52 protein-coding genes and 1 tRNA gene (2 of these 53 running past the window's edge) are annotated in these 57,671 nt (G+C 50.9%); 21 read left to right on the top strand and 32 right to left on the bottom strand.

All coding sequences use genetic code 11. The annotated features are described in order from the left end of the window. The 3 genes from EL262_RS08075 to EL262_RS08065 all read right to left on the bottom strand — a co-directional run. On the bottom strand, window positions 1–115 hold the 5' portion of the coding sequence (locus EL262_RS08075; RefSeq protein ID WP_025836596.1) for a DUF695 domain-containing protein. It extends 341 nt beyond the left edge of the window; only the first 115 of its 456 coding nucleotides appear in the window; its start codon is at window positions 113–115; its stop codon lies beyond the left edge, outside the window. Between the two features lie 11 nt (window positions 116–126). Beyond that, window positions 127–1,065, bottom strand: coding sequence for a bile acid:sodium symporter family protein (locus EL262_RS08070; protein WP_025836594.1), 939 nt, complete (start codon window positions 1,063–1,065; stop codon window positions 127–129). Window positions 1,066–1,139: 74 nt separating this feature from the next. Next, window positions 1,140–1,210: transfer RNA gene (locus EL262_RS08065), tRNA-Gln, on the bottom strand. A 163-nt stretch (window positions 1,211–1,373) separates the two neighbouring features. Between EL262_RS08065 and EL262_RS08060 the strand changes: the two genes are divergently transcribed. Next, the gene (locus EL262_RS08060) at window positions 1,374–2,714 is read left to right on the top strand and encodes a DUF5686 family protein (protein ID WP_126464406.1); all 1,341 of its coding nucleotides are present in this window, start codon (window positions 1,374–1,376) and stop codon (window positions 2,712–2,714) included. A gap of 34 nt (window positions 2,715–2,748) precedes the next feature. On the opposite strand, the gene EL262_RS08055 is transcribed toward EL262_RS08060, so the two are convergent. Beyond that, window positions 2,749–4,158: a metallophosphoesterase family protein gene (locus EL262_RS08055; RefSeq protein ID WP_078735455.1), complete on the bottom strand. Its 1,410-nt coding sequence runs from the start codon at window positions 4,156–4,158 to the stop codon at window positions 2,749–2,751. Window positions 4,159–4,561: 403 nt separating this feature from the next. Between EL262_RS08055 and EL262_RS08050 the strand changes: the two genes are divergently transcribed. Genes EL262_RS08050 through EL262_RS08035 form a run of 4 tightly spaced genes read left to right on the top strand, consistent with a single transcriptional unit; the run spans window position 4,562 to window position 8,846 of the window. After that, window positions 4,562–5,299, top strand: coding sequence for a (Fe-S)-binding protein (locus tag EL262_RS08050; RefSeq protein WP_025836589.1), 738 nt, complete (start codon window positions 4,562–4,564; stop codon window positions 5,297–5,299). Window positions 5,300–5,304: 5 nt separating this feature from the next. Beyond that, window positions 5,305–6,672 carry a lactate utilization protein B gene (locus tag EL262_RS08045; protein WP_078735454.1) on the top strand — a complete coding sequence of 456 codons (1,368 nt, stop codon included), beginning with the start codon at window positions 5,305–5,307 and terminating at the stop codon, window positions 6,670–6,672. Window positions 6,673–6,677: 5 nt separating this feature from the next. Then, complete coding sequence (locus EL262_RS08040; RefSeq protein WP_025836586.1) at window positions 6,678–7,259, top strand: LutC/YkgG family protein; 582 nt, start codon at window positions 6,678–6,680, stop codon at window positions 7,257–7,259. Between the two features lie 45 nt (window positions 7,260–7,304). Beyond that, window positions 7,305–8,846, top strand: coding sequence for an L-lactate permease (locus EL262_RS08035; protein ID WP_025836584.1), 1,542 nt, complete (start codon window positions 7,305–7,307; stop codon window positions 8,844–8,846). A 436-nt stretch (window positions 8,847–9,282) separates the two neighbouring features. On the opposite strand, the gene dnaJ is transcribed toward EL262_RS08035, so the two are convergent. The 5 genes from dnaJ to pnp form a co-directional block, all read right to left on the bottom strand. After that, complete coding sequence (gene dnaJ / locus EL262_RS08030; protein WP_025836582.1) at window positions 9,283–10,452, bottom strand: molecular chaperone DnaJ; 1,170 nt, start codon at window positions 10,450–10,452, stop codon at window positions 9,283–9,285. 19 nt (window positions 10,453–10,471) lie between these two features. Further along, window positions 10,472–11,044 (bottom strand): nucleotide exchange factor GrpE, encoded by a 573-nt coding sequence (locus EL262_RS08025; protein WP_025836580.1) that lies wholly within the window; start codon window positions 11,042–11,044, stop codon window positions 10,472–10,474. A gap of 222 nt (window positions 11,045–11,266) precedes the next feature. Then, window positions 11,267–11,692, bottom strand: coding sequence for an SPFH domain-containing protein (locus EL262_RS08020; RefSeq protein ID WP_420874815.1), 426 nt, complete (start codon window positions 11,690–11,692; stop codon window positions 11,267–11,269). Next, window positions 11,676–12,707: a hypothetical protein gene (locus EL262_RS08015; protein ID WP_126464405.1), complete on the bottom strand. Its 1,032-nt coding sequence runs from the start codon at window positions 12,705–12,707 to the stop codon at window positions 11,676–11,678. The genes EL262_RS08020 and EL262_RS08015 overlap by 17 nt, the downstream gene beginning before the upstream one ends. A 208-nt stretch (window positions 12,708–12,915) precedes the next feature. Continuing rightward, window positions 12,916–15,120 (bottom strand): polyribonucleotide nucleotidyltransferase, encoded by a 2,205-nt coding sequence (gene pnp / locus EL262_RS08010; RefSeq protein ID WP_036846741.1) that lies wholly within the window; start codon window positions 15,118–15,120, stop codon window positions 12,916–12,918. Window positions 15,121–15,427: 307 nt separating this feature from the next. Between pnp and gmd the strand changes: the two genes are divergently transcribed. The 4 genes from gmd (at window position 15,428) to EL262_RS07995 (ending at window position 18,622) form a co-directional block, all read left to right on the top strand. Next, a complete protein-coding gene (gmd, locus tag EL262_RS08005; RefSeq protein ID WP_025836573.1) occupies window positions 15,428–16,501 on the top strand; it encodes a GDP-mannose 4,6-dehydratase in 1,074 nt (357 codons plus the stop codon). Window positions 16,502–16,507: 6 nt separating this feature from the next. Next, complete coding sequence (locus tag EL262_RS08000) at window positions 16,508–17,578, top strand: GDP-L-fucose synthase family protein (RefSeq protein ID WP_025836571.1); 1,071 nt, start codon at window positions 16,508–16,510, stop codon at window positions 17,576–17,578. A 162-nt stretch (window positions 17,579–17,740) separates the two neighbouring features. Further along, complete coding sequence (locus EL262_RS10075; protein WP_156105868.1) at window positions 17,741–17,890, top strand: hypothetical protein; 150 nt, start codon at window positions 17,741–17,743, stop codon at window positions 17,888–17,890. Between the two features lie 24 nt (window positions 17,891–17,914). Next, complete coding sequence (locus EL262_RS07995; protein ID WP_025836570.1) at window positions 17,915–18,622, top strand: DUF6935 domain-containing protein; 708 nt, start codon at window positions 17,915–17,917, stop codon at window positions 18,620–18,622. 109 nt (window positions 18,623–18,731) lie between these two features. On the opposite strand, the gene EL262_RS07990 is transcribed toward EL262_RS07995, so the two are convergent. The 8 genes from EL262_RS07990 to EL262_RS07955 form a co-directional block, all read right to left on the bottom strand. Beyond that, complete coding sequence (locus EL262_RS07990) at window positions 18,732–19,658, bottom strand: 5'-nucleotidase (RefSeq protein WP_078735453.1); 927 nt, start codon at window positions 19,656–19,658, stop codon at window positions 18,732–18,734. Between the two features lie 204 nt (window positions 19,659–19,862). Continuing rightward, window positions 19,863–20,768: a hypothetical protein gene (locus EL262_RS07985; protein WP_025836568.1), complete on the bottom strand. Its 906-nt coding sequence runs from the start codon at window positions 20,766–20,768 to the stop codon at window positions 19,863–19,865. Window positions 20,769–20,811: 43 nt separating this feature from the next. Then, window positions 20,812–21,354, bottom strand: coding sequence for a DUF6108 family protein (locus tag EL262_RS07980; RefSeq protein ID WP_126464404.1), 543 nt, complete (start codon window positions 21,352–21,354; stop codon window positions 20,812–20,814). A gap of 68 nt (window positions 21,355–21,422) precedes the next feature. Continuing rightward, window positions 21,423–21,863, bottom strand: coding sequence for a hypothetical protein (locus EL262_RS07975; RefSeq protein ID WP_036853265.1), 441 nt, complete (start codon window positions 21,861–21,863; stop codon window positions 21,423–21,425). A 25-nt stretch (window positions 21,864–21,888) separates the two neighbouring features. After that, window positions 21,889–22,371 (bottom strand): RNA polymerase sigma factor, encoded by a 483-nt coding sequence (locus tag EL262_RS07970; RefSeq protein WP_036853264.1) that lies wholly within the window; start codon window positions 22,369–22,371, stop codon window positions 21,889–21,891. Window positions 22,372–22,488: 117 nt separating this feature from the next. Next, window positions 22,489–23,670: a dicarboxylate/amino acid:cation symporter gene (locus EL262_RS07965; RefSeq protein ID WP_078735452.1), complete on the bottom strand. Its 1,182-nt coding sequence runs from the start codon at window positions 23,668–23,670 to the stop codon at window positions 22,489–22,491. 24 nt (window positions 23,671–23,694) lie between these two features. After that, window positions 23,695–23,883, bottom strand: a complete 189-nt coding sequence (locus EL262_RS07960) for a hypothetical protein (RefSeq protein ID WP_126464403.1) — start codon at window positions 23,881–23,883, stop codon at window positions 23,695–23,697. A gap of 20 nt (window positions 23,884–23,903) precedes the next feature. Next, the gene (locus EL262_RS07955) at window positions 23,904–24,629 is read right to left on the bottom strand and encodes an abortive infection system antitoxin AbiGi family protein (RefSeq protein WP_025836558.1); all 726 of its coding nucleotides are present in this window, start codon (window positions 24,627–24,629) and stop codon (window positions 23,904–23,906) included. A gap of 625 nt (window positions 24,630–25,254) precedes the next feature. Here EL262_RS07955 and EL262_RS07950 point away from each other — a divergent pair. The 12 genes from EL262_RS07950 to EL262_RS07885 all read left to right on the top strand — a co-directional run bounded on the left by EL262_RS07950 (window position 25,255) and on the right by EL262_RS07885 (window position 37,726). Further along, window positions 25,255–25,467 carry a hypothetical protein gene (locus EL262_RS07950; protein ID WP_025836556.1) on the top strand — a complete coding sequence of 71 codons (213 nt, stop codon included), beginning with the start codon at window positions 25,255–25,257 and terminating at the stop codon, window positions 25,465–25,467. A 24-nt stretch (window positions 25,468–25,491) separates the two neighbouring features. Continuing rightward, window positions 25,492–26,355: a GLPGLI family protein gene (locus tag EL262_RS07945; RefSeq protein WP_159100478.1), complete on the top strand. Its 864-nt coding sequence runs from the start codon at window positions 25,492–25,494 to the stop codon at window positions 26,353–26,355. Window positions 26,356–26,378: 23 nt separating this feature from the next. Continuing rightward, window positions 26,379–27,215, top strand: a complete 837-nt coding sequence (locus EL262_RS07940; protein ID WP_078735450.1) for a GLPGLI family protein — start codon at window positions 26,379–26,381, stop codon at window positions 27,213–27,215. 107 nt (window positions 27,216–27,322) lie between these two features. Then, window positions 27,323–28,159: a GLPGLI family protein gene (locus EL262_RS07935; protein WP_078735449.1), complete on the top strand. Its 837-nt coding sequence runs from the start codon at window positions 27,323–27,325 to the stop codon at window positions 28,157–28,159. A 254-nt stretch (window positions 28,160–28,413) separates the two neighbouring features. After that, a complete protein-coding gene (locus tag EL262_RS07930) occupies window positions 28,414–29,271 on the top strand; it encodes a GLPGLI family protein (RefSeq protein WP_025836547.1) in 858 nt (285 codons plus the stop codon). A 77-nt stretch (window positions 29,272–29,348) separates the two neighbouring features. Continuing rightward, window positions 29,349–32,024: a peptidase associated/transthyretin-like domain-containing protein gene (locus EL262_RS07925; RefSeq protein WP_126464402.1), complete on the top strand. Its 2,676-nt coding sequence runs from the start codon at window positions 29,349–29,351 to the stop codon at window positions 32,022–32,024. A 5-nt stretch (window positions 32,025–32,029) separates the two neighbouring features. After that, complete coding sequence (locus tag EL262_RS07920) at window positions 32,030–32,386, top strand: hypothetical protein (RefSeq protein WP_025836543.1); 357 nt, start codon at window positions 32,030–32,032, stop codon at window positions 32,384–32,386. A 14-nt stretch (window positions 32,387–32,400) separates the two neighbouring features. Further along, complete coding sequence (locus EL262_RS07915) at window positions 32,401–32,757, top strand: hypothetical protein (RefSeq protein ID WP_126464401.1); 357 nt, start codon at window positions 32,401–32,403, stop codon at window positions 32,755–32,757. Window positions 32,758–33,248: 491 nt separating this feature from the next. Further along, window positions 33,249–33,689 (top strand): PepSY-like domain-containing protein, encoded by a 441-nt coding sequence (locus tag EL262_RS07910; RefSeq protein ID WP_025836539.1) that lies wholly within the window; start codon window positions 33,249–33,251, stop codon window positions 33,687–33,689. Between the two features lie 32 nt (window positions 33,690–33,721). After that, complete coding sequence (locus EL262_RS10185; protein WP_078735447.1) at window positions 33,722–35,740, top strand: PepSY-like domain-containing protein; 2,019 nt, start codon at window positions 33,722–33,724, stop codon at window positions 35,738–35,740. Between the two features lie 339 nt (window positions 35,741–36,079). After that, window positions 36,080–37,159 (top strand): uroporphyrinogen decarboxylase, encoded by a 1,080-nt coding sequence (hemE, locus tag EL262_RS07890; RefSeq protein WP_078735446.1) that lies wholly within the window; start codon window positions 36,080–36,082, stop codon window positions 37,157–37,159. A gap of 81 nt (window positions 37,160–37,240) precedes the next feature. Continuing rightward, on the top strand, window positions 37,241–37,726 hold the full coding sequence (locus tag EL262_RS07885; RefSeq protein WP_025836534.1) for a ferritin: 486 nt from the start codon (window positions 37,241–37,243) through the stop codon (window positions 37,724–37,726). Between the two features lie 167 nt (window positions 37,727–37,893). On the opposite strand, the gene EL262_RS07880 is transcribed toward EL262_RS07885, so the two are convergent. The 15 genes from EL262_RS07880 to EL262_RS07810 all read right to left on the bottom strand — a co-directional run. Continuing rightward, window positions 37,894–39,879, bottom strand: a complete 1,986-nt coding sequence (locus EL262_RS07880) for a M56 family metallopeptidase (protein WP_025836533.1) — start codon at window positions 39,877–39,879, stop codon at window positions 37,894–37,896. Window positions 39,880–39,940: 61 nt separating this feature from the next. Continuing rightward, complete coding sequence (locus EL262_RS07875; protein WP_025836532.1) at window positions 39,941–40,339, bottom strand: BlaI/MecI/CopY family transcriptional regulator; 399 nt, start codon at window positions 40,337–40,339, stop codon at window positions 39,941–39,943. Between the two features lie 611 nt (window positions 40,340–40,950). Next, the gene (locus tag EL262_RS07870; RefSeq protein WP_025836531.1) at window positions 40,951–42,546 is read right to left on the bottom strand and encodes a hypothetical protein; all 1,596 of its coding nucleotides are present in this window, start codon (window positions 42,544–42,546) and stop codon (window positions 40,951–40,953) included. A 27-nt stretch (window positions 42,547–42,573) separates the two neighbouring features. Further along, complete coding sequence (fimD, locus tag EL262_RS07865) at window positions 42,574–44,505, bottom strand: fimbrial tip adhesin FimD (RefSeq protein WP_078735445.1); 1,932 nt, start codon at window positions 44,503–44,505, stop codon at window positions 42,574–42,576. A gap of 20 nt (window positions 44,506–44,525) precedes the next feature. After that, the gene (locus EL262_RS07860; RefSeq protein ID WP_159100475.1) at window positions 44,526–45,860 is read right to left on the bottom strand and encodes a fimbrial protein; all 1,335 of its coding nucleotides are present in this window, start codon (window positions 45,858–45,860) and stop codon (window positions 44,526–44,528) included. 13 nt (window positions 45,861–45,873) lie between these two features. Continuing rightward, window positions 45,874–46,734 (bottom strand): FimB/Mfa2 family fimbrial subunit, encoded by an 861-nt coding sequence (locus EL262_RS07855; protein ID WP_051522593.1) that lies wholly within the window; start codon window positions 46,732–46,734, stop codon window positions 45,874–45,876. Between the two features lie 223 nt (window positions 46,735–46,957). After that, window positions 46,958–48,085 carry a fimbrial protein gene (locus EL262_RS07850; protein WP_025836517.1) on the bottom strand — a complete coding sequence of 376 codons (1,128 nt, stop codon included), beginning with the start codon at window positions 48,083–48,085 and terminating at the stop codon, window positions 46,958–46,960. Between the two features lie 117 nt (window positions 48,086–48,202). Then, a complete protein-coding gene (locus EL262_RS07845) occupies window positions 48,203–48,787 on the bottom strand; it encodes a DUF3575 domain-containing protein (RefSeq protein ID WP_025836516.1) in 585 nt (194 codons plus the stop codon). 517 nt (window positions 48,788–49,304) lie between these two features. Next, entirely contained in the window at window positions 49,305–49,970 is a 666-nt protein-coding gene (locus EL262_RS07840; RefSeq protein WP_159442714.1) for an AraC family transcriptional regulator, read from the bottom strand. Between the two features lie 435 nt (window positions 49,971–50,405). Continuing rightward, a complete protein-coding gene (locus EL262_RS07835) occupies window positions 50,406–52,148 on the bottom strand; it encodes a helix-turn-helix domain-containing protein (RefSeq protein WP_036853257.1) in 1,743 nt (580 codons plus the stop codon). A 249-nt stretch (window positions 52,149–52,397) separates the two neighbouring features. Continuing rightward, entirely contained in the window at window positions 52,398–54,038 is a 1,641-nt protein-coding gene (locus EL262_RS07830) for a fumarate hydratase (protein ID WP_036846630.1), read from the bottom strand. Between the two features lie 54 nt (window positions 54,039–54,092). Continuing rightward, window positions 54,093–54,812, bottom strand: a complete 720-nt coding sequence (locus tag EL262_RS07825) for a Bax inhibitor-1/YccA family protein (protein WP_078735442.1) — start codon at window positions 54,810–54,812, stop codon at window positions 54,093–54,095. A 136-nt stretch (window positions 54,813–54,948) separates the two neighbouring features. After that, window positions 54,949–55,782 carry a hypothetical protein gene (locus tag EL262_RS07820; protein WP_025836510.1) on the bottom strand — a complete coding sequence of 278 codons (834 nt, stop codon included), beginning with the start codon at window positions 55,780–55,782 and terminating at the stop codon, window positions 54,949–54,951. Between the two features lie 5 nt (window positions 55,783–55,787). Next, entirely contained in the window at window positions 55,788–56,810 is a 1,023-nt protein-coding gene (locus EL262_RS07815; protein WP_025836508.1) for a glycosyltransferase family 2 protein, read from the bottom strand. Next, window positions 56,807–57,671, bottom strand: the 3' portion of a protein-coding gene (locus EL262_RS07810; protein ID WP_025836506.1) for a lysophospholipid acyltransferase family protein. 74 nt of this gene lie beyond the right edge of the window; 865 of the gene's 939 nt are visible here — the last part of the coding sequence; its start codon lies beyond the right edge, outside the window — the gene reads right to left on this strand; it ends in the stop codon at window positions 56,807–56,809. The genes EL262_RS07815 and EL262_RS07810 overlap by 4 nt, the downstream gene beginning before the upstream one ends.

Here is a 57,671-nt window from a genome sequence, read left to right as displayed (position 1 = left end):
TTCCCGTTTCGAGGTGGGGCATGAGTTCTTTCCGTACGAGGAGAAACCTCATGAGTTCGGGATTGTGCTCGCCCTCCAAGAGGACCGTCAGCATCTCGTCACTAACCTTTGCCATAATAATGAGTTTTATAGTTTTGGAGGATTATTGGTTTGGTCTGCCACCGATCTTCTGTACTGTGCCAGCTGGAAGGCATTGACCACATTTTGCCATATCACGTAGAAAGATGGGATCACGGACACCACGGGGTTCATGAAGGTCAAGCCCATCCATATCGCAAGGACGGTATTCTTCTGTCCCAGAGCCTGTCCGCTATTGACCGGCAGAGTCCCCATCCGCCGCCCTATCGATCGCCCGATGACAAACGTAAGGAGACACACCACAAAGACACTCAAAGCAATGACCACACCATACTGCAAGGTGAGCTCGCCATGCTCTTTGAAGAAGCGTATCGTGTTTGAGGTGATGATCACGAGAGAGAAGCACCAGAAGTAGAAGGTCCAGCCCGCATACTTTGCCAACCGATCATGCACCTTGGGTAACCCAAACCGAAGCCCCCAGATGAGGACAATAGGCATGATCAGCAGGAGCGAGACCTTCGACAGTATCTGCAGCACCGTGGCGAGATAACTCAGCCCCGTGTCGGGATACAATGATGAGAGCATGGGCGGAGCAAGCAGGCTCATCGCCACATTTCCGATGATGAGCGAAGCGATGATGAAGCCCATATTTCCGCCCATCATCGCCGTGATGACCGAAGCCGACACCGCCGTAGGCGTCAGGATGATGAGAGCCAAGCCCTGTGCCAATATCTCATCCCAAGACCTAAGTGCGAAGTAGATCCCGACACCCAGCACCCACTGGGTCACGAAGAGGGCTATGTGCACCTTGGACATCTTCACATCCGAAGGTGCTATGCGCGTATAACTCAGAGAAAGCATCACAAACATGATGTACGGCAGGAGGAAAGCCAACTTGTACGCCCACGGCGACAAGAAGACACCCACGACCATAGACCACAGCAGTGCATAGTCCTTGAATATCCGATAGATCTGCATGGAAGACATAGAGAGGGTGATGATAAAAGAGAGAGACCCAATCCGAGATGATTTCCGGGTTGGGTCTCCTTGTGTTCAATGAGTTGTCTCGCAGGGATTCGAACCCCGAATTAAAGAGCCAGAATCTTTCGTGTTACCGTTACACCACGAGACAAATTCTTCGCCACGAATTATTTCTTTTTCTGACTAAGCGATGCAAAGGTAACAACTTTCCCGCACATCCACCCTATCAAAGACAGTTTTTTTCATCATCTTCATCGACCTGAGCCCCGAAAAAGTAACCAAAAAGATCGCAAAAAACACTATCTTTACTCTGTATGAGGATAGTTATCACCGTTTTACGAATGCTCTCGGGGCTATTATTACCATGCCTGCTCACCTCCTCGCTCCATGCTCAGGAGTATGACTGGGCACGGCTGAAGCGTTATCGTCCGACGCACCCTTACGATGAGGATATGGGGTATGTGTTGCTTGATATGCTTTCGGCTTCGGAGAGCAGTAGGTCTCCCGTCCTCCGTCGCCTGCCATCGATCGCTTTCGGACCGACGGTACGTGTCGGTTGCTCCACACTTCTGGGTCTCGATGGGGTGGCGAACCTCTTTCCGGACTTTAACGATGTCGATGGACTTTGGCTGGGATATGAGATGCAGCTCGATCACAGTCTCAGCGAGGGGCGAAAGATCATGTTCCGCACTTCACAGAACTACACCTTGAAGACTCGTCGGTGGTTCAGCGAAAACAATATCCTCATCTACCACAGCCCGAAACGTGACGGTCTGCTTGTCCTCTCCGGCGGACACACCTCTCGTGAGACCGTGCACATGGCTCCTTACGAACTCTTTACGGAACAATATGTGGGGTTGCCCGGCACCAACAGCGACATCCACCACTATCGGAAGTGGTACGTCTCGACGAGACACAAGCTCTACCTCAGTCCACACTTCAGATACTCTGCACTCCTCCAGTATGAAGATAGAAGCCCCCAAGTCTTCGGCACAGATCTCGTGCGACACCGCGCACTCACTTCCGAACTCCGACTGATCTACAACCTCAAGCGAAACCATAAAGAACGCCCCTCTTACCCTACCCCGATCGTCATGCCTGCCGGACAAGATGGCATAGAAGCTGGGCTCACCCTGCGCGCCGGGATCACACCGACAAAGACGGAGGATACGCCCTTCAGTGAGTATAAGATGTGGGAAGTAAGCCTGCGCTCGGCACAAGCCTTCAGTCCGAACCACAAGGTGGACTTCTTGATCATCGGAGGGAGCTTTTGGGATCAAGGGTGGCAGAGCGATGCGGATATGCGACACTTCCCGAGACTCAGTCTGATGGGACGGAGCAACTTGGGAGAGTCATGGCACACCCTGCCTGCCGAGTGGATGGGGACAAAACGATGGATGGCCACGGGGATCAACTACTATGCCAATCATTTTCTCCTGGGACTGTTTCTCCCCGTCGATGAGGGACTGCACCTGCGCAGCCTCCACCTCTCGGGCAACAAGGATTATATCGAAGGGGGGTATTCGGTCGGGTTCGGACGAATGGCAAGGATAGGCCTCTTCGTCGGCAGCGACCTTGTCGAGCCTCCCAACGTGGCTGTACGGATCAGCCTGCCGTTCATCTATCTCATCAGCACCTGGAGCGAACGCTACTAAGCGTCGACTGTCCGATCATCCGAGAGGGTGACGCTCACGATCTGCTCTTCAACCTTTTCTCTACGGCATCGGCATAAGCCTTCGCCTTCTTTTGCCCCTTCTTACTTGAGCTGAAGTTATCGAACAAAAACAACTCCGGGATGTGCGTAGCCTTGTCGGTGACGGTGATCTTTCCGGTACCGGCCTCACGAGCCAAGACGAGTTCGTCATAGACTTCGCCGGTATATTGTAGCGAAGTATAGTGGATCGTGTCGGGGGTCACTCTGACAGTCTGATAGAGCTGAATACCTGAGCCGAGACGATCATGTATGGGAGCGAAGCCGTTGCGGTAGAGCTTTGGCGAACTACAACTGATCAGGTAGACCGGAGCGGTACGTCCCCCATCCTCAGCCGGTGTGGTGATGCGCGAATAAGCATGATCGTGCCCCTGAAGGACGAGATCCGCGCCATACTCGACAAGGATGGGTTTGAATATGTACTGCATCACGGGATGACTCCGCCCTGCACGGACACAGTGCACCGCATGGTGATACATCACGATCTGCCAAGGTTGTGTCGAAGCCTTCAGCACCTCCTTGAGCCATGCTCGGTGATTCCATATATCAGAGGGCGAATTGATCCCGTTGCTGTCTATGACGACAAAGCGCGCAAGGGGGAAGTCGACATAATAACTACGCCCCTCGAAATCTTCGGGGCCGTTGGCAGGATAATTATACTGTGGCACCCAGCGTGGGTCAAGTTCTCGAGCAAATCCCTTCTTGAGGTACTCGTGGTTGCCTGTCGAGACGATCATGGGCATCTCGTCAGTGTACCCCTTCCAAGAGTCGTACCACACACGCCAATACTCATCCGTGGGTCCTTCGATCTGATCCCCTGCAAGGGCAAAAAAGTCGGGACGGACACTACCCGCCTGTCCTCTGAAAAGGTCAAAAAGCCCGGTGCTCATCTCTCCATCCGGATCTTGGACATCACCGAGATAGACGAAGTTCATCACCGAGTCGAGCATCGCAGGCATAGCCATACTGAGGACTTTCTCGTGATCCTCACCGACACGCAGACGGAGCTGATAGACCTCTCCCGGTGTCAGTCGAGAGAGATGGGCGTGATAGTACGCACCCTGCCCCGAACGACTTCGGATCACATCGCCCGAAGCCTCGATCACCTGCCATGCCGTATCGACAAGGCTATCCTTGAGTGCTCTGAAAGCGAGGGTCGCAGGTCGCTCCTCCTCGCCACAGAGCCAAGAGACCGTGCGTTCCGTCTCGAAAGCCTGTCCCGGCACTATCGTCACTCGTGCAATACTGTCGGGCACCGTGTAAGGGTCTTCGGGACTGTTTGCAAACCATGCGCTCCACCGCATCTTGAGCAGGACGCCCGAGGCTATGAGGAGCACCAATATAATAATGAGTGTGATCTTCGTTTTCTTGTACTTGGTCTTTGCCATGAGTTACCTCCTTTTTTGTTTAAGACAGCACGAAGTTAGTCTATTTTAAGCAAAAAATCATCACCCCTCCCGGAACCGGCACCTCACCTCCGCGAGATTCCCCGATGCCCCCCCCAAAAAAGTCGTTAGATTCGTTTCATCGATCTTTACGACTTTCGATCGAAAGTCGTAGAACTTGATCTCGAGGATCCAAAGACTGTCTTTCAGCCTTACGAAGGGCTCATATTTTATCATTTACAACACATAAAAAATCGAGCTTATTCACAAAAAAGCAAGTCGAAAAATATCTGTAGAGGATTTAATTGCCTTTATCAAATAAATAGGTAAATTTACTCGACGGCGATGAGAGATATCGCTCCCTATCGCGTATATCAGGATATACAAACACATACATTGAAGTAAGATGAAGATTGGACTATTTATCCCCTGCTACATCAATGCCGTGTACCCCAATGTAGGCATAGCTTGCTACAAGCTCCTCAAGGGGTTGGGGCTGGATGTGGACTATCCATTGGATCAGACGTGTTGCGGACAACCGATGGCCAATGCGGGGTTCGAGGGCAATTCCTTGGAGCTCGCCAAACGCTTTGAGACCCTCTTCGAGGGCTATGACTACATCGTCGGGCCAAGTGCCAGCTGTGTCGCCTTTGTCAAAGAAAATCATCCTCGCATCCTCGGAGACCATGATCACGAGTGCACGACAGAGAAGCGTATCTACGACATCACCGAGTTTGTCCACGATGTCATCAAACCCCAACACCTCTCAGCCTCCTTCCCCCATAAAGTAAGTATACACAACAGCTGTCACGGTGTACGTGAGCTCGGGCTGTCATCTCCATCGGAGCTTACCACCCCTTATTTCAACAAGATACGTGCCCTACTCGAAAAAGTGCAGGGGATAGAGGTCGTCGAGCCCGGCCGGATCGACGAGTGTTGCGGCTTCGGCGGTATGTTTTCGGTCGAAGAGCCGGAAGTCTCCGTCTGTATGGGTAAGGACAAGGTGAGAGACCACATGGCGACAGGGGCGGAGTACATCACGGGGGCAGATAGCTCGTGCCTCATGCACATGCAGGGCGTCATAGACAGAGAGCAACTACCGATCCGTACGATACATTTTCTCGAAATCTTAGCAGGGCAATAAACACTATGAGTACTTCACACGCTAAGGCTGCACGCCTGTTTTTGGAAAAGAAAGAGAATGCCACTTGGCACGATCAGACTCTGTGGATGGTACGTGTCAAGAGGGATAAGATGAGCAAGAACATCCCCGAGTGGGAGCAACTGAGACATACGGCTCGCGACCTGAAGCTGTACAGCACCTCACACTTGGCAGATCTCATCGAGGAGTTTGAGCGCAACGCTCGTGCCAATGGGTGTCACGTACACTATGCCAAGGACGCGGATGAGTATTGTGCCATCATCGAGAAGATCCTCCGTGATCATGATGCAAAGAAGCTCGTCAAGAGCAAGTCGATGCTGTCGGAGGAGTGTCATCTCGACGACTACCTCATGGACAAGGGCTTCGATGTCGTCGAGACCGACCTTGGTGAGCGTATCTTACAACTCATGGATGCCAAGCCCAGTCATATCGTCATGCCTGCCATCCACCTCAAGAGACAGGCGGTGTCGGATCTGTTTGCGGACAAACTCGGATCGGAGAGAGGCAACTATGACCCCACCTACCTCACCCATCAGGCTCGAAAAGCTCTGCGTGAGGACTTCCTCAATGCCGATGCGGGTATGACGGGGGGCAACTTCGCTGTGGCTGCGACCGGTGAGGTCGTCGTCTGCACCAACGAAGGGAATGCCGACATGGGTATGGCTTGTCAGAAGCTCAATATCACGGCCTTCGGGATCGACAAGATCATCCCTGACTTGGAGAGCCTGTCGGTCTTCACTCGCTTGCTGGCACGCTCGGCCACAGGTCAGCCGGTGACGACCTACACCTCGCACTTCGGTAAGCCGCATGAGGGTGGCGAACAGCACTTCATCATCGTGGACAACGGACGGAGTACGATCCTCGGACAACCCGAGCACCGCAAGACGCTCAACTGCATACGCTGTGGTGCGTGTATGAACACTTGCCCCGTCTATCGTCGCAGTGGAGGGTATTCGTACAGCTACTTCATCCCGGGCCCTATCGGCATCAACCTCGGTATGCTCAAAAATCCACAAGATTATAGCGGTAACGTATCGGCCTGCTCCCTCTGTCTGTCTTGCTCTTCGGTCTGTCCGGTGATGGTCGACCTTGGCGAACAGATCTATGTGTGGCGACAGAAGCTCGACGGCTTCGGCCGTGCCAACAAGGAAAAGAAGCTGATGAGCAAGGGGATGAAGATGATCATGGAGAGCCCCACATTGTTCTATACTTCCCTGAAGTTCGCACCACTCGTAAATAAGATGCCCCGTGCCCTCGTTTACAATGGGCTCAACGCTTGGGGCAAGGGACGAGAGTTGCCGAAGTTTGCCGGAGAGACCTTCAACGACTGGTGGAAACGCAATCACAAAAAATGACGATAATGGACAGCAAACAATATATACTGGATAGCCTACGCAAGAATACCAAGGAGGTATTCGCTCGTCCCACGGTGACGATAGATCACATCAAGTACGAGGACAGGATAGGGCAGTTCAAAGCCATCCTTGAAGCGGTCGGAGGACTCGCCTACGAGATAAAGGAGGGTGAGGATCTCTCCGAAGTCATCACAAGGCTCTTCCCTGAAGCAAAACGTATAGCGAGCAACCTGGAGGGGGTGACTTGTGCGACGTTCAACCCCGACGAAGCATCGACACCACGCGAACTCAACGGTACCGACCTCGTCGTCTTCAGGGGGGACATAGGTGTCTGCGAAAACGGAGCGGTGTACTACGAACAAGCCTTCCGCCACCGTGCCATATACTTCATCGCCGAGGCGATCTGTGTCATCCTCGATAAGTCGAAACTCGTAGATACGATGCACGAGGCTTATGCCCTTGTGGGCAACGAGCTCAAGGGTGAGTTCAGAGGCTTCATCTCAGGACCCTCAAAGACGGCGGACATCGAGCAGTCTCTCGTCATGGGAGCACACGGTGCAAGGCAGTGTGTCGTGCTCCTGATCTGATAAGGAGATCATTGTACTTTTTATTCCAACCAATAATTTATCACTATGGCAGTCATCCTATCTATCTTTCCGATCCTGCTGCTCTTCGTGCTGATGCTGGGGTTCAAGATGCCCGGACACAAGAGTGCTCTCATCACCCTCATTGCGACACTCCTCATAGCCTTCTTTGCTCCGGCACATATATGGGATGCTCCGGGAGACTACTACCGATGGGGCGTCGGATGGGCTCTCGTAGAAGGGCTCCTAAAAGCGACATTCCCCATCCTGATCATCATCCTGATGGCGATATACAGCTACAATGTCCTCTTGGAAAGCGGAGAGATAGAGGTGATCAAGAGACAGTTTACCTCCCTCACCGATGACCGTAGTGCGATGGTGCTCCTCCTTGTGTGGGGCTTCGGCGGACTCCTCGAAGGGATGGCGGGCTTCGGGACTGCCGTTGCGATCCCTGCGGCAATACTGATTTCGTTGGGATTCAAGCCGGGCTTCAGTGCTCTGGTCTCTCTGATCGCCAACAGTGTGCCTACGGGATTCGGAGCAGTGGGTGTACCGGTGATCACGTTGGCCAACGAAGTGGCTCCTACGGGTGTGGCGACTCCCGAGGCCATCAGCGATATTTCGTCGAAGGTCGTCCTTCAGCTGTCTCCGTTGATGCTCCTTGTCCCCTTCGTCATCCTCATGCTCACAGATCGCAGTACAAAGTCGATCGTCAAGAATCTCCTCCTCTCCCTATGGGTGGGAGGTATATCTTTCGCCGTCCAGTACTTCGTGGCTCTTTATCTCGGTGCGGAAGCCCCTGCCATCCTCGGAAGTATCGCGGCAATCATTGCGATCATCATCTACACCAAACTCTTTGCACCAAAAGCCGAAAAGGGTGAGAAGTTCACCGCAAGACGACTCTTCAAGGCATGGAGCGTGTACCTCTTCATCCTTCTATTTATCCTCATCTCGGGGCCATTGGTAAAGCCTCTGAACACCTTCTTGCGCAGTACCCTTGTATCCAAAGTACATCTACCTATCTATGCGGAGGGTAAGTTCTTCGCCTTCGGGTGGCTCTCCAATGCCGGGCTCATGCTCTTCCTCGGTACAGTCATCGGAGGTATGATCCAAGGGCTGAGCTTCAAAAAACTCATGAGCATCCTCGCTCGGACTATAGTGAACCTCCGCAAGACAATCATCACGATACTCAGCCTTGTGTCCATCGCTTCGGTGATGAACTATGCCGGCATGATCCTCGTGATCGCATCGGCTCTTGCCTCTGCCACAGGGAGCTACTATCCGCTGTTTGCGCCACTCATCGGAGCGATAGGGACGTTCGTGACCGGTAGTGACACATCATCCAACATCCTCTTCGGCAAGCTCCAAAACAATGTGGCGGCTCAGCTCAATTATCCTGATGCCAACTGGCTCGTGGCGTCCAACACCACCGGAGCGACAGGTGGGAAGATCATATCCCCCCAGAGTATCGCCATCGCTACGGCTTCGTGCAACATGCCGGGTAAGGACGGAGAGATCCTACGGTCTGCTCTCCCCTATGCCCTTGGCTACATCATCCTTGGTGGATTGATGGTCTTCTTTGGACTCTGACGGCAACATAAGGTCGAGGCACAAAACAACAACTCCGGTGTCATAGTTACCCTATGACACCGGAGTTGTGTGTATATTATGCCCCATCCGTATTATTGTTATCTCAGACACTCTTTTCACAAGAGCTATCCCTATACCCTTTTCTTCGTTTGGGCTAAAAATACACATCCTGCCACAGCAGACCGAAGTCACGTAGTAGCAGGATGGGTAAAAAAGAAGGTTGTCTCACGACAACCAATCTTCCATTGTTAACCTTAAATCTAATACCATGAAAAACACACTGCAAGTTTACGCACTTTTTGGGGAGTATGCAAGAGTTTCCATGGTTTACAGGCTTATATTTTCAATTATTTAACCATGAATGCAAAAGAACCCCACTCAGGAGAGGACTCCTTAACACTTACAGTTAAGCTTTTTCACATTCTGAAACGGCACATCAATTGCGCTCAAACTTTGCACGCTGCGCCTTGATGAACTCTGCCTGATCCTCCTCGGTGGGGACAAAAGACTTGTGATCATTCATCGCCTCGATATACTTACGATCCTCAGCAGAGAGTTTCGATGGAATATGAACATTGACGGAAATGAGTTGATCCCCCGTAGAGTAGCCTCTGAGCGTAGGGAGCCCCTTGCCTCTAAGCCTTAGGATCTTGCCGGGCTGAGTCCCGGGCTCGATCGTGATCTTGACCTTTCCGTCGAGTGTAGGGACCTCGACCTTGTCACCGAGGATAGCTGTCGACAGCGGAAGAAGAAGGCTGTAAAGAATATCGTTGCCATGTCTGATGAACTGTGGATCTTCGACCTCTTCGATCAAGACAAGGAGATCGCCATTGGGACCACCATTAGGCCCTGCGTTACCCTTATCGGAGACACTGAGGGTCATGCCACCACTGACACCGGCTGGGATAGAGAAGGAGATGACCTCTTCTCCATTTTCGAGTCCTGTCCCCGAGCACTTATGACATTTCTTGGTGATCATCTCACCCGTACCGTTACAAGTAGGGCACTCTGACTGTGTCTGTATCTGACCAAGGAAGCTGTTTTGCACTCTTGTCACAACACCGGAGCCATTACAAGTCGTACAGGTGGATACATCCGATGGAGACTCAGCCCCGGAGCCGTTACAGTGAGAGCAATGCACTTTCTTCTTGACCTTGATCTTCTTGTCAAGTCCCGTAAGGATCTCACGCAAAGTCATCTTGACGGTGACGCGGATATCGCTACCGGGGCGGACCGTACGCCCACCACCAAAACCGCCAAAACCACCGAAACCGCCACCGAAGCTGCTACCAAAATGCCCACCAAAGATGTTGCCAAACTGTGAGAAGATATCCTCCATGGACATCCCCCCACCGCCGAAGCCTCCACCGGCAGCACCTCCGACACCTCTGTGTCCGAATCTATCGTACGAAGCACGCTTCTGAGCATCGCTGAGCACCTCATAAGCCTCTGCTGCCTCTTTGAACTTCTCCTCGGCTTCTTTGTCTCCGGGATTCTTGTCCGGGTGATACTTGATTGCCGTCTTACGGTATGCTTTCTTTATCTCCTCATCTGTCGCCGTCTTGGAGACACCGAGGACTTCGTAATAATCTCTTTTTTCTGCCATCTTAGTACACAGATATTAGTTAGTTACCCACGACCACCTTGGGATGTCGGATCACCTTATCGTTGAGGCTGTAGCCCTTCTTGATGCAGTCGATGATCTTGCCTTTCTGTTCAGGCTCTGTCACCGGTACCATCGCCACGGCCTCATAACGCTCGGAATCAAACTCCTCACCTATCGTAGGGATCTCGACCACACCTTGGCTCTTCATCGTCGACATGAACTTGGAGTGGATAAGCTCGACACCCTCTTTGACCCCTTCCATGCTTGTGGCACCGTTGATGTTTGAGATCGCGAGCTCGATATCGTCAGCAATCTCCAAGAATCCGGTGACGACACGCTCCCCTCCTGACTTGATGAGTTCGGCTTTTTCCTTGAGGGTACGTTTTCTAAAATTATCGTACTCAGCCATAAGGCGTAGATAAGAATCCTTCAGTTCGTCGTACTGCTGCTTGAGAGACGTCATTTCGTCAGTCTCTCCTGCCTCTTTGTCGGTTTCTTCAGAAGGGGTGTCACACACGGGAGTCTGTTCATCCACTTCAGCCTGAAGGTTTTCCTGTGCCTCGTGATCGTTAGTACACTTTTTTTCTTTCATTACTATATATGATAATCTATTGTTATACAAAAGAATAGGACACCACACCGACACATATCGGCATGCCATCCGTGTGGTTTTATACCATTATATATGCAAATACCCTGCCAAAGGGTCGACTCCACATGGAGCAACCATCTTTGGCAGAGCATATTGATTTTCTTGATCGGACATCACGGCGAGGCGAGAGTGACATACTCACCGGATACCATCATCCGTCATTCACTTGAAAGAAGCCACCTGAGGGACACGTCCGGCTTCGAGAATAGGAAGATTTGTCTCTGTCGGTATATAGATGACAGTCTTATCATTGAGATTGCCCTGCTGACGCACCCAAAGGTATTGGATGTATGCAGGAGTAAGACTACCATTTTCTATACGGATAGCCTCAGCCGCCCCTTTGGCACGCTCGATCTCCGCTTGCGCATTCAGTTTTTCGGCCTCAAGGTTGGCTTTTGCCTCCTCGATCTTTATCTTACGATTTTGTTCCGCCTGCATGAGCTCGGCCTTACCACTCATCTCCGCCCGCCAAACATTGTAAACGGGCAACCCGAACATCAGGATAGCCACGGCCAAAATGCCCAATAAAACGATGAAAACTATCCCCTTCGTTGCTGCTGTATTGATACTGTTATTCATAATATTCAATGGTTTTAACTTCCTTATAAACATCTACAAGTACCCCCTTATCTGCATCAAGATGAGCAGTAACAGAGACAATGACATTACCTTGAGTATCATACTCATAAGTATATCGAGCTTTGATCTGTCCCTCTTCGTTGAGTACCTCTATCAGGGTTGGTTCTCCCTCATCATTATACTTGACCTGTTCAACCCTCACGCCATCCCTAAGCGTATAGGCTTCGACCTTTTTTCCATTATCTCCATAGGTGTAGTGGTAAGTAAACTCTTGTGATGCAGCTTCGGGCTTGAGAATAATCTCTTTGATGATATGCCCGTGTTCGTTGTACTCTATTTGCTTGGTATAAAGCTCCTCTACCAACGAAAACTTATCAATCTCAACAGGTCTTTTGAGGTCATCAAATTTAGCCCTTATACGTGTTATGGGATCGCCCTCCAAATCCAACTTTTCACTTACAAGCGCAGAGTAGACTCTCTTTTCAACAAAACAGTCATTCTTATCATACTCATAAAATATGGTAGTTTGGATCATGTCGTCTGATTTGGGACGAGCGTGATAAGAGATAATCGAATCTTTGTCATTATACTTCATCACTCTTTCCTCCACAAGAGCTGAGTCTCCATTATGCACTTTGTATAGATCAATCTTGGTACAATTTCCCCGACTGTCGTACGAGTGGAATGCGTGCATTTTGATGCCATGATAAAGTTCCACGATCTCTCGAACTTTCCCATTCTTTCCATAAAAACAGGTCTTATTCACCTCTCCCAAACCTATAGAAGAAAGAAGACGACCATCATTATCGAATGACAAAGTAGCTGTTTTTCCAAGGGCCAAACCTTGCCCTGCTCTGGTATCGGGAATAAACTCTTCTATCTTGACCCCCTTCACTGCGCCACGATACCCCATCTTTTCGATGTCATTCTGAATACCATAAGCCCCTTCTTTCTTTGTAGAAGTGTTGCAAGCGGCAATCATCACACCAAGTATCAACGCACAAAAAAATACGCTTCTTTTCATAATCCTTATTGTAATTTGAAATTATTCTTCTTATCTCGCACTTTTTCTCTCCATTAGCTCCATTGAGAAGAGCCGATATCGAATTATTTAGCACAAAAATAATTAGAACTTAACGAAATGACAAATCTCACACATCCTTCAGATGGATAGTACAAGGGCTGTGCTTGCGACAATACAAGCACAGCCCTTACTGTATGTACGACGAGTCTTACTCGGATTTGTAATTCTTATCGTTACCGTTACGACGAGGAGGACGACCTTCGCCATTATTACGGCGAGGAGGACGCTCTTCGTAGCCTTCAGGCTTCTCGATGGTAGCCTTACGCGAGAGTCTGAACTTACCACTCTTAGGATCGATCTCAAGGAGCTTGACATCGACCTTTGCACCCGTATCGAGGCCTGTCTCTTCGATAGCTTCGTAACGCTTCCAGTCCACTTCGGAGATATGAAGGAGACCTTCCTTACCCGGCAAGAATTCGACAAATACCCCGTAAGGCATCACAGACTTCACCGTAGCGAGGTAAGTCTTACCGACTTCAGGGACGACGACGATAGCACTGATCATGCCGAGAGCCTTGTCGATAGAAGCCTTGTTGTTACTGCTGATCTCGATGACACCGACACCGTCAACCTCTTCGATATTGATGGTAGCACCACTCTCTTCCTGCATGCTCTGGATGATCTTACCACCAGGGCCGATGACAGCACCGATAAATTCTTTCGGAATAGTGAGCGACTCGATACGTGGAGCATGAGGCTTGAGATCCTCGCGAGGCTCAGCCATACACTCTGTGATCTTACCAAGGATGTGGAGACGTCCCTCTTTAGCTTGTGCGAGAGCGTTCTCAAGGATTTCGTACGAAAGTCCGTCCACCTTGATGTCCATCTGAGTGGCAGTGATACCATCCTTGGTACCTGTCACCTTGAAGTCCATATCGCCCAAGTGGTCTTCGTCACCGAGGATGTCGGAGAGGATGGCATAGTTCTGACCCTTATTCTCAGAGATAAGACCCATTGCGATACCGCTCACGGGACGCTTCATAGGCACACCTGCATCCATGAGGGCAAGCGTACCGGCACAGACTGTCGCCATCGAAGACGAACCATTCGACTCAAGGATGTCACTCATGACACGTACCACGTAAGGGTACTTCTCAGGGAGCATACGCTTGAGAGCTCGGTGAGCAAGATTACCGTGACCGATTTCACGACGGCCTACCCCTCTTTGTGGACGAGCTTCGCCCGTAGAGAATGGAGGGAAGTTGTAGTGAAGGAGGAATCTTTCCTTACCATAGTTGAGCACATCGTCGACGAGTTTCTCATCCGACTTTGTACCGAGGGTCACTGTGGTGAGTGACTGAGTCTCACCGCGAGTGAAGATCGACGAGCCGTGAGGACCGGGGAGACAGTCCACCTCTGTCCAGATAGGACGGATGGTACGAGTGTCACGACCATCGAGACGCTTACCATGGTCGAGGATGGCACGACGCATCGCTTCCTTCTCGACATCGTGATAATAACGAGCAATCATGCCGCCCTTAGCTTCGAGATCTTCTTCGGAGAACGAAGCCTTGTACTCGGTGATGATCGCTTCAAAAGCCTCTGCTCTCGCATGCTTGTCAGTACCCGACATCGCCACGGCAAAAGCCTTATCGTAGCACTTCGCACGGACATCCGCACGGAGTTCTTCATCATTTTCTTCGTGGCAGTAAGTACGCTTGACGGTCTTACCCACAGCCTCCTGAAGTTCGAGCTGCACACGGCACTGATCCTTGATCGCTTCGTGCGCCACCTTGATCGCTTCGAGGAGATCCGCCTCCTGCACTTCGTCCATCTCACCCTCGACCATCATGATATTGTCGATGGTGGCACCGACCATGATGTCCATGTCGGCCTTTTCGAGCTGTTCGAATGTAGGATTGACGACAAACTTACCCTCCAATCGAGCCACTCTCACTTCGGAGATAGGACCGTTGAATGGGATATCCGACACCGCAAGAGCAGCCGATGCTGCAAGACCTGCAAGCGCATCAGGCATATCCACACCGTCGGCGGAGAATAGTATAATGTTTACAAATACTTCAGCGTGATAGTCATCAGGGAAGAGGGGACGCAAAGCTCTGTCGACGAGACGACAAGTCAAGATTTCGTAGTCCGAAGCCCTACCCTCACGACGGGTAAAACCTCCGGGAAAACGTCCGATGGCGGAGAACTTCTCCTTATACTCTACCTGAAGAGGCATAAAATCAACGCCCGGATTGGCGTCTTTAGCAGCACAAACGGTTGCCAACAAAACGGTGTTGCCCATGCGAACCGTTACGGAACCATCAGCTTGCTTGGCAAGTTTGCCGGTCTCAATCGTAATGTTGCGACCATCGGCAAGTTGGATGGTTTTTGTGATTACGTTCATCATAAAAATAAATTGTTTATCCGATATAATTTTCTCATCTGTATATATATCCGTGCAAAGATAGGTAAAAGATTTATATATTTAAGGTGTAAGACTTCACAAAAACACCCCACCCGACAGAAAGCAGAGACACCACAAGCAATCGAAAAGGATATATAACTTGATGACGAAAGTCCCACAACTCAATTTTTGCCATTCATGAACATTTTTCCGAGACTCCGTTCAGGGAGCTTCGGATAGAGTCAGGGCAGAGTATCTCGCGATAAAAACGTACATTTGTGTCAGTAAGAAATTTGTAGCTACGTTTTTTATGCAGAAAAAGGCACTAATCACGGGTATCACGGGACAGGATGGGTCCTTCTTGGCGGAGTTTCTCCTCGAAAAAGGCTATGAGGTACACGGCATCATCCGTCGCTCCTCCTCATTCAACACCGGGCGCATCGAGCACCTTTACCTCGACGAGTGGGTCAGGGACATGAAGCGGAAGAAGCTCATCAACCTCCACTACGGAGACATGACGGACAGTTCGTCCCTCATCCGCATCATTCAGCACATCCGCCCCCACGAGATCTACAACCTCGCAGCGCAGAGCCATGTCAAAGTCAGTTTCGAAGTACCGGAGTATACTGCCGAAACGGATGCTGTCGGCACGCTTAGGTTGCTTGAGGCGGTGAGGATCCTCGGACTTGAGCGAGAGACGAGGATCTATCAAGCCTCGACATCGGAGCTTTATGGCAAGGTGCAGGAAGTCCCGCAGAGCGAGACCACCCCATTTTATCCTTGCTCGCCTTATGCCGTGGCGAAGCAGTACGCCTTCTGGATCACAAAGAATTATAGAGAGAGCTATGGGATGTTTGCCGTCAATGGCATCCTCTTCAACCACGAGAGCGAGCGTCGTGGGGAGACCTTCGTCACCCGAAAGATCACCCTTGCCGTAGCTCGTATAGCCGCCGGGCTTCAGGACAAACTCTATCTCGGCAACCTCAACGCCCTCCGTGACTGGGGGTATGCACGAGACTATGTCGAGTGTATGTGGCTCATGCTTCAGCACGATGAGCCGGAAGACTTCGTCATCGCCACCGGCGAACAGCACTCGGTACGTGAGTTTTGCGACAAAGCCTTTGCTTGCGTGGGCATCACCTTGCGCTGGGAAGGCACAGGAGTGGATGAGAAGGGTATAGACACCGCCACCGGTCGTGTACTTATAGAGGTAGATTCGAAGTACTTCAGACCAAGCGAGGTGGAGACTCTGCTGGGCGACCCCTCAAAGGCAAAAAAACTCTTGGACTGGGATCCCTCAAAGACTTCTTTCGACACCCTTGTCCGACTCATGGTCGACAGCGATATCGAGTATATCAAGGGGCACAGCGTACACAGACTCTAAGGACTTATGGACAAGGACTCAAAGATATATGTCGCCGGTCATCGTGGACTCGTGGGCTCGGCGATATGGCACAACCTCCAATCAAAAGGCTACACCCACCTGATCGGTCGCACCCATGCCGAATTGGACCTCATGGATCCTGCTGCAGTACGTGACTTCTTCGACCATGAACGTCCCGAATACGTCATCCTCGCCGCCGCTCATGTGGGTGGCATCATGGCCAACAATGTCTACCGTGCGGACTTCATCTTCAACAACATTCAGATCCAACAGAATGTGATCGGCGAGAGCTTCCGTCATGGGGTGAAGAAGCTACTCTTCTTGGGCAGCACCTGTATCTATCCTCGGGAAGCATCTCAGCCGATAGCGGAGACCGAGCTCCTCACCGCCCCCCTCGAATACACCAACGAACCCTATGCCATAGCAAAGATCGCAGGGCTCAAGCTCTGCGAGAGCTTCAACATACAGTATGGCACGAACTTCATCGCAGTCATGCCGACCAACCTCTACGGTCCTAACGACAACTTCGACCTTGAGCGAAGCCATGTCTTGCCTGCGATGATCCGCAAGATACACCTCGCTCACTGTCTCTCACACTCAGACATGGATGCCATCCGCAGAGACCTCACACGTCGACCGGTGGAGGGCATCGACGGTCAAGCCTCGGACGAAGCCATCACCACCCTCTTGGAGAAGTACGGCATCACGGCCGAAAGAGTCAATCTGTGGGGATCGGGGGCTCCCCTGAGAGAGTTTCTTTGGAGCGAAGACATGGCAGACGCATCGGTATTTGTCATGGAGCATGTGGACTTCAAGGACACGTACACCGACCCGAAGGAGATACGCAACTGCCACCTCAATATCGGTACGGGCAAAGAGATATCCATCAAAACGCTCTCGGAGACGATCCGTCGCACGGTAGGATACGAAGGAGAGATACACTTCGACACCTCGAAGCCCGACGGCACGATGCGCAAGCTCACCGATGTCTCCAAGCTCCACAATCTGGGTTGGCTCCACTCGGTCGAACTCGAGGAGGGCATCTCACGCCTCTATCGCTGGTACTTGGAGAACTGATCCGACAGCATCTTGCTTCATCCTTAAACCCCTCATCTCCGGAGATTTGACAACCACCACCGCTTGGTTTATTTCTTTTTTCACTAAATTAGCGACGAAGATCTATCTCTCGTCGTGGGACTGTCGTACCACCGACGACAAACGTGAGAAGATCGGGGGAGGTTGACAGACAACACAGACCGCAGGGTCGAGGGGGACATCTCATCGCCATATCTCACACAGGTAGACACTTCGCCGAGTAGTTGTACCACCGCATCCACGCTCACCTGCCGGGCAGAGGATGTCCAAGCCGGGCGCAGGATCGGTATTTGATCACATTTAGAAAATCTCAAGACTATGAAGAGAGCACTATTTGTCACCTTGTGTGTATTTTTAGGCCTATCCAACACCAAAGTATTTGCGAGCTGCACCTCCAAGCAGAGCCGCCCTCCCATCGAGGTAAAAATGTCGGGCAGTATCGACCACCAACGCTGTATCGCCGGACAGAAAGCCACTGTGACCTTCAACCGCTTTCCTGCGACGATGAAGGAGTTCGAACAAGTGCGTACACAGATAGGTACGGAGCCCCACGGTGCTGTCGCCCTTCAGGTCATGGCATATGAGATGTTCAGACGAGACAGAGACCTTGGGTTGAAGTGCATTGCCCTCAACAACGTATCCAACCACTCGGGCAAGGACAGCTCGCCCATCCGTCAGCTCACAAGCATCTTCCGTGAAGGCAATTCCGCACGCCCTTATCAGATGGCTTCTTTCCTCAAAGGAGCAACACCCGAAAACGGATACAACCCCACCAAACCCTACACGATAGAGGTCTTCTCCGACCAAGGTCGTGGCTATGAGGAGTCCAACGCATACCAAACAACGGTCGTACGTATGTACATCGTGACCTCCGGCCGTGACGACAAACAGGTGCCCATCTCTGTCGTGAAGACGTTCAAGCCCGACGAAAATAGCAACGGCACATACTTCATCGTCACAAGCAGTCCGCTATACTCTCGCTGCAAGGAGAAGTCCTTCCGAAACGAGTTCAAAGGACTTGACTGAAAAAGGGGTGAAAAAAAGTCGTTAGACTTAATAACGAAAGTCGTTAAAGGCGATACATCGCCTTTAACGACTTTTTTTGTCGCTTCCTACGACTTCTTTCGGAGAGGGGTTAGCTGTCTCCGTTGGCGACACCGAAGGGGATGTGGACGGCAGGGATGTGACCGAGAGCGTCAAGGTGCACCCTTTGGTCGTCGAAGAAGATGTGGGGCTTGAGCACATTGAGGATGCGAGACTTCTCGATACCGCCGAGGAAGAAGACTTCGTCCACTTCGACATCCAGCTCCCTGAGGGTGGTCACCACTCGCTCGTGCGCCGGTGCGTTGCGTGCCGTGACGATGGACGTCTTGAGGATACGCCGGTAGGTGTTGTCTCCCTCGTACTTATCACGCTCAAGCTTTTGGAAGACCGAGATCCGCTTGAGCAAGATCCCGATCGGGCCGAGGGCGAGAGGTAAGTTGGCAAAAGATTTCTCGTGATCCATATAGCTCGAGATGCCGTCGCTCTTGTAGACCTTCTCTGCGGAGTCGTCGGCGATGACACCGTCGAAGTCGAAAGCGATGCGGAGCTCGTTGTCGTCCTCTTCGTCGATGATCTCCTTGGCAAGGACGACCCCTGCGGCACAGCCCATACGGATGGCCTCCTCGACATCCCCTCTATTGGCAGAGAGGAAGAGGGCGGAGTTGAACGCCGGGAGGTACTGATAGTTGCTCTTGCCGGAGGAGAAGCAGGCTCTGGAGATGTTGAGCCCGTAGTGCTCGATGGAGCGGAATGCCCTCAGCCCTGTCTCGGGACTGTTTTTGGAGAAGAGGACGACCTCCACCGGCAGAAGTTCGGGGAAGGAGTCGTTGAGGCTCAGGAGTCGCTGAACAAAGGGAAAGGCCACCCCCTTCTCAAAAGGGGTGTCGATGTGCTTTGTCTGATACTTGCGGTACTCTTCTTCGCCGTGTGTGGTGAAGATGGCATCGGAGTCCAACATATTGAACAGTGCACTCGATGAGACGGCGATGACAAGCTTCTCTTCTATGGGATAAGGCATAGTGTTGTTGTTATTTTTAGGAGAGATGAGTCTGTTTCTTGGCACGAAAATAGTGAAACCCCTCGGATTGTGGAAATTCTGAAAGCAAAATGAGGGGGCAAGGCACCTTGTCCTTGGGACGAAGAAGAAGGGGCAGGATCGAAACCGTGTCCGATCCTGCCCCTTGGGTGTATAAAGTCCGTTTTTTTTATTGCCACTCAGACATCAGAAGCCGAAGGTCACACCGATGGTGGTGAGGCGTAGGTCAGGACCTTTGCCAGAGAGAAAGAGGCTCTGTGGGGTGTGCAACACCTGCACTCCGAATGAGCCGTAACCGATCCCACCTCCGATCTCGGGGATAAAATTGCTGAGGTTGCGATCTCCGTCGAAGTTGGTGCGTCCATCCTTGCGATCCCAAGCCTTGTAGCTGGAAGCGGTACGGATCTTGCCTGCAGCATAGCCATAGAGGAAGAATGAGCGTGCCTGTGGTATGGGTCTCCATGTGAAACGCCCATAGATATTGAAGTAGGTGGCACTGAGTCGGTTCTTGCCAAACTCCCGACCGACTTCGGGTGCGACCTCTTTGGTGATCCCATCGGCATCGCGACGGAGCGTGAAGTCGTCATAGAAGTGTATCTTGTTGAAGTCAAAGGAAGTCCCGAGACGGAACGAATGGCTCCTTTTGCTCAGCCTCCAAGAGAGTAGTCCCAAGGTGAATCTATAACTACCGGAGGAGTTGAGACGATCGAGGTCGCCGTGAAAGTTGTATTTGCCGTAGCCAAAACCAAGGGCTTCGACATCCCTCTTGTAGCGGTTGTTTTTCCTATGACCACCTTCGCTCCTGCTGAAGAACGGGATGCGGATCCTTTCGTTGAGGAAGCTCTGCTCTTCACTGCGATTGAGGTCGTAAGCCCCTCTGAACACCTGGCGAGCCTTGATGGTATCGCCATTGGCATTGATCCGTCTGACAGAGACATTGAAGCGGTTGCCCCTCTCATGCATCGTGATGAGCTTATCCTTTACCCTTATCGTCGTATCCTGAGCCATGGTGTTTTCATTGTGTGCAAAGAGTGCTGTCGTACTGAACAGGCAGGCCGCAGAGGCCAAAGCTATGGTAACAAGTCGTTTCATAATGATTTAGGTAGTGTTTAGGGTTTATTTTTTTATTATGTGTTTAATGTTTGCGCTTGGGTAGTCTCGTGACCTTTCGTCTGTCGGAAGACTTGCGATTGACCAGCTTTGCGATGGCCTTGCTGCTGACATTCCCCTGAAGGTAAGAGACGATGATGTGGTTGTCGTCGAAGACATAGCGATAGACAAGGTACACGGACTCTCCATCTTCCTGATGCAGGCGGTAAGCTGCGGAGATGAGATAGCCTTGGGCAAAGACCTCTTGTATGTCATCGGCGATGGATTTGTCGGTCTCTATCGTCTTCTCCATGTCTTGGACAAACTCCTTGGTAGGCTCGCTGATCTGAAGGATCGCCACATGCGTAAGGCTGTCTATGCCGTAGATGGCTTTGTCCTTGAGGGCATTGCCTTTGAGGTTGACGAAGGTGACCTTGCGGTGGCGAGCATACTTCTTGAACAGCTTGCCTATGGCGAAGTCATCGGGTGTCACCCCCGAAGGGGCCGCAAGAGCCGGGAGTGCGAGCAGTGCCATTAGGATCACGAGCATGGGCACTCTGATAAGTGATCGAAGTCGTCGTTGTGTCATATTCTCAGAATAAGAAGTTGGTTTGTAAAACATATTATACCGACACCGTCCTATACAAAAGGGCGTTTTTACCACTCTATCTCCTCAATGGGATCGTAGACTACCCCGGCAAGGAGTTCTTCGGCAAGGAGGATGGCTTCGTCCTCGGACTCTATCTGCTTCCCGGCCTGATACCCGAACTCTGAGGCAGGCAGAGACACACTGTCACCGGTCCATGGCTTGACGAGCAGGGTCAGCATGGCGGCCGCTGCGACCGATCCTATCGTAAGCCACCACACCTTGGTGCGAGACGGATGCAACTTCGGTGTCGAGGTCATCGCCTCCGAAGCAAAAGAAGCCCTCGCTGTCGCCGCTCCGCCCAGCATGACGAGTATAGCTCGCTCGGAGGAGGAGAGACCGTCGGCAGGACGAGACTCCAGTTCGCGTAGGAGGAGCTCCTCCTCTTGGGTCGTCGTCGTACCGTCGAGGTACTTTTCGAGTAAAGTGGTGTATGTCGTATTCTCTTTCATTTTTTCGGTGTCTGTCGTTGTTGTGTCAGATGAGAGGAAGGAGGTATTCACGAAGCTGTCGGCGTGCACGACTGAGATGGTTGTGTACGGCATCTACCCGGATGTTGAGGAGCTTGGCTATCTCTTCGTTGGGATACCCTTGTAGCTCATGCAGTTCGTAGACTCGTCTTCGGAGCTCGGGGAGGGTGGATATCGCTTGCCTGAGGAGTTCGCTCAACTCATAACGCTCCAAGCCCTCAGTGCTTGCTGTCGTCACCTGCCTCTCGTCGAGTGTCTGAGTGCGTGAAGCCCTCAGGTCATCGATGATGAGGTGGTGCAGGAGGGTATGACAGTAAGCTGCCATCGAACGCACTTCGTCCAACTTATCCCTCGACTGCCACAGACGGAGGAAGAGCTCGCTCACCGCATCTTCGGCGCGCTCCTTGTCTCCGTCGTACATCGACAGAGCCTTCCGCTGCAGGTCGGGACGCAAGCCCGCCACTTCTATGACAAACCTCTTTTGTTCCATCGTTATACCCTAAAGACGAACGAGCCGAGTCAAACCTATCATCGGCAAGAGAAGTTTTTTCGTGTTTTTCCGTAATATATGTGTTAATACATTGGTAAAGAGGCCAAAAAGGATGTGTTATTTTTGGGCAGAAGAAGCCGGTTCTCGCCCCATGATGCGATTGACAACGAGGGCAATGGCACCGTCACCGGTCACATTACAAGCCGTACCGAAGCTATCCATGGCTATATAAAGGGCGATCATGAGGGCTTGTGCAGCCTCATCGAAGCCGAGCATCGACTGCAAGATCCCCAGACACGCCATGATCGCACCGCCGGGCACTCCGGGAGCCGCCACCATCGTCACACCGAGCATGAGGATGAAGCCCGAGAAGCTCCCGAACTCTATCGGCATCCCCAGCATCATCATGAGTGCGAGTGAGCACGCCACGATTTTCAGCGTGCTTCCGGAGAGGTGTATCGTCGCACAGAGGGGGATGACAAATCCCGCCACATCATCCGCCACGCCATTACGTTTGGACTGTTCGAGCGAGACCGGGATGGTCGCGGCAGATGACTGTGTGCCAAGGGCTGTGAAGTAAGCCGGCATCATCGTAGCCAGGAGGCGGAAGGGGTTGCGCTTCACAACCAACCCTGCGATACAGTATTGGAAGATGAGCAACCCGATATGGAGCAAGAAGATGAGCCCGATGATCTTCACGAAGACCGAAAGGATCTCAAACACTTTTCCGCTATAAGTCATGTCGAGGAAGATACCGAAGATGTATAGGGGCAACAAGGGGATGATCACCGCACCTATCGTCTTCGTGATGATGTCCTTGAAGTCCGAACAAGCCCCCTTGAGCGAGACACTGCCTATCGAAGCCATCCCCAACCCGAGGACAAAGGCAAGGATGAGTGCCGTCATCACTCCCATGGCCGGCGGGATGGAGACCTTGAAGTAAGGAGCCAGAGCCCCCGACGAAGCGTCTATGCTCTTGAGTGCGCCCTGTTCTATCATGCTCGGGAAGAGACTTATCCCCATGGCATAGGACAAGAAGCCTGCCACGATCGTTGCCCCGTAAGCGATGACGACGGTGATCAGCAGGATACGCCCGGCCTTGTTGCCGATCTCCGCTATCGCCACCGACACGAGCGCGAGGATGATCAGCGGGATGATGAAGCTGAGAAACTCTCCAAAGAGTCCGTTGATGGTCACGAAGATACGCACCAATGCTTCGGGCAAAAACTGCCCAAAAGTGATACCAAGGATGATGGCGATGATGATCCGAGGGAGTAGCCCTATACGTATAGCTTTCATAAGTATATGTTTGGTTAGTCGATTTTATGTCTCCAAAGATAGCACTAAATCACCTATCCATCCACTAAGAAGTACGACGGATCGGATCGTGCGGAACGCCTTCCTTGCAATGTGTACTATCTCGGGGGTAGGGCTCTCCGCTTGCCAACGGTCGGTTAGGGAGATGACGAAGTCGGAGCGTAGTGCCCTAAAGTTGGATTTGAATCTGACCAAAGAGGTAAAAAGACTATAATTCAAAAGTCGTCCATGATTTGCTCAAAACTGATTACTTTGGAAAGCAACATTGCTTTTTCTTTCTCATCAATTTTTTCACCACAAACTTTTTCTAGTTTTTGAAGTCTACTTATGAGATTGGGGATGTTTGATTTTTTAGACACAATAATGTAATCAATATCTTCTACTCTAAATTTGAATGGCTCTTCTTTGGAAAATTTCTTTGGAGGTGTCTTGGATTTATTGTCATTTGATAATTCGCCACGCCATTTATCGTATTCTTCTTCGTTTGTAAACCATGGTTGATCCACAGAATTTTCCACTGTAATACGCCACTCACATTCGTCGTATGCATTGTGTTTTTCACCGTTATGAGTGTAAACATCCCTCTTCAAAAAACCAAATATGATATTCGTAGGGTTTTTGGAAAATAATCCCTCATATGAGAATAAACGAGGATCGTTCTCGATTAGATAAGTTACGGGAGCAATGTTATATTTATGATTCTGTGAGATGATGGATTTTTTAGATAAGCCGATAGCAGACGTACCATACTTCCCACGATGCTCTTCGCTATGAGTTATGGGAATATCACAAAATGATATCATAGGAGCTCCTATAAAAACTTTATCGGAAATAGATTCCTTACAAAACGAAAAACGTAGCCCCTCTTCAATGATCTTATATAACAAGTTTACATTTTCTGTATAGTGAAAAAAGGCAGATGTATGGCTATTTTTCTTCATAGAAGACTCCTAGGTTTATTTGAGACCTTTCAAATTAATAAACAATTAAAAGAGGATAATAATCAATCAGACAAGTTCACAGTGCATCAGTTACTTTTGAATCACATATCATATAACCCCCATCACAAATATAATAACTTAAAGATATTTTAGGAAATGACGACTCTCTTCTTTTTAATTTTAGAGTTTAGAGACATAGAATATGTGAGAGAGGGATGTTAACGAAAAAGTTGTAGAAAGCAACAAAAAAGGTTGTCTAACTTGATGCGACGAGTTAGACAACCTTCGTCATTGAGATTAGACAACCTTTTTCGATAAGTCGGACGAGCAGAGTCAAACTGCGTTTGACTCTGCCGTGACGAGAAAAAGACTGTGGAGAAAAACAGTCCTTTTTTGCACCCGCCATGAAGGTATCGATGTAGGGAGGGCTGAAAGAGGAAGAAAAAGAACTTCGGTCTGCGATATTTTTTATAAATTGTGCGATGTATTATCCAAAATCAGTGACTATGAGAGCAGTCTATGCGTTATTGGTATGCCTTTTGTCCGGTGTCGTGAGCCTCAGGGCAGGAGCCTTTTCCTGCCGTCTACGAGACTTATGGGAACTATGCGAAGGAGGACAAGGAGGATGAGACCAGAGGACAGCAAACGTGGATATGCTTCGACCTTGAGCTTTGGGAAGAAGATCAAGACCTATAAGGCAGCGGTCTTCAAACTCCTGCGCTACTATATCTCGGATCCGATAGGTTACTACAATATGCAGAATCCCGATGCTCCGGCCGAACTGATAGACGCCTCCAAGGAGAGCTTCATGGAGACATTCGTAAACATCGAAAAGTAAAGACATCAAAACATTATGAAACCAATGAGACAATTATTCCTTCTATTCGCAACCCTATGCTCGATGACACTGACCACGGTGAGGGCACAAGATACCTTCAGGGCATTTTATGACACCTCATGTTCGTTCAAGAAGGGCTCGTCGGTATTCGAAGAGAAAAACGAGCTCAATAGGGACAGTGTCACCTACCCCTGTGCCCTTGAAATCCGTGCTGATAAGTCCTACTTCTACAATTATGCAAAGATGCTCCGTGACTCGACTGCCAAAGCCGTATTCACCGAGACAAACGATGCCTTGATGGCTTTTTCGGCAGCTCGAAAGTACAAGGCAGGCGGTCCGCAGATGACTGTCCGAAACCTCTTCGGTGACCTCAAATGTACGACCACTCATGAGATACTCAGAGACTATTACAGCTATGAGGAAGAATTGATCCGCCCCGAATGGACGATAGATGAGAGCATCACCGAGGTCAAGAGCGGATACAAGTGTCACCTTGCAACAGCCCAATACCTCGGTCGACAGTGGACTGTGTGGTACACACCCGAGATCCCCACATCAGCAGGGCCGTGGAAGCTCTGGGGACTACCGGGGCTCATTGTGGATGCCAGAGACGACAGTGGGAGGTTCTCCTTCGAGATGACGTCTTTCGGTAAGATTGCACCCGAGATGATGACCGAAGATGTCACCAAATATATGATCAAAGGCGACATAAAGACGGACACAAAGGCAAAGGTGCTCAAGCTCTTGGGGGCTTACGTCTCCAACCCCATGACCTTCATGGCCATGAAAGATCCGAACAAAAAAATCCGCATCGGTAACCCTGATGGCACACCGATAGATAATTCCGAATTCACCACCGAGTTTGAGTACATCGAACTCAAAGACTGACATTCACCACAAAATATCGTATCATGAGACGAATAGCCCAACAGATCATTCTCTTTCTGCTTGCGTACTTGGCAAGTCACACAGCAATGGCTCAAGATGCCTTCAGAGCTATTTATGAGACGAAAGGATACTACATCCGAGAGTGGGCAGAGCAAGGACACAAGGCCCCAACCGCCTTGGAGATCTATCCTGACAGGACATTCTTCTATGACATGACCATCGTTGCGAGGGACTCCGTCACCCGTATGGAGTTCGACAAAAGCAACGATCTCGATTTGGCAATGAGGGAGGGCAAAAAGTACAATAGTCCCTCGCTCGAAATGCTGATCAATACGCATTTCGACACCAACAAGAGGACGGTCACCCACGTCATCCACTCCGACTATCACACCTATACCGAGCCCATGGAACGCATCGACTGGCAGATAGATGACACCGTCACGGAGACCAAGGGCGGTTATCCCTGCTTCCGCGCGACAGCCACCGTCCTCGGTCGTCAGTGGACGGTCTGGTACACCCCCGAAGTACCTACGCCTGCGGGACCATGGAAGCTGTGGGGATTGCCGGGGCTCATCGTCGAAGCCACAGAGTCAGAGGGGTTGTTCGCCTTCTCCCTCTCTTCGTTTGAGCAACTCAAACCCGAAGATCGCCGAGAAGACTGCCGAAAGTTCCTGCTTGTCGGGGATGCCAAGGAGGGCAAGCGCAAAGACATCCGTAAGCTCCTTCGCCTCTACCACACCGACCCTGCCACATATCTCAACATGATCTACCCGGGAGGTACGCTCATCCTTCAGGACAACGAGGGGAAGACGCTCACTCCCGAAGAGGTACGCCATAAGTTTGTCGACATAGAGCAATAACAGAGACAGTACACGAGATCATCCCCAAGGCTTCCCCATCAGCTTCTTTGCTATTGGCTGTAAGCATCAAGGGACTTACCACCGAAATACCAACTTGAAACAAGTCTATGAAAAAGAAAGTAAATGCACTCTTTATCCTCACACTGCTGAGCATCATGAGCGTTCACACACAAGCACAAGAGGCCTTCAAGGCTATCTACGAGACCAAAGGACACTACATCCGAGAGTGGGCAGAGAGAGGTCGCAGTGCTCCCACGGTACTGGAGATCCACCCCGACAGGACGTTCTTCTACGATATGGCACGTCTCGCTTCGGACTCCACCCTCTATGTGACCCTCCAAGAGACCCAAGACACCCAAAAGGCGATCCACGAAGCACTCAAGATGAACAACCGCTCGCTGGAGGTGATGATACGCAGTGTCTTCGAGACCGGTCGTAGAGAAGTGACCCAAGCCATCCACTTCGACTACCACTCCTACACCGAGTCCATGGAGCGGATCGACTGGCAGATAGACGACACCGTCACGGAGACCAAGAGCGGTTACCCTTGTCACCCTGCCACAGCCACCTTCCTCGGTCGTCGCTGGACGGCTTGGTACACGCCCGAAGTCCCCACACCGGCCGGGCCATGGAAGCTATGGGGGCTGCCCGGGCTCATCGTCGAAGCCTCGGAGGCAGAGGGGTTGTTCGCCTTCTCCCTCTCTTCGTTCGAAAAACTGAATCCCGAGGAGAGTCAAGAGGGCTTCAAGAAATACATGAGCATCGGAGAGGTCAAAGAAGGCCGGCGTAAGGACATCCTGAGACTCCTCGGGCTCTACTTCGGTGACCCTGCATCATTCTTACGGATGCGTTACCCGGGACAGCAGGTCATCCTCGAAGATGGAGAGGGTAAGTCGCTCACGCCCGAAGAGATACGGAGCAAGGTCGCACATATAGAGCAATGATGTTCTTTGCCCGAGCCTCACAGATCACTCATGGATGAAGTGTCCTCTCGATCCGATCATCGGCGTTTTTGTCCGGTGACGGAATGTATTCTGTCGGGGCTCAGAAAAGATTCTGTCACCTATCGGAAGGTGTTCCGTCCCATGACGGAGCGTGACGGGGAGAAGACCATGCCGTCGACACTTTCGTTAGATTCGATAGATTTCTCCGATGCCAAGGATTTATATTTGCGGTACAACCAATACCAAATGCAACTATGAAAACGACTTACATCACCACCCTTACCCTCCTGCTTGCCCTTTTGGCAAGTAGCATCGTGCAGGCACAAAAGTCCTCCTCCACGGTCTTCAAAGCGATCTATGAGATGAAAGGCACCTACTTTGCAGAGAAAATCAAAGATAGGGATAAGATCCCGGTATCACCCATGGCATTGGAAATCTATCCCGATAAGTCTTTCTTTTACAGCATGCCACGTATGGCGCAGGACTCCATCACACATGCCGTATATGAGGCAACAAATGACGAGGCCAAGGCTCAGCAGGAGGGCAACAAGGTCTCGAACCGAAGTATGGATCTCCACGTCCTTTCGTCCTTCGAGACCGGGCAATCGGTCGTCACCCAAGCCATCAACTTCGACTACTACAAGTACGAAGAAGAGATGATCCGCCCCGAATGGGTCATCGACGAGAGCGTGACGGAGACCAAGAGCGGGTACAAGTGTCACAAGGCGACAGCCGATTACCTCGGCAGAGCATGGACGGCATGGTTCACACCCGAAGTCCCCACTCCGGCAGGTCCATGGAAACTCTGGGGACTGCCCGGCCTCATCGTCGAAGCCTCCGAAGCTGACGGCATCTACTCTTTTTCGTTGTCTTCGTTTGCACCCATGGATGAGAAGGACAGCAAGATCGATTGCGACAAGTATCTTGTCCTCGGAGCGGTGAAGAAGGACACCAAAGCGAAGGTGACAAAGCTGTTGCAATTATTTGTCACGGATATGCAAAAGTTCTTCCAGATGATCTTCCCCGGCGCGAAGGTCATCATTCAGGATCGGGACGGTAATAAGCTCAAGGGCGAAGAGCTCCGCGACAAGTTCGTGAACATCGAGCGGTAGTGAGCCGAACAAGTTATACAAAGGTCGAAAACGAGTTAGACAACCTTTTTGAGACCAAAGAAGCATTTACAATAAGTATGAGAAGTCTTTCAGTCCTTTTTATTTTGATGTTTGTGAGCCTCAGTGCCTTGGGGCAGTCGGTCATCACCGGTCGTGTGGTATCGAAGAGCAACAATGATGCCGTCCCTTCGGTGTCTGTTTCCCTGACCGATGCGACGACGAAGAAAGTCATCGGTGGTGGGTTTACGAACAAAGAGGGACGTTTTTCGATCCCCATATCCGAAGCTCTTCTGTCCCAAAAGGTGACTTTGAGTTTCTCGCACTTGGCTTACCAAAAGATAGCTCTGACAGAGATTGCCGGAGATCTCAGAGGACGCACCTTCACCCTCTCCTCTCGTGAGGAACAACTCAAGGAGGTCGTCGTACGTGCCACGGCGGTACGCAAGCGTGGCGATACGATCCGCTATTCGGTGGGACAACTCATCAAACTGGGTGACCACACCCTGGAGGATGCCATCAAGCGCATCCCGGGGATGCAGGTCGGCAAGGACGGCAAGATCAGCTATGAGGGCAAGAGCATCAACAAATTCTACATCGAGGGCTTGGACCTCATGGGTGGCAAGTATGGTCTGGCCACCAAAAACATAAAGGCCGACGATGTGGCTGCGGTGGAAGTGCTCGAAAATCACGAACCCATCAAGATGAGGAAAGAACGTTCGCTCAGCGATCAGGCGGCTCTCAACATACGGATGAAAGAGAGTGCCAAAAACACTTGGATCTACTCCCTCACGACGGGTGCGGGAATCAACAAGGACAAGAAGCCCCTCTACCTTGGCGATGGATCGGCTTACACCTTCGGCAAGAGCAACCAGTTGATGGCGATCGGCAAAGGGACAAACAACGGAGCAAATATCTTCTCGGAACTCAACACCCTTGCCCTTGATGAGATCGTGAGCCGAGAGAGATTCGAGATCAGCAGCCGGAGCGACTTCTTCGACACGAGTGCGGACATCGGAGACGAGGTGGTGCGTGAGCGTGGGCGGATCAATACGACGGCACTCGGTTCGCTCAACTTCATTCACAAGATCTCGGAGGATGCGAAGTGGCGCATCAATGCCGGGTATGGCTTCGACCGGGCGGAACGAATGTTGGACGAGACGAAACTCTTCCGTATCTCGCCCAGGGAGACGGCCAAGATAGAAGATCACACCTCACTGTTCAGGCGCGAACACAGGGGCGAGGTGGAGAGCAACTATACATTCAACGGCAACAACACTTTTGTCAAAGTACAGACCGAAGGGAAGCTCTACCACAAGGACCTCAAGGCCGATCGCAGCACCAATGGCAATCCCTACTCGGAGCATACCGTGGCACCCTCGGGGACGCTCTCGAACGTCGTCTCTTGGTCGAAAAAGCATGGAAAGAACATCCTCACCATCTCGGATGCGTTGTGGCTCGACCATATGCCTCAGCAACTTTCGTTACACGCGGCTTCGCCCCTCCCCGGCAATACGGACAAGATCATCCAGGATGCGACCACGAGCAGCGTGGCCAACGATGTGAAGGTAGGCTACGAGTTCTATGCGGGGCGTCTCGAACTCCTATCCGATGTGAAGTTGAAGTACAAGCGTGAGCACTTCGACACCAAGCTCCACTTCCCCCATCTCGACAACGGTGCGATCCCGCTTCGTGGAGACATGGTCTTCTCGAACCTCGTGCTGGAGGTATCTCCCTGGATCACATACAGACTGAAGAAGTGGCGCATGAGCCTCATGCCTGAGATCATGATCTCAGACACTCGGATGACTGAGAAAGAGGTCGCCGATGGCAAGATGAGCAGGCGCAAAGTATGGTTCAACCCCCACGTGGGACTGTCCTATCAAGGCAGCTCGTTCGACTGGGATATGAGTGTACGTTATGGGGAGAATGACCGCTCTGCCCTCGACCACTACAGTCCTTATATCTTCCGAGGGGTAGGCTCCATCTCGACGGGTATCCGAGATTGGTGGCAAGATCAGAACCTCTCAGCATTCTCAAGGATGACGTACAAAGATATCTTCAACTTCTTCAGCGCAGTGTACACTGCATCGTTCAGAGACTTCTCGACCCCCATAAGTACGGAGACACACCTCAGAGACATCTACCTCATCCGTGGCTTTGTACCCATGGCGCACAAGGGGACCAACTTCTCCCAAAGTCTCGACCTACAAAAGATCTTCCAGCCCATCGGACTCACCACACACCTCTCCCTGAAGCATGGACTCTCCGCTCTCGACACACACCAGCAAGGACGTCTGTATCGATCTATTTCGCAGAGCATCAACCTATCACCGACCATCGAATGGCAGATCGCTTCGGGCTTCAGCATGAAGTATGCCGGAGATATAAGCCGATCGTTTTTCCGCCTCAAGGAAGAGAAGTCCTACCGTCCTCAGGACACTCAGGTGCACACCGTCTCGTTCTTCGCGAAGCCGGTCTCCGGTCTCCTCCTCAATGCCCGTGGCAAACTCTTCTACAACAAAAGTCCCCTTGTCAACGACGGAGAGGCACACAAGTTCTATGTCTTCGATGCGACGGCAGAGTGGACACTCCCTTGGGCGACACTCATCCTCTCGGCGAACAACATAGGAGGGTCTTCTCGTTATCACCTCGAACGCCAAAGCTCGCTCAATGCCTATTCGGCTCAATACTACCTCCGACCATCGGAAATTTTCCTTACCTTTAGGTGGAAATTCAATACTAAGAAGAACTAAATCACATGAGTACCAAGATCAAAGAGACCATCCCCTGCGGATGCTGTGGACACGAGATCCCACGCCCTTCCTTCTTCAAGAGAGGGTACACCATCACTTGCCCTCACTGCAAGACAAAGGGCTGGATGAGGAATAGAAGTCGTCGCACCGTCATCCTATCTATATGCACAACCCTCGTACCTGCCTTGGTGGGAGCGACTTTGGGTACCTTGTTGGACAACTTCTCTCCTCTGAAGTTCGGTGCCACCATGTTGATCTTGGGGTTACCATTCCTCCTCCTGCATCAATACTATTACGAAGCCGAATATATGTGGCCCAAAGATACTATTCGTAAACCCTCTTCAAAGAGCGAAGACAACTAAATCAACAACGAGCAATGAACCTTAAACCCAATCCCACCATCACCTGCGGATGCTGTGGACACAAGATCCCACGCCCATCTTTCGCCCGAAGAAATTGGGGCAATACCATCACCTGCCCTGTTTGTAAGAACATGGGGATCAAAGTGGATGTCACCCGCCGCACAACCATACTCTTACTCATCCATGCCTTTGTGTCGGCACTGCTCGCCAACCTCATTATGGAGCAAACCGGCTACCGAGGCTTCCTCCCCTTCTTTTTCATATACCTCATCGTCTCGCTCCCTACCCTTATCCTCCTCTTGTCCCTCTACGAGCCCGTCTACAAGTGGCCAAACGACATCGACAAGTCCTCCTTACCCCCAAGCCCTTAACCCCATCCGAAAACACTCTGACGATCCTCGACAAAAAGTCGTTAGACTCGATAAAGAAAGTCGTTAGACTCGATAAAGAAAGTCTAACGACTTTTTTATTGCTAAGAGCCGTTGTATTCTACACCCCATATATAATAAAGACTGTACCGGAATATCTGCTCTTCTTTTATGACCACTCCTGCTCACGGCATGGGGCATCGAGGTCTGCCATGTTGAGGCCATGCCTTCACAAGGGTAGTGTCCATCGAGCTCCACACCCCGGGAGATGAGAGTTCTTCTCCTTCTTTTTGATCTCGTCGGTAGCCTTAGAAAGCCGTTATATGTAGTACGAAAAGGACGATTTATGGGAGTAAAAATCGCCAAAATATGGAAAAATTTGGAAAAGCCATACCCCTTTCGCTTAATAAAACTCAAAAAAGAGACTGGGATATTGCAACTTACATTTTAACCCATATCTTTGCATTACATACAACCAATTAAATTTGAAATCTATGGCAAGAAAGATTTTATTGACATTGATGCTCGTTGCATCTATATTCATGGTAGCGAAGGCAGAAGACAGACCTATCCAATTCGAACAACTTCCACAGCCTGCAAAGGACTTCGTGCGCAAGCATTTCAACGAAGCTGATGTAGTGCTCGTGACGATGGACAAGGAGGTGTTCTCGACAACTTATGATGTGAAATTACAGAATGGTATCTCCATCGACTTTGACAAGTCCGGACGATGGAAAGAAGTCGATGGCAACCACTTGGCACTCCCTGTTGCTATCATCCCTGAAAAGATTGCAACTTTCGTCAGCTCTAAGCATACAAGTGCAACGATCGTCAAGATCGCTCGCAACAAACGATTCTATGAGGTGGAGCTCAACAATGACCTCGACCTCATCTTCGACCTCAAGACTATGGCTTTCAAGAGGTACGACAAGTAATTGATATCTAACAAAAAAAACTTTTACCAATTATGAAAATGAAAATGATCCTGATCGGCTTGATCCTTGTCATGGCCACGATCTTTGGCTGTAAAGACACGGATGATCAAGTGATCCAGCCGTCGAAGCTACCTGCTGCGGCGCAGTCATTCATTGAGACCAACTTCCCCGGTGCACAGTTCGTACTTGTCACCGTGGACAAGGATTTTGCAGAGACTACTTACGATGTGGTCTTGAACAATGGAGTGAAGTTGGAGTTTGATGCCAAAGGAGAATGGAAAGAAGTGGAAGCTCGCCCTTCTGAAGTGCCTGCAAACATCATACCCAATCAGATCAGAACTTATGTCACAGAACACTACCCTGAGACAAAGATCGTCAAGATCAACCGCGACCCGAATGACTATGAGGTCGACCTCTCTAATGGTGTCGAACTAAAGTTCAACTCGAAGACGTTCGCAATCATCGATATAGACACAAAAAGTCAGGCTTATGTCGCAGAGACTGAAGCGAATGTCAACAGTCTTCCCGGTGCGGCAAAGGCATTCATCGCTCAGCACTTCGAGGGTCGTACCATCGTGTCGGTAAGAGTGGATCGTGATGACCGCAGGATATCTTATGATGTCATATTGTCGGACGGTGCTAAGTTGGAATTTGATCAAGCAGGCGAATGGAAAGAAGTCAACACTCGCACCTATGCCGTGCCTGCTGCCATCATACCGGTGCAGATCCATGACTTTGTGACAGCGCGCTATCCGTCTGTGTTTATCATCAAGATCGACCGTGACAGAACAGACTACGAGATCGACCTCTCAAACGGTGTGAAGGTGAAGTTTGACTTGAACTTCAACGTCATCAAGATCGAAAATGATCGCAATGGCAACAATGGCAACAACGACAACAATCATCCCGGTGCAGGTCAGCTTCCGGCTAATGCACAAGCGTTCATCGCTCAGCATTTCGGACACTTGAGCATCGTGAATGTAAAGGTGGATCGTGATGACCGCAGGATATCTTATGATGTCATATTGTCGGACGGTACCAAGTTGGAATTTGACCAAGCAGGCGAATGGAAAGAAGTCAACACTCGCACCTATGCCGTGCCTGCTGCCATCATACCGGTGCAGATCCACAACTTCGTGACAGCACGCTATCCCGGGGCTTACATCTTCCAGATCGACCGTGACAGCAGAGACTATGAGATCGACCTCTCGAACGGTGTTGAGATCAAGTTTGACCTTTACTTCAATGTCATCAAGATCGAAAATGATCGCAATGGTAACAATGACAACAACCAGCCCGGTGCAGGTCAGCTTCCGGCTAATGCACAAGCGTTCATCGCTCAGCATTTCGGCCACTTGAGCATCGTGAATGTAAAGGTGGATCGTGATGACCGCAGGATATCTTATGATGTCGTATTGTCGGACGGCACCAAGTTGGAATTTGACCAAGCAGGCGAATGGAAAGAAGTCAACACTCGCACTTATGCCGTGCCTGCTGCCATCATACCTGCTCCTATCCGCCAACAAGTCTCTGATAGATACCCATACGCTATGATCATCAAGATAGATCGTGACAGCAGAGACTACGAAGTGAAGTTGTCCAACGGTGTCGAACTGAAGTTTGACCGCTACAACTATCGTCTCATCAAGATCGAAAATGACAACAACAGAGACGACGATCAAGTGGTCGGTTACAGAGATCTTCCCGCTGCAGCCAAGTCATTCATCGCTGAGCACTTTGCGAACGTGAAGGTCGTGAAGGTGGAAAAGGATCGTGACGATGGCAAGATCACTTATGAAGTTCGCCTTTCTGACGGCGCTGAGTTGGAATTCAGACAAAATGGAGATTGGAAAGAGGTCAACACACGTACCTATCCCGTACCTACTGCGATTGTCCCTACACAAATCACTCAGCAGATCGCCAACAGATTTCCAGGAGCAAAGATCTTGAAGATCTCTCGCAGTCACAAGAAGTATGAAGTGAAGCTATCCAACGGACTTGAGGTGAGCTTCAATCCAAGGACTTTCGTCATCACTGAGATCGACGACTGATCTCGCTCCCTCATCATGGACAAAGCCTCAAGTCTCGATTAAATCTCGGGACAGGCTCCTGTGAGTAATATACATCATCGTCCCCTGCAGCCATGGGTTGCAGGGGACGATGTCTTTTTTTGTGATCAGCGACAGCCCCTCACCCTCCTCTCGAGCAAGCGACGCATCATTTTGCTGTCAGAATTGCTTTTTATCCACATCCGGACAAAACATTTAGGCTTCGTTATTAGTTCTATCCACGTAGGAGACAGTGTCATAGAGCGACGTTTCCGAAAGGCTTCGGCCCATCAGTACCGAGAATGCCATCATAATGAATAATCGCAAACAGAAAAAAGATATATGAAACCGATAAAGAATGACCTCATCCTCCGAGCCCTCCGTGGCGAAAACACTTCTCGCACACCGGTATGGCTCATGAGGCAAGCGGGGCGTTATCTGCCCGAATACCGCAGTGTGAGAGCCAAGGCGGGGAGCTTCATGGATCTCTGCCGCACACCTGAATTGGCCTGCGAAGTGACCCTCCAACCCCTTCGTCGTTACGATCTCGATGCGGCGATCATCTTCTCCGACATCCTCACTGTTCCGGATGCCATGGGATTGGGATTGTCGTTTTTGGAGAACGAAGGCCCCGTCTTCGAACGCCCACTGAGAACAGAGTCGGACATCCTCAGTCTGTGCAAGCCGGACGTGATGAAGGACTTGAAGTATGTCTTCGATGCCATCACACTAACCAAGAAGGAGCTCGACGGCAGTGTCCCCCTCATCGGATTTTGTGGCAGTGCCTTCACCTTGGCTTGCTATATGATCGAAGGCAGGGGCAGTAAGGGTTTCCCCAGAGTCAAAGAGCTCCTCTACTCTCGCCCCGAGCTCATGCACACCCTCCTCGATAAGATCACCGATGCCCTCATCGACTACCTCAACGCTCAGATCGACGCAGGCGTGGACATCATACAGATCTTCGACACTTGGGGGGGTATCCTCTCGACTGGAGCATTCAGCGAGTTCAGTCTCACCTACACCGAACGCCTCATCCAAGGGCTTCGTCTCTACCGTGAGGACGACACTCGCATCCCTGTCATCTGTTTCACCAAGGATGCTCCATTGGCGTGGTACAAGATGTACGAAAACATCGGTGCGGACTGTGTCGGTATCGACTGGCGTCATGACATGGATGTCGTTGCGGCAGTCGTACGTAACATCGCTCTTCAGGGCAACCTCGACCCAATGGTCCTCAAGGGCTCGGACGAGTATATCGTACAACGCGTCAAGCAAATCATCGACATGGCCGGTCTGCGCACACCACATATCTTCAATCTCGGTCACGGTATGCACAAGGACATCGATCCGGACAAGGTGGAGCTACTTGTAGACACAGTGCACAGCTACTCAGAAGAACGGAAGAGTCTTATCCACTGTTGATAAGATTATAAAAAATCACTACCTTTGAGTAAATAAAGTCTAAACAGAAATATAACTAACACAAACCAAATATTAGGAACTATGATTGAAAAGAACTTACTCAAGAAGATCAACGAACAAATCAAACTCGAACTCGACTCTGCACACATATACCTCGCAATGTCGATCCACTTCGATGCAGCAGGATGGGCTGGTTTTGCACGTTGGATGTACATCCAGTGCCAAGAAGAGCGTGAGCACGCCAAGCAACTCATCGACTATGTCATCACTCGTGGCGAAAAGCCTGAGATCGGTGCAGTCGCTGATCCTAAGGTGAAGCTCGAAGGTGTCACTCCGGTCTTCGAAATGGCTTACGAACACGAGTGTAAAGTGTCTAAGTCGATCAACGAAATCGTTGCTCTTGCCATCGAAAAGAAAGACTTCGCTACCGAAAACTTCTTCCGTACATTCGTCAACGAGCAAGTAGAAGAGGAAGCCACAGTAGCAGGTATCGTAGATAAGCTCAAACTTGCATCAAGCGAGGCTTCATTCCTCATCATGGATGCAAGACTTGGCGAACGCAAGTAATAGCATCGGCTTGCTCTCGTAGCAGGCTCGCGCAAAACAAGGGCTGTGTCCGAGGTCTTACAGACCACCGACACAGCCCTTGCTGTTTGTTGTATTTCACCTTCTCTTGAGAGAGGGAGTATCACGAGGGGTTCGAGCCGTCATGTACCGGGGAAAGAAAAGAAGCTTTAGGACTTGGCTTTGTCAGCCCCCTTAGAAGTGTCATTCTGCCTAAAGTTGATAGGAATGGTGAATCGGCACCTCACGGGCTTACCGTTCATCTTCCCAGGCTTGAACTTCAGCGTTTTGACTACACGGACAGACTCTGCATCAAGGAGAGGATGTACACCCCTCATGACTTTGACATTTGAAAGAGAGCCGTCCTTCTCGACGACAAAGCTCACCATGACACGACCTTGGATATTTTTCTTCGATGCCTCTTCAGGATAGACAACCTCTTTCGCAAGGTGTTTCATCATTGCTTCTTCACCACCATCATACTCAGGCATTTCTTCGAGGTAATCGTAGACCCCGTCATCTCCTTTGGTATTCTTTCTATCAATGTCAAAGTTAAAGTACAGACTCTCCGGAGTACTATTCTTAGGCTTGAAGTCCTGCTTTTTAATGAAGTTAAGGATCTCTCTTTTAGCCCTTTCATCGCTCATGTTGATCTCTATGTCCTGAGCTTTACCGTTGACGATCTTAAACTTGCCCCATACCTTATCGTCGTTCGGACGTAGGATCCTTTTCACGAAGGTGTCGAGGATCTTCGAAAACTCTTCCACGCTACGAGACTTGGATGCGCCTATTTCCTCCACAATTGCGGGCTTTGAGGCCTCTTTGTCACTTGGTATGGCAAATCGAATAGGCAGTGTAAATCGGCATCTGACAGCCCTACCCTTCATCCTTCCGGGGATAAATTTAAGAAGGCTGACGACACGGACAGCCTCTGCATCGAGAAGCGGATGTACCTTTCTCACCGCTTGAGGTTCGACGACATTGCCCTGCTCATCGACAATAAACCCTACCATAACACGACCTTGGATATTCTTTTCGGCAGCCTCTTTAGGATACTTGATGAGCATTGCCAAGTCTTTCATGAGCTGTTTATCACCATTCTTGTAGACTGGCATTTCTTCCAAGAAGTCGTAGGTAGTGTCTTCGGTCTTGACGGGAGGTTCTTGTGGGACAAAGCCCTCTTGGACTTCTGTGACAGGAGATACTTGTGGCACGAAGTCCTCTTGAATATCTGTGACAGGTGCAGGTACTGCCATCACGTTGGATCCGACGAACAGACCGGCAGATACAAGGACGAGCGCAGACACCATGCGTAGAGACTGGAGGGGTCGATTGGGTGTTGTGTTGTTGTTCATCATTTTAATTCTCTTTTTTAGGTTATAAACTGAGAAAGAGAGACTGAGGGATTCGGCCGGTATCTTCAGAGAACTCTCTAATAATTGTCTTTGGTAGGCCTTGCGATCGATGCCGGTATCGAGGACATGGCTGTCCGCAAGGTATTCGAGGGTGTTATAGTGGGCATTGGTGAGCATCCATGCAAAGGGATTCCACCAGTGTGCGATGAGACAAAGCTGATCCACGATGAGATCATAGTGATGCCCTTGTGTGCAGTGCGCCTCCTCATGGCTGAGGATGAGGTCTCGACAACGAGCATCCTCATAGATCTGTCGAGGGAGGACGATCTTCCCCATGAAGGAGAAGGGGTTCGCAGCCTTGTCGGTGAGGTAGATCCTGCGCCCCGATGGTGCGAAAGTCTCTTCCGACGCTCGGATGATCATAACTATCCGTACCAATCCATAGATCAGTCGGCCGATCATCACCGCCATACCGACAACCCAAAGGGCAAGGAGGATGTCACTCATCGATAGGTGGCTGAGCAACCCTCCGGCCTCGCTCACCTCCTCGACAGCCACCATCGAAAGGTCGGTGTCGATGAAGACCTCCGCTTCTGCCCCTGCCACAGCGGGGGCGATCAACTTGTGAGGGTAGAGCATCGAAGCCCATGGAGTGATGAATGCTGCCACGAGTGCCGAGAGGTAAAAAAGCCTCTGGTGTGGCAACGCCAAGCGACGGCGCAGATAGAGTCTGTCCGCCATACTGAATATAAATAGTCCCAGTCCTGAGAGCAGGAGATAGGTCATAAGGGTCAATGTCATGGTCGTAAGGTATTTTACGGTGTAAGTATTCGATCCGTCTATCTCAAAAGAGGAGAGGGGGTTACTCCTGAGTGTTGCCCTCTTCGATCATCTTGAGTATCTCCTGAAGATCCTCGGCAGAGACCTTACCCTCGGAGGCAAAGTGCTGGATCAAGCCCTTGTAACTCCCGGTGAAGAAGTTGGAGACGAGATACCCCACCGTCTTGGAGCAGTAGTCGTCCTCAGAGACGGTAGCTGCATAGACGAAGCCTCGTTTCTTTCCCACACGCTTGACATAGCCTTTGCGCTCCAACTTCTGCGCAATGGATGCCACCGTGGTATAAGGGGTGGAGGAGTGCTCCATCTTATCGAGGATATCACTGATCTCACCACGTTCGACAGCCCATAGTGCTCGGACAAAATCTTCTTCCAAAGCCGAAAGGCCATTGAGGAAACTCTTTTTGTTTTCAGTCTTATTCATAACGCGTTAAGTTTAGTTCTACGATGCTTTCGTAGCAAATGTACGAAAAAATCGTAACAAACAACAGTTTTATCCCCAAAATTTGAAGTGATGGCAAAATTTTCTCTTCCTTCACCCTGTTGAACAACGAGAGATGGTTCTTCTTCAGGCTGTTTGCGCCCCAGAGAGCAAGAGATAAAATTTTCTGTCGGACGACAGAATTCTTTCTGACGCCCGACAGAATGTATTCCGGCAGGGGACAGAAAGCATTCTGTCCCCTGCTCCGATACTTTGGTTGCTCCTTATTACGTCCTTCCGGTTTGCTCCGTGAGCTTTGCCTCCGTAAACGCCGGTTTGATCTAAGGAAGCTACAGTCAATGGACGCAGACAGATAGTGCTTTTTATGGAAACTTATAGCATATCTCTGATGTCGAACTCTCGAAAAAAGGTTGTCTAACTTGATGACGAAGGTTGTCTAAAACGGTGCGACGAGTTAGACAACCTTTTTTCGAGGATCAGACATCTTTGCTTTGAGAGGATAAGTCTGTGTGGAAGAGATGCCATAAAAGAGAAGGGACTGCCGTGATCTCAGTCACGACAGCCCCCGACCATCATAATCTATCTAAAACCAATCAACTGCGGGTATAAGTGACCTCTCCACTTTGGAAGTAGTCTGCAGTGACTTCGACTTTCTCGGCTCCGCCATCAGAGTTGGTCTTGAACCTCACTTCTTTTGTCCCATGAGATGTCACTCTGACGATGTGATACATCGTGCCTCCTCCGGTGATCACCTCTACTCCCTCGTCCACAGGATAGAGGGTGCCGGCCTTGATCTTCACATAGAGTGGGAAGAGATCTGCGGGGAAGTCTGCAGGGATGTTGAAGTACAACCTTGCTTCGCGCTGTAGTCCTTGGGGGACAGCGTTGTTGTTATTGATCTTCACTTGTCCGAAGCTGAAGGGCTGCCTTAGCACCACTCTGATCGCTCTGGCAAGGAAGTCCCCCTTGGAGACAATGATCCGAGCTTCGCGTGGTTGTGACGGAAGGACATTGACTGCGGTGGCAGTGAGCGCACCCGTAGCAGGGACGAAGTTGAGTGATGATGCATCGATGATCTCCTTGCCTGCCTCCTGCTCCACACGGTAAGTCACACCGGTGTTGTCGAAGTTGTTGTCATCCAGCCTTGGGTAATACTTGACCCACGTGCTGAGAGACTCCGAAGCCTTGGTGAGGACGATCAGTGTGCGTTCGACTTCGAGTTTGCTCACGCCGTCACTGATGATGGGAAACTTCTCGACGGTAGGGTCGAGTGCCGTATTGTTGTGAGAGGCGACATCAAGTGCAGCGGCGAAGTTGGGTGAACCCGCCTTGTGGACACTGCGTATCTTCACGACATAGTGGTAGTTGCGCTCGATGTCGTATCGGGTCCTGTCGGCATCGATGAGGTCTATCTTATAGTACGAAGGCTGACCGGCGTACTTACCCTTGACGATGACGGTGGTGATCTTCGATGCGGTCTTGTTTTTGCGCTCGAAGAGGTACTTCTCGTTCATGTCCAACATCCCCTCTTGTGCCGACACAAGGACAGGATTGATAGGATCGTTGATCGCCCCTTCGGTAAAGGTCAACGTGCCTGTATCGTATGGAGCGACGGTACCTCGTGCGAGGGTGTTGTGAAGCACGAAGGCTTCGAGCTCGAAGTTACTTGCTTCATTGATGACGGTCACCTTGGCTTGATTGCGCAGCAAGGGGATGTTGTCGGACAAAGAGTTGACATCTATACCATCAGGCAACTCCTTGCGTGCCCAGAAGACACACCTATCTGTCGTCATCAATGCCATGACCATGGCCTCGTGAGCTCCCACAATCTCGGTGTCGGGAGTCGCAGACCAGTCACAGTTGGCTACGAAATGGATGGTCCGGATGTCATCAGACTTGGGCAGGATCACGGAGAAGCGATAGCCTGAGCCCGAAGCTCCGAGGAGCGTGGCCTGACGACGAGCGATGAGGATGCCGTTCTGATTGAAGACGAGCAACGACAGATTATCGACACCTCCATTGTCCCTGAGCTCGACCGTCCTGAAGTCCGGTATGATTGCACCAAACTCAACAAGGACTTCGTCCGTGCCTACCGAGACTTGTGAGTCGGGGACATCGATCACAGATCGGGTACAGCTTGCCAGAAGCAGGGTCAAGCCTCCTATGAGTGTATATATTATCTTTTTCATAAGTATACTCCTTCTCGAATTGTGGTGTTATTTAATATCTCGTATACAACGGACGTGAGCGAAAGTGCTACTGGAACCGGAAGTATTGTTGTTGACAAATTCGTATGCATTATTACCCGAATAAGCATCCCAATACCAACGCCCGGTCATGAGCAATCCCTGGAGATTGGCCGGTAAGCTCTGGAGCTGTTCGATGTACTTCAGCTCGGCTTCAGTGGGCAGTCTCCATCCTCTCTTTTCGACGCCGGCTTCACTGCGTTCCCAATAGCGATTACAATGCCTCTTGGCATCTATGTACCCTTGTGCCACCGTCGCACCAAACTGTGATGCCATCTCAAACTTAGGTGACACCATCTTGGCGACATTGGCATCATTGAGGGTATTGCCCTCTCCATCGACAGGAGGATAACCCAAGATGAGCTCTTCGCCTGTAACAGGATACTTCGCACCCGATGCTGAGGTCGTCACGATGTAAGTATAAGCATTGCGAAGTCCATTGCCCGAATTGACCATATCCTGATAACTACCAAACTGTGACGAACGGACACTCTTCTCATTGGTGAAGTAGATCCCCGGTGTCTGACGTACCTTGATGGTCTCTGTCAGTGGACCGTTGGTCACCTTGAACTCGATATCCTTCGGTACGAGGTTGGTAGGTATCTTGCTGGTGATCGTGATCTCACCGGCTGTCACTCCCGAAGCAACAATGATGTTCGGGATCTGATCTCCCACGACATTCACCGTCGTCGGTGTGCTCGCATTGGCCGCTATGAAGGTATAGGTAGCCTTGAGGGAGCCGGGGACGAGCGTCACGTTGGGGATAGACGAGTTGAACTTGAGTTTGTAGCCTTCGATATTAGGCATGGCGACATCTGTCTCGGAGACCACGAGGTAGTCGGATGCCTTCACTTCGGCCAATACTTCTCTCGTACTCCAGTCCCTGATGACATACGTACCGGAGAGTGTGACGGGCTCTTCTTGAAGAGCTCCGAGGATATTCACCGTGACGGAGATGTCATAGAGGACATTCCTCTTGAGACAAGAGTTGTAGACAGCTTGCTCGCCGGTGAGATTGGTAGGTGCAATGGGGAGGATGTACCTGTAAACGTGACTCTTCCCATTGATATTATTGGTAAGCGGCAGAAGTAGCTCGACATACGCCCTGCTTGAGATGTCTCCGCTCCAATCCTGTGCGTAAGCGTAGAACGGTGCGGGACCGGTCTCTTCGCGACCTACTCTCGTCAAAGTGCGTGCCTCGGTCTCATCAAATACCGTGGGAACATACACTCCTCCATCCAAGAGTGCCGATGCGAGCGTGAAGTGCTTGAGCTGTACCGTACCTGTCTGAGGGGTATAGGTGTGATTGGGGACATTGACCTCTTTGATACGTACTCTGATCTTCGATGCAGCCCTCTTGAGATGGACCAGACCGAGATCGGCATCTCTCTTGGTGATGACCTTGGACACCATGCCATCCATCACAAACGCATCCTGGGCTGAGAGTCCACCTTCGGTCTTGAAGCCCATGGAGCGGATGACGAGATCCTTCAGTGCTTGAAGGTTGTTCCCCCCCTCGGCAATCGTACCGAAGTCGATACCGCTGTTGGCGATGACATAGACATCATAGGCTCTCGTATTGTTGTGGAAGAGGATCTCCTTATCGGCCTTTATGGGCACGGTGACACTGTTGCCGGAGAGCGTCATGTCAGCCGGCTTGATGTGCCATCGGAGGATACCTGCATCGTAGATGAAGATGTCGAGCTTGTCGATCTTGTTCTCATTGAGCGTATCATCTCCGGCCTCGGCACGTACGGTGGATACCTCATCAGAGATCACACTCAATACAAGGGAATTCTCGACAGGCTGCTCCACACCATCCTCTCGCTTACACGACGACACAGACAGGAGCATCAACGATGCCACGGCGCAGGCTATTGTGGTATATAATAACTTTTTCATAAGAGAATCTCCTTATCTTTTTATGGTGTGCTGACCATAGGTTGCTTAATAACGATTCGATTACCGATGCCGATGGCTGTGTTGTTTTTGAGAAGTGGGATCTCAGCATCGTCAACGGTGATGAATATCTCGGTGGTGTGCGCTTGATCCGACTGTGGTTGGCGAGGTCTGATCTTGATGGTGTACTCCTGCCCCACGCCTCCGGAGACCACAGCCCCTCCGGTGGTGAGAGCCTCGAAGTGGATGGGGTTGGTGAGTTGCACCCTCCAAAGAGCTTCGACGGGGTTCATGAGCTTGAACTTGAACTCGACTTCATCCCCGGGCGTAGCGACCTCAAAGGTCTTCTGCTCAAATGTCGGATGTGGAGTGATCGAATACACTCGCTTGAAAAGCAAGTCATTGCCGACGACCTCCCAGGGGCGCACCTCGGTACGCAGGGTGATGCCATCGGACTCTCCAAGGTTCTTGATATCTGCAATGAGGTTATAGCAGTAGTTTCTCTTGATCGAATAGCGATGATCGGCACCTTCCGAATTTTCGTCATTGATGTAGGCACGGTACTTCGTATTGACATCGTTGTACTTGGCGTGGATGACGAGGCTGGTCGCTCTCGATGTCGTATCGGAGACGGAGCCAAGGTTTTCGAAAAGATATACAGCATCGTCCGAGCTCCATACTTGAAAACCCTCAGCGGTGACCTCCTGAGGAGCACTGTAATCGTTGCGCTTGTTCCAGAAGTTGTGAGGTGCAGGTGAAGCCCCCTCGATGAGAGGAGTGGACTTCATCCCTCTGTGGAGTTCGACCCCCAAGAGAGAAAGAGAGGCAGGACCTGTACTCGCATTTCGGATCTTGAGTGTGATCTTCGCCACGACCCTCTTGAGACTGATGGAGACCATCGCTCCGGTCGAAGAGTTTATGTTGACCGTCCCATTGCCCACCATCGTCAGAGGCTTGGGCAGGAAGGAGTCTGTTTCTAACTTAATGGCATCCAAATCGCTCGGTGTCTTGACCTCGTTCAACCTGTCAGACACAGCTGCCGGCTCATTGGCGACGACAAAGATGCTCTTCTCTCCTGTGACACATTTGACTCGGAAGGGGTTCACAAATGCGAGCTCGCCGGCATTGAAGACCTGCATCGCTTCGATATGGCTTCCGGAGAAGACATATACCCTCACCTTGCTTATGACATCATCTCCCACAAACAGATCGCCACCTCGGATCCGAGTGTCTCCAAGCACGAGAGAAATAGTAGCCTCCTCCCCTGCCGGATCGGAAGGTGTCTCCTTACAACCTGCAAGAAGCAAAATGCCGATCAGTAGGAAAAGCATATAAGCCTTTTCTTTCATTACTTTCATTTCTCTTACGTTTTTAGTATTCAACATCCTGATGCACTACTCCCCAAGGTGTCACGACCACTTTGACGGCGACCTGAGCATCCACATCGATGATGATGTTGAGCAGTCGTCCGAGCTGTGGCACCAGCGGAGTGCCGTCTGTCCCATGAGTAAATGTTTTTTTGAGCTTACCGTCCCAGTACAAGTCGAGGGCATAGCTCTTGCCTCCGGCATCGGGGAAGGTATTGAAGATCGGTGTGACCCACTGCCCCTCAGCGTCGAAGCTGAACGAGGGCTTGTAAGAGACCATACCGCCTGTGAGTGTACCATCGGCATCGTAAGTGTCCGGAGATTCTCTCAGGACAAACTTCACTGATGGTACCACTGCGGGTGACAATTTCCGTGCGACGATACGCACCGAAGCCACCTTATGTCTGATGATGACCGTATGCGACTGTCCTTGCTCGATCCCGCCGAACTCCACGGGGATATCCAGCGAACCCGAGAAGAGCTCTGAAGGAGACTCGGCTATGCCGTCGGCACTCTTGAGCTTGACATACAGATCCTGTTTCTGCTTCACTGACTTTATCGACGCGAAGTCGACAGATGCGTCCAAGTTGCCCCACGCTGTACAGCCAAGGGTCTTGGGACCCGGATAAGGGACGGAGATCTGTACGGGAGTTTTCTGCTTTACCTGTTCGGCAGAAAGTTCGAAGGCCTCCATGACCGTTCCTTTTTCGTCAAACACAAACATGACGACTCCTTTTACAGCTCCTGATGCCGTAATGTCATTTTCATCAGCATCAACAGCCTTGACAGACAGCTGGAAAGGTCGAGGACAGACCGACAGATCCTCCTTGATACAACATGCTGAAAACAGGGTTAAAGTCAGCATAAATAGGAACCAGCGTTCTACTCGATATGTGTTTGTACGATTCATATTTTTGCCTTTTAAGAGTTTGGTAGAAAGGTCAGGGAGCAGGCAGGCTACACCGCCTGCTCCCTGCCTGATAAGAGTTTTTCTAAAGGTTTTTCAGGGTATTGATACAGAACTTTCTTTAGAGTATTATTTAGAGTTTTTTTGTGTATATGTCATACCCTCCCCTCGGAGGCAGGGATCAATATTCTATGTTCTGATTGACAGTCAACCAAGGAGTCACGGCTACCTTGACATCGAGTGTGGCAGCATCAGCAGGTGGTGTTGTTGGATCTGATGTACCCGGACGCTTGATGACTACAGAGATGCGATAGTCGGTATTGCGCTTGAGATTTCCTGTCCCTGTATCGTCACCGTTATATGCATAGCCGGACCTTTCTGCGTTGACAAGGATAGAGTAGTGAGTATATCCGTTATCATCGGCAAATGGCGCGCCCTTGACAAGCTGGCCGGAGTCATCCTTGAGTTTACCTCTGATGACCAACACAACGGGTTTGCCGATAGATTCGAAAGAATGGTAGTAGATGAAATTATTAGGGGTGATAGAAGAGAGGTCTGAGACTTCATCCCTCAAGACTTCCTTGACCACTTGTGAAGGCACCCAAAGGTCTCCAGTCCAAGAGTCCTGCTTCATACCCGCATAACGTCCCATTTCAACGAGCTCCAAAGAAGGACCGAAAAGGCGTGAACTATTTGGCACGTTGAAGACAAACACTTCGGAAGGCTCAAATGTCCATCCCGCAAATGCACCCTCGAATGATGTGCTGGCCCCCACGAGAGAGATACGCGCAGGCACCTTGACGAGCTGGAGCGGAGCTGATGAGATCGAGCCTTCTCCTGCACCGAAACCGTAAGTGTTCTTACCTGCCTTGATCGTGATTGTCTGGGGTTCGGCAGTCATCGCTACTCCGACCTGATCGTCTCCTGAAGGTTCGACCATGACGACCTTGTCTCGGAGTGCTATTTCCTGTAATTCTGTAAGCGAGTTGATCTTACCCAAGTTTGCATTGGCGACTACCACAAGCTTTCGCTCACCTGTGGTGACATTGATGTCCACTGCCTCACTTGTGTTCTCGACCTTCTTGTAGCCTTCAAGGAGATCACCGGCATAGACATACACTTCGAGAGACTTTACGTCTCCATCAGCAGGAGATGCACCCAAGGCACGCAATTGAGAGCCTGCATCTACCTTGATAGAGAGGGTTGCTTGTGTACCCTCGTTAGGGATGACATTGCTGTCTTCCTTCTTGTTACAAGCCATCATACCTAAGGTAAGGGCTGCAATCGCAAATAACTTAATAGCTTTCATAACTTTAATGATTTAGGTGAATAAATAAAAATGATTAGGTTAATTTCGTTCTTCCCTCAGACAAGCGATATCCGGGTTGAGGCTGTCTGAGACCAAGAGTTTTTTCGTGTGTTTGTTTTACAATAAGAATACATAAGAGAGCGAGAGCCCTGTCAGACCGAGATAGTGGTGCTTGCCCTGCTCCAAGAGCTTACCGCACTTGACGCACCTGTACTTCTCGTAGTCGAAGAGGATGTAGCCTGCCCCGAGTCCGATCTCGATACCACTGCGCTTGCTCAGCCTCCAGAGGTAGCTGTAACCTACACCCACGCCGTATCCCATGCCTTCATAACGATGATCCTTGAGCCCTTTGTACAGCCCGAAAGGTAGGGAGATACCTCCCACATTGTACTGACCGACCATACCTTGCAGGGCAAAGGAGTGTCCTCTGAAAGGCTCTTGTAGCCAGTATCTCACTTCGGGTCTCACCATCCAGTGCTTGAGACGCTGATCTTCCTTGCTCCAAAACCAATTGTAGCCTCCCTTGAGACCGACGGTGTATTTAGCACCTACAGCCATATCGACCTCAAGGTTGGGAGAAGCCCCCACAGCCCAGTTGACTGCGTTTGTCTTGAGTCCCCAAGACTGCGCAAGTCCTTTTCCTGAGTAGATCGACGAAAGAAGAAAGAACAGACAGAGTGTTGTTAGATACTTCGTTTTCATGTCTATTTGTGTTTAGAGTTTTTACCCTCCTCATACGGTAGAGGGGGATAGTATTTTTTTGGTTAATAGTTTTTTTCGCTGTGTCCTCACCTAATTATATATGTGTAGTGAGAGCACCGGTCTTTCATATAAAATATCACTGTAAGGTAATCCTCCTCGGAGGATGTCTCCCAAACCCTTTCGGGAGTCTTCGGTCTTCTCCGATGAGTCATCAGATCTTCCGAATTGAGTTTTTTCAGGTTTTCCACGTTTCACAGTATCCCTCCCCGTGAGGTCTATCGTTATACGTTTATTTCGCTTTTTCTACTGCAAACATAAAAAAGACCCAATGCCGGAACGCCCCATATAAGAAAAACATTGTTTCATATCCGAAAATCAATCTGATCTTTTACTAAAAACAAGGACTTTTAGGCTCTACCCCCGGGGTCTTCAAGCCCGAAGAGCGTGTCCACACCTTTATATTAACCTAAAAAACAAAGATTTACGTTTTTGAACAATGCTTTTCAGGTCAAAAGAATTATCCCCTTTTTTCTTTTGATTTTATGCGATATTTTGTGGGCGAAGAGCCATAACGTTCGCGAAAAAGTCGTCCGAATGTGGTGCGAGAATTAAATCCCGACATACTCTTGACCTCATCGATACTGAGTTCCGGCCTGCTTGCAAGCAAGTGAGCCGAGTGAGACAAACGCACTTCGTTGATAAATTCACCAATCGTCATCCCATCGGCATACCTACGGACAGCCTTGGCGAGATAGACATGATTGGTACCGAGGCGTTCGGCAAGGAGATCACGGTTGAGCTGGGAGTTTTTGAAGAGTTCGTCCTCTTCCATCAGTTCACAAAGTCTCTTGTAGAGGAGTGCCTCCGGATCAGGAGTCTCCTCTGGAGCCTGCTGTACAGACGGAGTCTCGATCTTCTCCGCTCCCGGTCGTTGCTGTATCAGGTTGTTCAGAGGCCAGCGATGCCCGAGGCGGTAGATCAGTACCACCCCGACGAACAGCAACAATAATATAAGGACACCTATCCCCAGAAAAAAATAAACGATCTCATCTCCACCCCCTGTGGCCGGCAAGACCTCACGTCCCTCTGCCACAGCGTGAAACTGTCGGGGCGTCTCGGAGATGAGAATGTGTGGATCAGAAAAAAAGAAAGCCTCTCCAGGCATTGTCATTTGTTCTTTCATAGTATGATGTGTTCTAAAAGAGTTTTTCTCTGACGGCAGATTTCCATTCATCGGCTCTGTCGTGAAGTTAGGATTGTCGCCATCAAACATTGTTTCATAAGCGCAAAAACTTGCTCCATATATGCAATTTCTTAGTCTGAACATCCGTAACTACTTGACAACACAGCTTTAACGTCTTTTAAGCTCATTTCTGCATACTTGGTACACCACATCGAGAGGGTGAGGCGGAGTATTCGTGCTTATGTACAAGTCCCTGGAACAAAATGTCACACGTGGCACCACGGGAAGTATTCCGTCCCGAGAGGGGACTCTTTGTCTATATCCTGCAAATGACACCTCTACTTTCGGAAGGGATACATACAGATGAAGCCCCGCCGTCATCCCCTCGTCAAATGAGGTGGTGAGCAGCGGGGCTTCTGACACATGTCGGAAAGCCTACATATCGGCGGAGGTTGGCTTTTGAGATTTCTTTTCTTTGGAGACGTGCCTATATTCGGAGGGAGACATCCCATAATGCTCTCGGAAGAGTCGGCTGAAGGTCGTTCGAGAGTTGAAGCCCGACATATACTCGACCTCTCCGATGTTGAGATCAAGCTCGTGTGTCAGGAGGTATGCGGCATGACGGAGGCGGTAGCCGTTGATAAATTCACCGACAGTGATGTCTCCTGCATACTTGCGGATGGCTTCAGCGAGATAGACGTGATTAGACCCGAGATGCTCTGCGAGTATCTCTCGATTGAGGTGAGGCTCGGTGAAGAGCTTCTGATCGTCCATGAGGGTACAGAGCTGTCGATACAATCGCTCTTTTCCGTCAAGTTCTTCTTCGGGGATGAGATTGACGGAGGTGTCGAGCTCTTCTTTTACCTTCTGACTTTGCTGGATGGCATCATAGAGGACACGGTTCTTATGTCTCAGACGATGGGTATATCTTACGTAGAGGATGAGAGCCAGCAGGAGGAGCCCTCCGATAGCAAGGGAGAAGTAAAAGAGAGTCCTGGAGATCTCATTTTGGAGTTTGAGGGTGTCCACCTCGAAGAGGGTACGTAATTCGTCGAGCTGGCTCGCAAACTGAGCATTTCGAAGCTCCTCCCTGCGATGGAAGATGCTCTTGTACAGCTCCGCGGCCTCCTTGTACCGTTCCATCTCTGTGAGGATATCGGCCTGTTCGGTCTGAAGGGTGAGGAGACTTATCGGATCTTTGAGATCGAAGATGATCTCGACACTCTCTTCGTTGGCTCTCAGAGCTTGGGCAAACTCACCCTTTGCGGCATGGTAGCGGGAGCGCACCTGAAGGAGCTTGCACCGGACGATGACTTTGCGACCTTCGGCATAACTTTCGGCAAGCAACAGTAGCTCTTCAGCCTTGTCATAGTCGCCCGTACCTATCTCTCCGATGGCTGCAGCCAGTGCCCAGTAGAGATAACGCCCATTGAGGATAGGCAAGTCATCTTCGTCAAGCGTGTGTTCGCGGTATTTGTCAAGCGAAGCCTTCCAATCCGCAGCGATAGCCTTCAGCTTGTCGTACTGATGCATGGCATCGAGGGTCTCACAGAGGGCATTGTAGGCCGAGAGGAGCTCGGTGATACCATCCTCCTTGGACAAGGTCGAGACACTCTCGGTGAGGGAGGCTTCGGCCTCCTTGAAGCGTCCCATCGTCTGATAGATGCTCCCCATCGTATAGGCCGACACCCCAAGCCCATAGTTATTTTGGGTCTCACGGGCATTGACATAGATCTTCTCCGCCTCCTTGAGAGCGGTGTGCAACTTACCTTCATAGAGATAACGCTCGACAAGCAAGCACCATGCACTGTAATAGTACTCCCACATATCGTTTTTCTTCAGGGCGGAGAGATGCCTTGGGAGCGTGGTGACGAGACTGTCGGTCATGTTGTAGTTGTAATAGCAATACAGGAGATTGAGACGTGCGTGTCCTTCGGCTTGGACATCTCGCTGTCGGATGGCCTCATCAAGATAGGCGTGGATGCAACCAAGCTCGTTCTGCGGATCATCCTCGGCCCCGGCGAGACGACAGAGATTGCTATGAGCCTCCAAGAGATCGGAGCCGGAGAGTCCCCTCATGATCTGTCGTATGGAGTCCGAAGGTGTGAGTGCCGAAAGTGACCCGGTAGAGGTCATGAGTATAGTGAGAAATACAACTATATATTTTGTTGCCTGCATCTATGTGAGCGTAAGAGTTTTTCAATAGCAGGGGTGGTCCTCCCTGTCCTGCAAATGTAAGAAGTTTTTAATAAAAAAGGAAGTAAAATTACCAAATTTGAGACTGAACGTCTTTGCGACCCGACCGAAGATCCGACTTCGCCGGTCAAGTCGTTGGCAGACAAGCCATCGGATGTACCTGAAGTAAAAACAGAGGGTGCATCGGAGTTTACACTTCGACACACCCTCTATCGTAGGTATCATTGAGGATTATTTTGCTTTAGGTTTGAGAGGCTTGAGAGACCTGAAGAAGTCATTGCCCTTGTCATCGACGAGGATGAAGGCGGGGAAGTTGACGACTTCGATCTTCCATATCGCTTCCATACCGAGCTCCGGATATTCGAGACACTCGACATTCTTGATACTGTCCTGGGCAAGGATGGCCGCAGGCCCTCCGATACTACCGAGATAAAAGCCTCCGTACTTCTGACACGCATCGGTGACCTGCTGACTGCGGTTGCCCTTTGCGATCATGATCATACTACCACCATGAGACTGGAAGAGATCGACATAGGAGTCCATACGCCCTGCGGTAGTAGGTCCGAAAGAGCCGGACGGCATACCTTCGGGAGTCTTCGCCGGACCGGCATAGTAGATGGGGTGATCCTTGACATACTGTGGCAGACCTTCGCCCCTGTCGAGACGTTCTTTGAGCTTGGCATGAGCGATGTCTCGACCCACAATGATCGTACCCGAGAGGGAGAGGCGTGTAGAGACAGGATACTTCGACAGCTCAGCAAGGATCTCGGGCATGGGACGATTGAGGTCGATCTCGATGACCTGCCCTTCGACACCGTTACGGTACTCTTCGGGGATGAGACGACCGGGCTGAGTCTCCATCTTCTCGATCCAGATACCTTGCTTGTTGATCTTGGTTTTGATGTTACGGTCGGCCGAACAACTCACCCCCATACCTACAGGGCAAGATGCGCCGTGGCGAGGTAGGCGGACGACACGAATGTCATGGGCAAAGTACTTGCCGCCGAACTGTGCTCCGATACCGAGGTTGTTGGCCTCTTCGAGCAGGCGAGCTTCAAGTTCTTTGTCACGGAAGGCACGACCACCTTCGTTGCCGGTATCGGGTAGTTCGTCATAATACTTAGCACTGGCGAGCTTGACCGTCTTGAGACAAGTCTCTGCCGAAGTACCACCGATGACGAATGCGATGTGATAAGGAGGACAAGCAGCTGTACCGAGAGACTTCATCTTCTCGACAAGGAACTCGACAAGCCTTTCGGGATTGAGGAGAGCCTTGGTCTCTTGGTAGAGGAAGGTCTTGTTGGCCGAGCCTCCACCCTTGGCGACACAGAGGAACTTGTACTCGTCCCCTTCGGTCGCCATGAGGTCGATCTGAGCAGGGAGATTTGTACCCGTATTGATCTCCTTGTACATATCGAGAGGGGCGTTCTGCGAGTAGCGGAGGTTCTCAGAGGTGTAAGTATCGTAGACACCGTGTGAGAGGGCTTCGGCATCGTTACAGTCGGTCCACACCCGCTGCCCTTTCTTACCCATGATCATGGCCGTACCTGTATCTTGGCAGAAGGGGAGCTTGCCCATCGAACTCACCTCGGCATTGCGCAAGAAGGTGAGGGCGACGAACTTATCATTATCCGAAGACTCGGGGTCGTTGAGCACCTTTGCGACGCGCTCCTGATGCTCCTTGCGGAGGTAAAACGACACGTCGTGAAACGCCTGGCGAGCCATCATTCGAAGCCCTTCGGCTTCGACCTTTAGTATCTCTTTCCCCTCAAAGGTGGCAGTGCTGACATACTGATCCGTAAGTAGATAGTACTCAGTCGTATCCTTGCCAAGGGGGAACATTTCCTGATATTGAAATTCCTTTGTTGCCATTGCTTAGCGTATATAGAGTTATGTAATCTTTGATGAGTGTGCGTGGAGAGAGCCTTATCTCCTACGGCCGAAGAGGCGAAGGAGGTAGAGGAAGAGGTTGATGAAGTCGAGATAAAGGGTCAGAGCACCGAGGACTGCGATCTTCTTGACTTCGTCGTTTGCATTGTCGACATCGGCGAAGAGGTTCTTGATCTTCTGTACATCATAAGCCGTAAGCCCCACAAAGATGAGCACGCCTGCAATCGATATCACCAATGACATAACGCCCGAGCGTAAGAAAAAGTTCACCACCATGGCGATGATCAAGCCTATGAGTGCCATGAAGAGGAGACTGCCCCATCGGGTGAGATCTCTCTTGGTGAAATAACCGTAGATCGCCATGACAGAGAATGTCCCGGCAGTGATAAAGAATGTCTCTGCTATCGACTGCGAAGTGTAGAGCAAGAAGATAGGGCTGAGAGTGAGACCATTGAGGAGAGCATAGGCACAGAAGAGTGCTGTCGCCATGCCGAAAGACATCCTTGAGATGCGGGCACTGAGATATACCACCACCACGATCTCGGCGATGATCAAGCCGTAGAAGAGGAGTTTGGAGCTCATCAGCGAATAGATGAGACTCTCGTTCTTGAAGAGAAGAAGGCTCGTAAGCCCGGTGATCCCAAGCCCTGCAGCCATCCACAAGAAGACATACTGCATGAGGGTGCGTTGCAAAGCCTGGGTACGTTTGATGTCTTGGACCGACAAGCGGTCGATCTGATATTGTTCCTGATCCATTTGTCTTGTATTTATGATGTTGTTTTACACAAATATAGACAAATAATCATTCGGATGTCCTTGCGACACCAAGTATCGAGCCTTGTTTGAAGCAAGAGGCTCAAGTAAGAAGGGGGGACTTGCCCCCCGTTGAGGATTACTGCTCCTGAAGCTTTTCGTAACGCTCGGAGCGTTTGAGGTGACGGGTGATTTGGTCGCGGCTGTTCTTGAGTTCGGTCTTGATGCGGTGCAGCTCGTAAGACGCTGTTATCGCCTTGACTGCAACGGCAGAGAGGACGAATGTCTGCTTTTTTCCCTTTGCGTTGAGGAGTTCGACTTGGAGCTTCGCACCATCGCCCATGCCGGCAACGAAGGCTGAGAGGCGTTCGGCGTTGTCGAGGGTGAATGTGATGCGTTCGTAGGTGCGACCGTCGATCTCGTAGCGGTAGTTGGTGCCACCGTCGTAGGGAATGATGTCCGATGCCACAAATGTGTCCGAAGCCTTATCACGGATGACGACACTCTCGCTCTCAAAGGCAGGACGACCCGAAGTGCTGGCAACGAGCTCAAGTTCGCCAAGATTGTTGAAGTACACATCGAGAAACGCAGACTTGGGGTCCGGCGTCGGAACATACCCCTTATATCTCATGATCGTATGGTCTTGTATCGTCTCATCGGCGACGACCTCAAAGAGTTCGAGAGCCTTTTCTTCCCTGACGAGGAGAGAGTCCACAAGGGGTGCGAGGAAGATGCTGTCACGGCGAGACTGCAAGAGGCGTACCTCACGAGAGAGGTCGAGAGCTTGCTTACGTTCAGCCACGAGGGCAGGATAGGTTTTATTCAGACTGTCGAGGAGGGAGAGTGCCTGCTCGTAGCGTTGTTCGGAGATGCTTGTCTGTGCTTCGGAGATGAGAGCACGTGCGGCTTTTTGTTCGCTCGATGTACAAGCAACGAGTACCGAAATGAGGATTGCAAATAGGGCTTGTTTCATGATGATTATCGTTTTAGGGATGAAAAAGTCCGCTCCATTGCGATGTGATAACGCAAGAGGAGGCTGTGTTGATACAGTGATTTGTAGGCTTGTGCTCTGTCTCCGATGGGCCGTCTCTCGGGCTTCGAGGAGCGGAAGTCCTGCCACGCCTTGAGGACCGCCTTGGCATCGCCGGGTTTGCCGGAGAGGAGGAAGACGGCCGCAGCCAGGAGGTCAAGGACTCTACGAAGGCGAAAGACCTTGCGCAGACGGTCCTCGGGGAGATTACGATGGAGCATCCGGAGGTTGTTGCGGAAGTTGAGGAAGGTCTTGCGAGGATTTTCGGCAGAGAGCGAAGCCCCACCCACATGATAGACGACACTCTGTGGCACGACATAGAGCTTGTGTCCGAGACACTGCCACCTCCAGCAGAGGTCTATCTCCTCCTGATGAGCGAAAAACGAAGCATCCAGCCCACCGGCATCGATGTATGCTTGTCGCCTCACAAGCATCGCCGCACCTGTCGTCCAGAAGACCTCCTGAGCCTCGCCGTCGCCATACTGTCCTCTGTCCTCCTCCACGGTCGCAAAGATGCGCCCCCGACAGAAAGGATAACCGAGTCGATCCATATATCCGCCTTGTGCCCCTGCATACTCGAAGGACTCGGGCGCACGCTCCGACCGGATCTTCGGCTGTACGGAGACCACTTCGGGATGTGCTTCGATGAAGTCATGGAGGGGTTCGATCCATCCCAGGGTGACCCTTACGTCACTGTTGAGAAGGAGGATGTAGGGATGTGTGAGGAGAGCTATGGCACGGTTGTAACCTTCGGCAAAGCCATGGTTGGTCTCCAAGTCCAACACCCTGACGCCCATCTCCCGACAGTAGGCCATGGAGCCGTCGGACGAACCGTTGTCGGCGACGATGACTTCGCCGATGTGTCCGGGCGTATTGTCGATGACCGCAGGCAGATAGTGGCGCAGGAGCGATTCACCGTTCCAGTTGAGGATGACGACGGCTATGGGTGGAGTGTGATGGGTCTCTTTCATAGTCGTCTGAACTCCTGATAGGGATTGAAGTCCAAAACCTCCTTTTCCCCGTATTTCCAACGTCTGTGTGTCCACAACCAAAGGGCAGGCACGGCATCGATGCGCTCTTCAAGGAGGTGCATGAAGCGTGCCGAGATCTCCCCGAACTCATGTGCCGAAGCATCCTCCGTCAGCACCTCCACCGTGCAGACATACCGCCCTCTGCGAGGACGCTCCACACGTAGGTAAGCGATCGGTGACTTCGTCTTCTGAGCGAGACGCTCCATACCGGTAAAGACTGCTGTATCTCGGTTGAGGAATCGGGTGAAGAGGTGCACGTTCTGTGGCGAAGGGGTCTGATCTGCGACGAAGATGAGGAGTCGGTTCGTCTCGCTTCGGCTCATGCCCATGATGGCACGTGGAGCGAAAGTCTTGTCGATAAGTCCGGTGCCAAACTTGCTCCTCAGCCTGTACATGACATAGTTGAGAGCGCCTTTGAGCGGCTTGTAGAGGACACTCATCTGCGTAAATGGCAGGAAGTCTTGAAAGCCCGTGAACCACTCCCAGTTGCCATAATGCCCGAGGGTAAGGTACACGAGACGATGCCCCTTCTCGTGCAAAGCCTCGATCTGCTCGTGTCCCCTGAGGACGACATGCTTGCGGAGTCTCTTGCTCCCGAAGCCGGCCATCATGAAGTATTCGACAAAAAGGTCTGCCAGATGGACATACACCTCCTTCTCTATCCTTGCACGCTCGGCGTCCGACTTGTCGGGATAAGAGAGACGGAGTTGCTCACGCACCACATCGAGACGGTAGCCCACGACCTTGCGAAGGCATAAGGCGACGACATCCGCCACCCCATAATGCCACCACGAGGGGAGC

Source organism: Porphyromonas cangingivalis, assembly GCF_900638305.1.
Lineage (GTDB): Bacteria > Bacteroidota > Bacteroidia > Bacteroidales > Porphyromonadaceae > Porphyromonas_A > Porphyromonas_A cangingivalis.
This window is presented reverse-complemented; position numbering and strand designations above follow the sequence as displayed.

Excerpts from the sequence above, each read along its gene's own strand:
- EL262_RS07990 (WP_078735453.1), bottom strand. The coding sequence starts at position 19,658 with ATGCCTTATCCCATAGAAGAGAAGCTTGTCATCGCCGTCTCATCGAGT.
- EL262_RS07915 (WP_126464401.1), top strand. The coding sequence starts at position 32,401 with ATGAACCTTAAACCCAATCCCACCATCACCTGCGGATGCTGTGGACAC.
- EL262_RS07950 (WP_025836556.1), top strand. The coding sequence starts at position 25,255 with ATGAGACCAGAGGACAGCAAACGTGGATATGCTTCGACCTTGAGCTTT.
- dnaJ (WP_025836582.1), bottom strand. The coding sequence starts at position 10,452 with ATGGCAGAAAAAAGAGATTATTACGAAGTCCTCGGTGTCTCCAAGACG.
- EL262_RS07925 (WP_126464402.1), top strand. The coding sequence starts at position 29,349 with ATGAGAAGTCTTTCAGTCCTTTTTATTTTGATGTTTGTGAGCCTCAGT.
- EL262_RS07835 (WP_036853257.1), bottom strand. The coding sequence starts at position 52,148 with ATGCAGGCAACAAAATATATAGTTGTATTTCTCACTATACTCATGACC.
- EL262_RS07850 (WP_025836517.1), bottom strand. The coding sequence starts at position 48,085 with ATGAAAGCTATTAAGTTATTTGCGATTGCAGCCCTTACCTTAGGTATG.
- EL262_RS08060 (WP_126464406.1), top strand. The coding sequence starts at position 1,374 with ATGAGGATAGTTATCACCGTTTTACGAATGCTCTCGGGGCTATTATTA.
- EL262_RS07995 (WP_025836570.1), top strand. The coding sequence starts at position 17,915 with ATGAAGAGAGCACTATTTGTCACCTTGTGTGTATTTTTAGGCCTATCC.
- EL262_RS10185 (WP_078735447.1), top strand. The coding sequence starts at position 33,722 with ATGAAAATGAAAATGATCCTGATCGGCTTGATCCTTGTCATGGCCACG.
- EL262_RS08035 (WP_025836584.1), top strand. The coding sequence starts at position 7,305 with ATGGCAGTCATCCTATCTATCTTTCCGATCCTGCTGCTCTTCGTGCTG.
- EL262_RS08050 (WP_025836589.1), top strand. The coding sequence starts at position 4,562 with ATGAAGATTGGACTATTTATCCCCTGCTACATCAATGCCGTGTACCCC.
- EL262_RS07975 (WP_036853265.1), bottom strand. The coding sequence starts at position 21,863 with ATGAAAGAGAATACGACATACACCACTTTACTCGAAAAGTACCTCGAC.
- hemE (WP_078735446.1), top strand. The coding sequence starts at position 36,080 with ATGAAACCGATAAAGAATGACCTCATCCTCCGAGCCCTCCGTGGCGAA.
- EL262_RS07920 (WP_025836543.1), top strand. The coding sequence starts at position 32,030 with ATGAGTACCAAGATCAAAGAGACCATCCCCTGCGGATGCTGTGGACAC.
- EL262_RS07930 (WP_025836547.1), top strand. The coding sequence starts at position 28,414 with ATGAAAACGACTTACATCACCACCCTTACCCTCCTGCTTGCCCTTTTG.
- EL262_RS07965 (WP_078735452.1), bottom strand. The coding sequence starts at position 23,670 with ATGAAAGCTATACGTATAGGGCTACTCCCTCGGATCATCATCGCCATC.
- EL262_RS08070 (WP_025836594.1), bottom strand. The coding sequence starts at position 1,065 with ATGTCTTCCATGCAGATCTATCGGATATTCAAGGACTATGCACTGCTG.
- EL262_RS07875 (WP_025836532.1), bottom strand. The coding sequence starts at position 40,339 with ATGAATAAGACTGAAAACAAAAAGAGTTTCCTCAATGGCCTTTCGGCT.
- EL262_RS07985 (WP_025836568.1), bottom strand. The coding sequence starts at position 20,768 with ATGAAACGACTTGTTACCATAGCTTTGGCCTCTGCGGCCTGCCTGTTC.
- EL262_RS07825 (WP_078735442.1), bottom strand. The coding sequence starts at position 54,812 with ATGGATCAGGAACAATATCAGATCGACCGCTTGTCGGTCCAAGACATC.
- EL262_RS07980 (WP_126464404.1), bottom strand. The coding sequence starts at position 21,354 with ATGACACAACGACGACTTCGATCACTTATCAGAGTGCCCATGCTCGTG.
- EL262_RS07820 (WP_025836510.1), bottom strand. The coding sequence starts at position 55,782 with ATGAAACAAGCCCTATTTGCAATCCTCATTTCGGTACTCGTTGCTTGT.
- EL262_RS07860 (WP_159100475.1), bottom strand. The coding sequence starts at position 45,860 with ATGAAAGTAATGAAAGAAAAGGCTTATATGCTTTTCCTACTGATCGGC.
- EL262_RS08055 (WP_078735455.1), bottom strand. The coding sequence starts at position 4,158 with ATGGCAAAGACCAAGTACAAGAAAACGAAGATCACACTCATTATTATA.
- EL262_RS07870 (WP_025836531.1), bottom strand. The coding sequence starts at position 42,546 with ATGAAAAAGATAATATATACACTCATAGGAGGCTTGACCCTGCTTCTG.
- EL262_RS07970 (WP_036853264.1), bottom strand. The coding sequence starts at position 22,371 with ATGGAACAAAAGAGGTTTGTCATAGAAGTGGCGGGCTTGCGTCCCGAC.
- fimD (WP_078735445.1), bottom strand. The coding sequence starts at position 44,505 with ATGAAAAAGTTATTATATACCACAATAGCCTGCGCCGTGGCATCGTTG.
- EL262_RS07840 (WP_159442714.1), bottom strand. The coding sequence starts at position 49,970 with ATGAAAGAACAAATGACAATGCCTGGAGAGGCTTTCTTTTTTTCTGAT.
- EL262_RS07845 (WP_025836516.1), bottom strand. The coding sequence starts at position 48,787 with ATGAAAACGAAGTATCTAACAACACTCTGTCTGTTCTTTCTTCTTTCG.
- EL262_RS07880 (WP_025836533.1), bottom strand. The coding sequence starts at position 39,879 with ATGACATTGACCCTTATGACCTATCTCCTGCTCTCAGGACTGGGACTA.
- EL262_RS07935 (WP_078735449.1), top strand. The coding sequence starts at position 27,323 with ATGAAAAAGAAAGTAAATGCACTCTTTATCCTCACACTGCTGAGCATC.
- EL262_RS08040 (WP_025836586.1), top strand. The coding sequence starts at position 6,678 with ATGGACAGCAAACAATATATACTGGATAGCCTACGCAAGAATACCAAG.
- EL262_RS07910 (WP_025836539.1), top strand. The coding sequence starts at position 33,249 with ATGGCAAGAAAGATTTTATTGACATTGATGCTCGTTGCATCTATATTC.
- EL262_RS07940 (WP_078735450.1), top strand. The coding sequence starts at position 26,379 with ATGAGACGAATAGCCCAACAGATCATTCTCTTTCTGCTTGCGTACTTG.
- EL262_RS08025 (WP_025836580.1), bottom strand. The coding sequence starts at position 11,044 with ATGAAAGAAAAAAAGTGTACTAACGATCACGAGGCACAGGAAAACCTT.
- gmd (WP_025836573.1), top strand. The coding sequence starts at position 15,428 with ATGCAGAAAAAGGCACTAATCACGGGTATCACGGGACAGGATGGGTCC.
- EL262_RS08000 (WP_025836571.1), top strand. The coding sequence starts at position 16,508 with ATGGACAAGGACTCAAAGATATATGTCGCCGGTCATCGTGGACTCGTG.
- EL262_RS07955 (WP_025836558.1), bottom strand. The coding sequence starts at position 24,629 with ATGAAGAAAAATAGCCATACATCTGCCTTTTTTCACTATACAGAAAAT.
- EL262_RS08015 (WP_126464405.1), bottom strand. The coding sequence starts at position 12,707 with ATGAAAAGAAGCGTATTTTTTTGTGCGTTGATACTTGGTGTGATGATT.
- pnp (WP_036846741.1), bottom strand. The coding sequence starts at position 15,120 with ATGATGAACGTAATCACAAAAACCATCCAACTTGCCGATGGTCGCAAC.
- EL262_RS08045 (WP_078735454.1), top strand. The coding sequence starts at position 5,305 with ATGAGTACTTCACACGCTAAGGCTGCACGCCTGTTTTTGGAAAAGAAA.
- EL262_RS07945 (WP_159100478.1), top strand. The coding sequence starts at position 25,492 with ATGAGACAATTATTCCTTCTATTCGCAACCCTATGCTCGATGACACTG.
- EL262_RS07885 (WP_025836534.1), top strand. The coding sequence starts at position 37,241 with ATGATTGAAAAGAACTTACTCAAGAAGATCAACGAACAAATCAAACTC.
- EL262_RS07855 (WP_051522593.1), bottom strand. The coding sequence starts at position 46,734 with ATGCTGACTTTAACCCTGTTTTCAGCATGTTGTATCAAGGAGGATCTG.
- EL262_RS07830 (WP_036846630.1), bottom strand. The coding sequence starts at position 54,038 with ATGGCAACAAAGGAATTTCAATATCAGGAAATGTTCCCCCTTGGCAAG.
- EL262_RS07815 (WP_025836508.1), bottom strand. The coding sequence starts at position 56,810 with ATGAAAGAGACCCATCACACTCCACCCATAGCCGTCGTCATCCTCAAC.